Origin of the sequence: Streptomyces sp. APSN-46.1 (assembly GCF_022815725.1) — a bacterium.
In the GTDB taxonomy this organism is placed as follows: domain Bacteria; phylum Actinomycetota; class Actinomycetes; order Streptomycetales; family Streptomycetaceae; genus Streptomyces.
In genome coordinates this window covers 57,672-114,112 of sequence record NZ_JALGRF010000013.1, presented here as the reverse complement: position 1 = coordinate 114,112, position 56,441 = coordinate 57,672, and the positions used below count along the sequence as shown (strand labels likewise).

Below are 56,441 nucleotides of genomic sequence, written 5' to 3'. Positions count from 1 at the left end.
GCCGCCGTCGGGCAGCAACACAGGGTGTCACCCAGGGCCACGACAAACGAGCGAAGTGCGAACCAACCGGACAGTTCGCCGGGTTCGCCTTACTGCGAGTAACAGCGGCCGCGATTGCCAAGTTTTGGCAAAGTGCGGCCGCTGTTTACCTACGTGTCAATAAATCGCCGGTGCTTCACCGGCCACCCGGACCCTTCCGGATCTCGGCGCTGGACCGTCCCGCTGCGGGTCCCCCACTCGGGTCCCCTAGAAGAGGACTCGCGCGAGTGCCGTACGCGCGGCGCTGACCCGCGGATCGTCCGCCCCGATGACCTCGAACAGCTCCAGCAGGCGCATCCGTACGGCGTCCCGCTCCTCGCCCGACGTCACCCGTACGGTGTCCACCAGGCGCCCGAAGGCGTCCTCCACGTGACCGCCGACCAGGTCCAGGTCTGCGGCGGCGATCTGCGCCTGCGGGTCGCTGGGGTTGGCCGCGGCCGCCTCGCGCACCGCCTGCGGGTTCATGTGCTGTACGCGGCCGAGCAGCTCGGCCTGGGCCAGGCCCAGCTTCGCTTCGATGTTCGCCGGGTCGTCCGCCAGTACGTTCTTGTACGCCTGGACCGCGCCGCCGAAGTCGCCGGCGTCCAGCGCGGCGACGGCCGCCTCCAGCAGCGCGTCGTACGGGCCGGCCGGAGCCTCGGTCTCGCCCGCCGGGGCGGCGGGGCCCTCGGCGCCCGGGTCCACCTGGAGGCCGATGAGGCCGAAGCGCTCCTCGCCGACCTGGACCAGCTGGGCGAGGGTCTCGCGGATCTGCTGCTCGGGCACGACGCCCTGGAACAGCGGCAGCACCTGGCCCGCGACCACGGCGAAGACGGCCGGGATGCCCTGGATGCCGAACTGCTGCATCAGCAACTGGTTGGCGTCCACGTCGATCTTCGCCAGGACGACTCGGCCGTTGGCCTCTACGGTCAGCCGCTCCAGGAGCGGGCTGAGCTGCTTGCAGGGCTCGCACCACTCGGCCCAGAAGTCGAGGACGACCGGAACCTCGTTGGAGAGCTGGAGTACGTCGCGTTCAAAACCGGCCTCGTCTACGTCGATGACGAGCGCGGACGGCGGCACGGCGCCGGCGGCCGCGGAACCCGCACCGCCGCCGCCCTGCCGGGCCGACTCGGCCCGCGCCTGCTCGGCCTTCGCCTTGGCTTCGCCGGCCGCCTTCACCGCGGCGAGGTCGACGACGCCGCTCATGGACATGTTTCTGGGCTGCATGCGTACATCCTCCCCCGTTTGCGCGCGCCGACGAAAAGGATCGCGCGAATTGCCGCGGCGATCCGGTCGTACCGGTTGTGTCGTGCTGGTCGTGTCGTGCTGGTCATACTGGTCGTGCCGGTCACGCTGGTCGTGCTGGTGATGCGGTCGGCGCCGGGTCCCCACCTGGCGCCAGTAGCTTCGCGTGGTTGTCGCTCTTACGCTACGAGTCGTAGCGTAACTCCCCGCGCGGCCCGGTGCCCCGTGATCTGAACCACAGCATCAGGGGTCCCGACGGTTGCGCTACCGACGGGTATGGTCACCGCCATGCGCAACCCCAGCCCCGGCACCGCCCCCCCACCCGGCCGCACCGGCCGCCCCCGCAGCGCCGCTGCGGACGCGGCGATCCTCGCCGCCACCCGGGACGCGCTGGTCGAGCTCGGCTGGTCGAAGCTGACGATGGGTGACGTCTCGGCCCGGGCGGGCGTCGCGAAGACCACCCTGTACCGGCGCTGGGCCGGCAAGAACGAACTGGTCGTGGACGCGGTCGCGGAGCTCTTCGACTCCCTCGAACTACCCGACCGGGGCTCCCTCGAAGCCGACATCGAGTACGTGGTGCTGCAGTTCGCGGAGCTGCTCCGGCGCCCGGAGGCCCGTACGGCCCTGATGGCGGTGGTCGCCGAGTCCACCCGGGACGAGGCGCTGCGGGACCGGATCCGGTCGGCGATCGTGGACCGGCAGAAACGTCTCGTCGTACTGGGTCGCGAACGGGCGCAGGCGCGCGGTGAACTCCCCTACGAGGAGGACGAGTCCGTCGCGGGCCACACCACGGACCTGATATTCGACGTGATCGCCGGGACCGTGGTCCACCGGGCGCTGGTGAGCTCCGAGCCGGTGGACGAGCTGTGGGTGGCCACGTTCACCGCGCTCCTGATGCACGGTCTCCGGGGCCCGGCCGCCCAGCCCTGACCGGCGGCGCGCGCCCGGAGGCGCTGCCCTGCGGGGCTGTCCCCTCCCCGCCCTTCCACCGTTCCTTGGGGCTCCGCCCCAAACCCCACGCCTCAATCGCCGGCGGGGCTATAAGCAGCCCAGCCGGCGATTGAGGCGGAAACGCCAGGGACGGGGCTAGAAGCCCGGCGGCTCCGTGTAGGTGCCCCACTCGTCCCGCAGCACGTTGCAGATCTCGCCGAGCGTGGCCTCGGCCCGTACCGCGTCCAGCATGGCCGGGATCATGTTCGACCCGTCCCGCGCGGCGTCCAGCATGGCCTTCAGCGAGGCGGTGACCTTGGCGTCGTCGCGACGGCCCTTGCGCGCGGCCAACTCCCGCACCTGGACGGTCTCCACCTCGTGGCTGACCCGGAGGATCTCCAGGTCCCCGGTGACCGACCCATGGTGGACGTTGACGCCGACGACCCGCTTGTCGCCCTTCTCCAGCGAGCGCTGGTACTGGAAGGCCGACTCGGCGATCTCCCCGGTGAACCAGCCGTCCTCGATGCCGCGCAGGATGCCGGAGGTGATCGGCCCGATCGGGTGCTGCCCGTCCGGGTGGGCGCGCAGCCCGCGCTCCTTGATCTGGTCGAAGATCTTCTCGGCGTCCGCCTCGATGCGGTCGGTGAGCTGCTCGACGTACCAGGCGCCGCCCAGCGGGTCGGCCACGTTGGCCACCCCGGTCTCCTCCATCAGCACCTGCTGGGTGCGCAGGGCGATCTCGGCCGCCTGCTCGCTCGGCAGCGCGAGGGTCTCGTCGAGGGCGTTGGTGTGCAGGGAGTTGGTCCCGCCGAGGACGGCCGCGAGGGCCTCCACGGCGGTGCGGACGACGTTGTTGTACGGCTGCTGCGCGGTCAGCGAGACCCCGGCGGTCTGGGTGTGGAAGCGCAGCCACATCGACTTGTCGCTCTTCGCCCCGTACACCTCCTTCATCCAGCGCGCCCAGATCCGGCGGGCGGCGCGGAACTTGGCGATCTCCTCGAAGAAGTCGAGGTGCGCGTCGAAGAAGAAGGAGAGCCCGGGCGCGAAGACGTCCACGTCCATGCCGCGCGAGAGGCCGAGCTCCACGTAGCCGAAACCGTCCGCCAGCGTGTACGCGAGCTCCTGCGCGGCCGTGGCCCCGGCCTCGCGGATGTGGTAGCCGGAGACCGACAGCGGCTTGTACGCCGGGATGCCGGTGGCGCAGTACTCCATGAGGTCGCCGATGAGGCGCAGGTGCGGCTCGGGTTCGAAGAGCCACTCCTTCTGGGCGATGTACTCCTTGAAGATGTCGGTCTGGAGCGTGCCGTTCAGCACGGCCGGATCCACACCCTGCCGCTCGGCGGCGACCAGGTACATGCAGAAGGCGGGTACGGCGGGCCCCGAGATCGTCATCGAGGTGGTGACGTCGCCGAGCGGGATGTCCTTGAACAGGACCTCCATGTCGGCGGCGGAGTCTATGGCGACCCCGCAGTGCCCGACCTCGCCGAGCGCGCGCGGGTCGTCGGAGTCGCGGCCCATCAGGGTCGGCATGTCGAAGGCGACGGAGAGCCCGCCGCCGCCGGCCGCGAGGATCATCTTGTAGCGCTCGTTGGTCTGCTCGGCGTTCCCGAACCCGGCGAACTGCCGGATGGTCCAGGTGCGCCCCCGGTAGCCGGTGGCGTGCAGGCCGCGGGTGTACGGGTACTCTCCCGGCCACCCGATGCGCTCGAAGCCCTCGTACGAGTCGCCGGGCCGGGGCCCGTAGACCGGATCGACGGCATCGCCGGAGAGAGTGGTGAAATCCGCGTCGCGCTTGCGGGCCTTGTCGTAACGGGCCTGCCAGCGCTGGCGGCCCTCCTCGATCGCGTCAGCATCCATGCTTCAAATTTACTAGGACGTCCTAGTAAATGTCGATGGCAAACCCCCGGGGAGTCACCCCGGGGGCGGTAACAATCAGGCCTTGGCGGTGGCCAGGCCGCCCTCGACCAGCGGCTCGACCTCGGCGCGGATCGTACGCTCGACGAAGAAGGCGGCCAGCGGGATCGTCCCCGACACCAGCACCCACAGGAGCTTGCCGAAGGGCCACTTCGCCTTCGAGCCCAGGTCGAAGGCGAACACCAGGTAGACCATGAACAGCACACCGTGCGCCTGCGAGACCGCGAAGGTCAGGTCGGCGCCGATGTCGAAGCCGTACTTCGCCACCATGCAGGCGCAGAGGATCAGGAGCATGACCGCCGTCACGTAGGCCATGACGCGGTAGCGGGTCAGCACGCTTCGTTTCATGCGGACGAGCCTAGCCGTCCGATGTGCGCGATCTTGACGAGGGGCCGGGGTGACGCCGGCTGCTTCTCCTCGCTGCTTCCCCCCGCTACTTCTCCCCGCTACTTCTCCTCGAAGTCGGCGGCGGCCACCCGCAGGGGCCGCAGGAGGGCGAAGATCTCGGCGCACTCCTCGTCGTCGTACACGCCGAGGCCGAAGTCGATCTCCATCAGGTCCTTGGTGGCCGCCTCGACGACCTCCCGGCCCTTGTCCGTGATGGAGGCCAGGGTGCCGCGCCCGTCGTTGGGGTTGGGCCGCTTGTCGACCAGGCCGGACCTCACCAGCCGGTCCACCGTGTTCGTCACCGAGGTCGGGTGCACCATCAGACGCTCACCGATCTTCGACATCGGCAGCTCACCGGCCTTGGAGAAGGTGAGCAGCACCAGCGCCTCGTACCGCGCGAAGGTCAGTCCGTACGGCTTGACCACCGCGTCGACCTCGGCGAGCAGGATCTGGTGCGCCCGCATGATCGAGGTGATGGCGGCCATCGACGGCACCGGACCCCAGCGCTCCCGCCAGAGTTCGTCGGCGCGGGCGATGGGGTCGAAGGGGAGGCTGAGCGGCTTGGGCACACATCAGACCCTACCGGGCGGTCATTTGGTGGACACCCCTGTCTCACTCCTCGGCCCGCGCGGCCGCGGGGCCGCGCGGTCCGCCAGCCGCAGTTCGGCGAACAGCAGCGCGGTGACCGCCGCGCCGAGCAGCGCGGCCGCCGTGACGACCACGTGGACGGGGACGAACTCGGCGGCGAGGCCCGCCAGGGCCATGCCGACGCCCTGGAAGGTCATCAGACCGGTACTGAGCAGGGTCATCGCCCGGCCGCGCAGCTCCTCGGGGACGGCGTCCACCCACATCTGATCGAGCCCGAGGGTGTACGCGTGGGCCAGCCCCGCCAGCAGCAGCGCGCCGAGGAGGACCGGCACCCCCGGCCGGACGGCGTAGACGAGCAGCGGCAGCGGCCCGGCGACGGCGAGCGGCACCACGACCCGGGAACGCGTTCGGGCGGTGAGTCCCGCGCCCGCCCAGAGTTCCCCCGCGACGGCGCCGACGGGCTGCGCGCATATCAGCAGCCCGAGCGCGGCGGTGCCGGCGCCGATGCCGTCGGCGTACGGGGCGAGCAACGCCTCCGGTACGACGACGAAGCAGGGCGGCAGCCAGAACAGCAGGGTCAGCGCCCGCACCCGGCGGTCCCCGAGCACGGCCCGCAGACCCGCGAGCGCGGACGTACGGGCGGCCGCCGCGCCCGCCCGGGCGGGCCGGGCCCGGGTGCCGAGGCGCAGCAGCAGCGCCGAGCCGAGGAATCCTGCGGCGGTCAGCGCGAGCGCCCCGCGCGGGGCGAGGACGGTGAGCAGCAGCCCGCCGAGCCCGAAGCCGATGAGCTGGGCACTCTGGGCCACCATGCGCAGCAGCGAGCGACCAAGCACGAAGGCGGCGCCGGAGCCGAGGATGTCGGCGAGGGAGGCGCTGCGGGTGCCCTGGAACAGCGGCGCGACGAAGGCCATGGCGCAGCGGAGTACGAGGATCACCGCGACCGGCGTGCCCGGCAGGACCATGGCGGCGGCGCAGGCGGCGCAGAGCAGGTCGCAGGCGACGAGCACCCGCCGGGCGGGGTACCGGTCGGCGACCCCGGCGAGCAGGGTGCCGCCGAGGGCGTACGGGAGGAAGCCGAGGGCGAAGGTGAGCGCGCTCATCAGGGGCGAGCCGGTGAGCCGGTAGACGAGGACGGTGAGGGCGATCTCGGCGATGACGACACCGAGGACGGACATCAGGTGCGCGGCGAAGACGGCCCGGAACTCCCGGACGCGGAAGACGGAGCGGTAGCCTCCGGCGGGTGCGCCGGGCGGGGCCTGGTTGACGGTTGCCATGCGGAACACCCTGGGCGGGCTACGGTGGGCCCGACAGAGATTCGCCTGAGCCCGAATCACGTCCGACACCCATCGGCCCGTGTCCGACACACGTCCGACCCACGGGAAGGCCGACACAGGCAGGGGGGCTGATGGCATTCCACTTCCGCTTCGGGCCGAGTGACCTGCTCCGCTGCCGGTTCTCGATCTCCCCGCGCTGGGAGACCCAGGAGGCGGTGCGGACCCTGCAACGGCCGGACCGGCAGGCGTACCACCTGCCGTGGCTGCGGCGGATCAGGGCGGCCGCCGACGGGCTGGACCTGCGTCCGCTGTGGCTGCTGATGTCCCCCAGCTACCGCCGGGAGGTGCCCCCAGCGCAGCGGCCACAACCCGGACTTCCTGAGCCCGCCGCCGCTCGGCCCCTCCGTCACCTTGGAGGAGGAGCTGACGCGGGTGCGCGACGCCTCCGCCGCCGATCCGAAGGCGGTACGGGAGGACCTCCGCCGCTCCCTCGCCGCCACCCCGGGCGCCCTGGAGAGCGCCATGGGGCGGCGGATGCTCGCGGATCCTGGGCGTGCGGTACGGGAGTTGGCCGATCTGTACGAGCAGGCCTGGGCCGCCCTGATCGCCCCGCACTGGACTCGGCTGCGGGCGCTGCTGGAGGCGGACATCCTGTTCCACTCGCGGCGGCTGGCGGCGGGCGGGCTGGAGGCGCTGTTCGACGGCCTCCACCCGGACCTCCGGTGGTCCGGCGGCACCCTCACCATCCGGCGCCGCAGTCACCACGACCGCGACCTCGACGGGCAGGGCCTGCTGCTGATGCCGAGCGCGTTCGTCTGGCCGGAGGTGGTCGGCGGCTACGACCCGCCCTGGCAGCCGACGCTGGTGTACCCGGCGCGGGGCATCGGCGCGCTGTGGACGGCCTCGGCCGGACCGGCGCCCGACGCGCTGGCCAGGCTGCTCGGCCGGGCCCGCGCCGACGTGCTGTGCGCCCTGACCGAACCCGCCTCCACCACCGCGCTCGCCCACCGCCTGGGCCTGGCCCCGTCCACGGTGTCGGCCCACCTCAAGACCTTGGCCGCGGCGGGCCTGCTCATCTCGGCCCGACACGGCCACCAGATCCACTACGAGCGCACCCCACTGGCCATCGCCCTGACCACGGGCACCACACCCCAGGAGGGTTAGGGGCGTCGCCGCGGGCCGTCGGGCGGGGCGGGCCGGACGCCGGCGCGCGTGACGCGAGGCGCAGGTGGCGAACGGTGCAGGTGACGAGCGGCGAACATGACGGTCCGTCATGGGACGATGGCCCGGCTGCCGCCGCGGTGCTCAGCCGCCGGCGAGGTGCCGCTCGACCGTCTCGATCTTGGAGGTCATGCCGTCCGAGACGCCGGGGCGGATATCGGCCTTGAGGACGAACGAGACCCGCGGCGCGCGCTCCTCCACGGCGGCGACCGCGCGCTTGACCACATCCATCACCTCGTCCCACTCACCCTCGACGGTGGTGAACATGGCGTCGGTGCGGTTCGGGAGGCCGGACTCGCGGACGACGCGGACCGCGTCGGCCACGTACTCGCCGACCTCCTCGCCGACACCCAGCGGGGTCACCGAGAAGGCGACGATCACGCGTCGGCCGCCTCGCGCGCGACGCGGGCCGCGATGACGCTGTCCGCCTCCTCGCGCTTGAGCAGCTTGTCGCCGTAGAGGCCGCCGAAGGGCAGCAGCGCCAGCCCGAAGAACAGGGCGGCCTTCTTCAGCGGCCACTTGGCCTTGTTCCAGACATCCAGCAGGAAGACCGTGTAGATGAGGAACAGGATCCCGTGCAGGGCGCCGAGCGGCATCATCAGGTAGTCGACGTCGGAGATCCGGCTCAGCAGCGAACCGAAGATCAGCAGGGCCGGGAAGGAGAGCGCCTCCGGAACGGAGACGAGGCGCAGCCGGTGCAGGGCGGAGGCGGTCTTGATGTCCACGTGGAACCTTCGGGACGGGGGGCTGGAGGTCCGTTCCAGTGTCTCAGCCGCTTTGCGGGATCTTGACCCGGGTCCCGGTCGCCGCTGCCGCGTCCGCCCGTCCGTGCCCGTTCGTGCCCGTTCGCGCCCGAGTGTGGCGCATATCGGCCACGCTGCTCTGTTCGGGTTCGCCCGCTGCCGATAACGTCATCCCGTGGCTCAGTTCCGACTTAATGGCAGCAAGGTGCTCGCCGTCGACCTGACCGGGGATGCCGTGAAAGCGAAAAACGGCTCCATGGTCGCGTACGACGGTCAGATGGCCTTCAAGAAGATGACCGGCGGTGGCGAAGGCCTCCGCGGCATGGTGACCCGCCGGCTGACCGGCGAACAGATGACCGTGATGGAAGTGCAGGGGCACGGCACCTGCTTCTTCGCCGACCGCGCGAGTGAGATCAATCTGGTCGATCTGCGCGGCGAGAAGCTCTACGTGGAGTCCAGCAACCTGCTGTGCACCGACGCCGGACTGCGCACCGGCACCACCTTCACCGGCCTGCGCGGCGGGGCGACGGGCAACGGCCTGTTCACCACGACCGTCGAGGGCACCGGGCAGGCGGCGATCATGTCCGACGGCCCCGCGGTGGTACTGCGCGTCAGCGCCCAGTACCCGCTCTCCGTCGACCCGGGGGCGTACATCGCGCACACCGGCAACCTCCAGCAGTCCTTCCAGTCGGGCGTGAATTTCCGCACGCTGATCGGCGAGGGTTCCGGCGAGGCGTTCCAGATCCGCTTCGAGGGCGAAGGCCTGGTGTACGTGCAGCCCAGCGAGCGCAACACCATCGGGGGCGACGTCTGATGCCGTTCCGCGAGATCAATTCGAAGATGGTCGAGGCCCAGGTGATTCCGGGGCAGAAGATGTACAGCCAGCGCGGCGCGATGCTCGCGTACCGCGGCGAGGTCTCCTTCACCCCGAGCCTGACAGGCGGTCAGGGCGGGGTGATGAGCATGATCGGGCGCCGGGTGGCGAACGAGCAGGTCCCGCTGATGACGGTCGAGGGCAGCGGCACCGTGATGTTCGGCCACGGCGGCCACCACATCCAGGTCATCAACCTGACCGGGGAGACGCTCTACGTGGAGGCCGACCGGCTGCTGGCCTTCGACGGCACGCTCCAGCAGGGCACGATGTTCATGGGCTCGCAGGGCGGTGTCATGGGCATGGTGCGCGGCCAGGTGACCGGCCAGGGCCTGTTCACCACCACCCTCAAGGGCCACGGCTCGGTCGCCGTGATGGCCCACGGCGGGGTCATCGAACTCCCCATCACCCCCCAGCGCCCGGTCCACGTGGACCCGCAGGCGTACGTCGCCCACCACGGCGAGGTACGCAACAAGCTGTCCGCCGCGCTCGGCTGGCGGGACATGGTGGGACGCGGTTCCGGTGAGGCGTTCCAGCTGGAGCTGTCCGGCCAGGGCGCCGTATACGTGCAGGCCTCGGAGGAAAAGCTGTGAACTTTGGTCCCGTGACGGGCGGACCCGGCGGTCCGACCGTCTTCGACCCGTACTCCCTGCCCTCCGACGACAACGTGAACCCGTACACCTTCTGCGTGGAGCTCAAGGGGAGCCAGTGGTTCCTGCAGAAGGGCAAGATGATCTCGTACTACGGGCGCATCGAGTTCAACGGCATCGGCAACGGCCGCTTCGACCGGCTGCTGCGCACCAGCTTCCACTCGCCGCTGCACGCCAGCGACTGGGTGGTGGCCGAGGGGCAGGGCAAGATGCTGCTCGCCGACCGCGCGTTCGATGTGAACTCGTACGACCTGGACAACGGAAACCTGACGATCCGGTCGGGCAACCTGCTCGCCTACCAGCCCACACTGGCGCTGAAGCAGTCGATCGTCCCGGGCTTCCTGACGCTGATCGGAACCGGGAAGTTCGTGGCGGCGTCCAACGGTCCGGTGGTGTTCATGGAGCCGCCGCTGCGGGTGGACCCGCAGGCGCTGGTGGGCTGGGCCGACTGCCCCTCGCCGTGCCACCACTACGACCACGGCTACATGTCGGGGGTGATGGGCGGCCTGCGCTCGCTGACGGGCATCGGCGGCGCCTCGGGCGAGGAGCACCAGTTCGAGTTCGTGGGAGCGGGCACGGTCCTGCTCCAGTCCTCGGAGACGCTGATGGCGGAGCAGGCGGTCGGCGCCGTCGGCACGGGTGCGGAGCCGGGGGTTCCCGGGCAGGGGCCGCTCGGTCAGCTGGGCGTTCCCCGGATGCCGGGACAGCTGGGTGATCTCCAGCGGCGTTTCGGCCTGTGAGCGCCCATGACTCAGCAGCTCAGTCCGTAGATCCTATTTTGTACGTCATTCAACTTCTTAGGTAGAGTTCATTCATGGAGACCATGGAGACCGAGACGGCCACGCGCTGGCTGACCGACGCGGAACAGTGCGCCTGGCGCACCCACCTGGACGTCAGCAGACTGCTGATGCACCAGCTGGAAAAGGATCTCCAGCCCTTCGGACTCACCAACAACGACTACGAGATCCTCGTGAACCTCTCGGAGTCCGAGGGACTCCGGATGCGGATGAGCGACCTCGCGACGTCGACGCTGCAGTCCAAGAGCCGGCTGTCCCACCAGATCACCCGCATGGAAGCGGCGGGCCTCGTCCGCCGCATGAGCTGCGAGTCCGACCGTCGCGGCCTGTTCGCGGTGCTCACCGACGAGGGCATGGACCTCATGCGGAAGGTCGCCCCGCACCACGTGGCGTCCGTCCGCCGGCACTTCATCGACCTGCTGTCCCCGGAGGCCCTGGCGGCGCTGCGGGAGTCCCTGAGCCCGGTGGCGGACCACCTCCGGGACACCCGCGGCAAGGCCTGACCCGACCCCTGTCGACGCGGAACCCTGACACGGACCATGTGCGGACCCTGATGCGGAGCCTTCGGGGCGACCATAGACTGATCAACGCCCGGAGTGTCCCCATATAAGGGAGTGCGTCATGGCGAAGCGCGGCAACAAGAAGCGAGCCCGCAAGAAGAAGAAGGCGAACCACGGCAAGCGTCCCAACGCCTGACCGGCCCGTAGGGCGGATACGTGAGAGCCGCGCCCCTGTCGCAGGGGCGCGGCTCTCACGTTGCCGGCACTCTCACGTTGTCGGCACGGCCGCCCGCCGGCTCAGGCCTCCGCCACCTCAGTCAGCGTCGCCAGCAGCGCGTCCGCGGCCGCGTACGGGTCCAGCTCGCCCGCCGCGACCCGCGCCGCCAGCGCGTCGAGGTGCGCGTCCCCGTGCAGATCGGCCATCCGGGCACGCAGGGCCGTCACCGCGATGGTCTCCACCTCGTGTGCGGCCCGGGCCGCGCGGCGGTCGGCCAGCACCCCGCGCTCCTCCATCCACGCGCGGTGCTTCTCCAGCGCCTCGACCAGCTCGTCGATGCCCTGTCCGCGCGCCGCGACCGTCTTCACGATCGGCGGCCGCCAGTCGCCGGCGCCCCGGGACTCCCCGAGGCCCAGCATGTGGTTCAGCTCCCGGGCGGTGGCGTCCGCACCGTCCCGGTCGGCCTTGTTCACCACGTACACGTCGCCGATCTCCAGGATGCCCGCCTTCGCGGCCTGGATCCCGTCGCCCATCCCGGGGGCCAGCAGCACCACCGAGGTGTCAGCCTGGGAGGCGATCTCCACCTCCGACTGCCCGACCCCGACCGTCTCGACCAGGATCACCTCGCAGCCGGCCGCGTCCAGCACCCGGATCGCCTGCGGCGCGGCCCACGCGAGGCCGCCCAGGTGGCCCCGGGTGGCCATGGAGCGGATGTAGACCCCCGGGTCGGACGCGTGGTCCGACATCCGCACCCGGTCGCCGAGGAGCGCGCCCCCGCTGAAGGGCGAGGACGGGTCCACGGCGAGCACGCCGACGCGCTTGCCGGCCTTCCGGTACGCCGACACCAGAGCCGAGGTGGACGTGGACTTGCCCACGCCCGGGGAGCCCGTGAGGCCCACCACATACGCCCCGCCGGTCAGCGGGGCCAGGGCGGCCATCACCTCGCGCAGTTGCGGGGACGCCCCCTCGACCAGTGAGATCAGCCGGGCCACGGCCCGCGGCCGGCCTTCTCGGGCCTGCGCCACCAGCGTGGGGACGTCCACCGTCGTCATCCGCGCAGCACCTACGCCTTCGCGCCGTTGCCCGGGACGCGCACGATGAGCGCGTCACCCTGACCGCCGCCGCCGCACAGTGCGGCGGCGCCGACGCCGCCACCGCGGCGCTTCAGCTCCAGCGCCAGGTGCAGCACGACACGGGCGCCGGACATGCCGATCGGGTGCCCCAGGGCAATGGCGCCACCGTTGACGTTCACCTTTTCCGGGGACACGCCGAGGTCCTTGATTGACTGGACGACGACCGCGGCGAAGGCCTCGTTGATCTCGATGAGGTCCAGGTCGGCGACCTCCATGCCCTCCTTCTTCACGGCGTGCAGGATGGCGTTCGTGGGCTGGGGGTGGAGCGAGTTGTCCGGGCCGGCCACATTGCCGTGGGCGCCGATCTCGGCGAGCCACTCCAGGCCCAGCTCCTCGGCCTTCGCCTTGCTCATCACGACCACGGCGGCGGCGCCGTCGCTGATCTGGGAGGACGTACCGGCGGTGATGGTGCCGTCCTTCGTGAACGCCGGGCGCAGCTTGCCGAGGGTCTCGGCGGTGGTCTCCGGGCGGATGCCCTCGTCGTGCGAGAAGACGACCGGGTCGCCCTTGCGCTGCGGGATCTCGACCGGGGTGATCTCGGCGTCGAAGACGCCGTTCTTGGCCGCCGCGGCGGCCTTCTGGTGCGAGAGGGCCGAGAACTCGTCCTGCGGGGCGCGCTCGATGCCGAGGAGGGTGTTGTGGTGCTCGGTGGACAGCCCCATCGGGATGTTCTCGAACGGGTCGGTGAGACCGTCGTACGCCATGGCGTCGAGCATCTCGATGGCGCCGTACTTGTAGCCCTCACGGGACTTCGGGAGCAGGTGAGGCGCGTTGGTCATGGACTCCTGGCCGCCCGCGACCACGATGTCGAACTCGCCGGCGCGGATGAGCTGGTCGGCCAGAGCGATGGCGTCCAGGCCCGAGAGGCACACCTTGTTGACGGTGAGCGCGGGAACGTTCATGGGGATGCCGGCCTTGACGGCGGCCTGGCGCGCGGGAATCTGTCCCGCGCCGGCCTGGAGCACCTGGCCCATGATCACGTACTGGACCTGGTCGCCGGAGATCCCGGCCCGCTCCAGCGCGGACTTGATGGCGAAGCCGCCGAGGTCGGCGCCCGAGAAGGACTTCAGGGATCCGAGCAGCCGCCCCATGGGCGTGCGGGCCCCGGCGACGATCACGGATGTGGTGTTGTTCGTTCCGGACATGAGGCACAGCCCCTTGAGGATGAGGAGTGAACGAGGGTTTACCCGAATGTACTGAGCGGTACCCGTGCCGTCACCGGGCAGTCGGTGTGATCGCTGGCACGTTGCGTGACCACCCTCCTCGGCGGTGCACTGGTCCCATGCTGACAAGAATCGACCACATCGGGATCGCCTGCTTCGACCTGGACAAGACCGTCGAGTTCTACCGTGCCACGTACGGCTTCGAGGTGTTCCACTCAGAGGTCAACGAGGAGCAGGGTGTGCGCGAGGCCATGCTCAAGATCAACGAGACCTCCGACGGCGGGGCCTCGTACCTCCAGCTCCTGGAACCCACCCGCGAGGACTCCGCGGTGGGCAAATGGCTGGCCAAGAACGGCGAGGGGGTCCACCACATCGCCTTCGGCACCGAGGACGTCCAGGGTGACTCGGAGGCCATCCGCGGCAAGGGCGTCCGCGTCCTCTACGACCAGCCCCGCACCGGTTCGATGGGCTCATCCATCACCTTCCTGCACCCCAAGGACTGCCACGGAGTCCTCACCGAACTGGTCACCTCCCGCCCCGACCACTGATGGACCACTGATGGCCCGATTCCCCGGCCGGTAGAGTGGCCGTGGCTCGGCCGGGGTTCGGTGCGGAGACGGGGTCGGGGCCTGTGACCCCTGCCCCGGTATCTGACACCATTCCCCCGGGGGCGTCGTTCAGCGGGCGAGCGATGCTCAATTGGGAGTGAGCTTGCGACCAGGGGACGGATGGGACCGCGCTGTGCGGGGCTACGAAAGCCAGGAGAGCCATCAGGCTGAAGCCGACCATCTCTCGCGCTTCGAAGCCGAGATGGAGCGGCTGAAGAAGGAGCGCGGGAAGGCCGTCCAGCACGCCGAGGACCTGGGGTACCAGGTCGAGGTGCTGCGCGCCAAGCTCCACGAGGTGCGCCGCTCTCTGGCGTCCCGCCCCGCCTACGACGGCGCGGACATGGGCTACCAGGCGGAGCAATTGCTCCGTAATGCCCAGATCCAGGCCGACCAGATGCGCTCCGACGCCGAGCGCGAGCTGCGCGATGCCCGGGCGCAGACCCAGCGGATCCTCCAGGAGCACGCCGAGCACCAGTCGCGCCTCCAGGCCGAACTGCACGCCGAGGCCGTCAACCGCCGCCAGCGGCTGGACCAGGAGCTCAACGAGCGCCGCCAGACCGTCGAGGCGCACGTCAACGAGAACGTGGCGTGGGCCGAGCAGCTGCGCGCCCGTACCGAGTCCCAGGCCCGCCGGCTCATGGAGGAGTCCCGCGCCGAGGCCGAGCAGGCGCTGAACGCCGCCCGCGCCGAGGCCGCCCGGCTCGCCGAGGAGGCCCGCCGCCGGCTCACCTCCGACGCGGAGGCCGCCCGTACCGAGGCCGAGGCGACCCTGCTGCGCGCCCGCAAGGAGGCCGAGCGGCTGCTGACCGCCGCCTCCGCGCAGGCCCAGGAGGCCACCGAGCACGCGGAGCGGCTGCGTACGAGCACCTCCGCCGAGGCCGAGCAGACCCGGCAGCAGACCCTGGACCTCGGCCGGATGGCCGAGGCCCGCGTCCAGGAGGCGGACGGGGCGCTGCGCGCGGCCCGCGCCGAGGCCGAGAAGCTGCTCGCCGAGGCCAAGGAGAGCGCCTCCCGGCAGCTCACCTCGGCGGAGTCCGTCAACGAGCAGCGCACCCGGACCGCCAAGGAGCAGGTCGCCCGGCTGGTCGGCGAGGCCACCAAGGAGGCCGAGGTCCTCAAGGCCGAGGCCGAGCAGGCACTGGCCGACGCCCGCGCCGAGGCCGAGCGGCTGCGCACCGAGGCCGGTGAGCACGCCCGTACGGCCGCGGCCGAGGACATGGCGGCGCAGCTGGCGAAGGCGGCCCGCACCGCCGAGGACGTACTGAACAGGGCCTCGGAGGACGCCCGGGCCACCACCCGGGCCGCGTCCGAGGAGGCCGAGCGGATCCGCCGCGAGGCCGAGTCGGAGGCGGAGCGGCTGCGCGCCCAGGCGGCGGCCACGGCCGATGAGCTCAAGGGCGCCGCGAAGGACGACACCGAGGAGTACCGGGCCCGCACCGTCGAGCTCCAGGAGGAGGCCCGGCGGCTGCGCGGCGAGGCCGAGCAGCTGCGCGCGGAGGCCGTCGCCGAGGGCGAGCGGATCCGGGGCGAGGCCCGCCGCGAGGCGGTCCAGCAGATCGAGGAGGCGGCCAAGACCGCCGAGCAGCTGCTCGGCAAGGCCAAGGCCGACGCGGACGAACTGCGCGCGGGCGCGAGCGCCGAGAGCGAGCGGGTGCGCGCAGAGGCCGTCGAGCGGGCCACCACCCTGCGCCGGCAGGCCGAGGAGACCCTGGAGCGGACCCGCGCCGAGGCCGAGCGGCTGCGCGCCGAGGCCGAGGAGCAGGCCGAGGCCGTACGGGCCGAGGCCGACGCGGCGGCCCGCGAGCGGCGCGAGCAGACCGAGCGGGCGCTGGCCGCCAAGCGGGCGGAGGCCGACGAGGAGCTCGTCCGGCTGCACACGGACGCCGAGGGCCGGCTGACCACGGCCGAGCAGACGCTGCGCGACGCCCGCGCGGCGGCGGAGAACATCCGCCGGGAGACCAGCGAGGAGACCGACCGGCTGCGCGCCGAGTCGGCGGAGCGGATCCGCACCCTCCAGACGCAGTCGGAGGCGGAGGCCGACCAGCTGCGCACGGAGGCGGCGCAGGACGCCGGCCGGGCGCGCGCGGAGGCCGAGCAGGTGGCCGTACGGCTGCGCGGCGAGGCCGAGGCCGAGGCGGAGCGGGTGCGCTCCGAGGCCCAGGAGACCGCGGACCGGCTGCGCGCGGAGGCGAAGGCCGCCGCCGAGCGGGTCGCCGAGGAGGCCGCCGAGGCGCTGAACGCCGCCCAGGAGGAGGCCGCCCGGCGTCGCCGGGAGGCCGAGGAGACCCTGGCGTCGGCGCGGACGGACGCCGGCAACGAGCGGGCCCAGGCCCGCGAGCAGAGCGAGGAACTGCTGGCCGCGGCCCGCAAGCGCTCCGAGGAGGCGCAGGCCGAGGCGGCCCGCCTGACCGAGGAGGCCGAGCGGCGCGCGTCGGAGCTGGTGGCGGCGGCCGAGGCCACCGCCCAGCAGGTACGGGACTCCGTGGCCGGTCTGCACGAGCAGGCCGAGGAGGAGGTCGCCGGACTGCGCAGCGCCGCCGAGCACGCGGCGGAGCGTACGAAGACGGAGGCGGAGGAGGAGGCTTCCCGCGTCCGCTCGGACGCCTACGAGGAGCGCGAGCGCGCCACCGAGGACGCCAACCGGATCCGCAGCGAGGCGCGGGCCGAGACGGACGCGGCGAAGGCGCTGGCCGAGCGCACGGTCGGCGACGCGATCACCGAGGCGGAGCAGCTGCGCGCCGACACCGCCGAGTACGCGCAGCGGGTGCGTACCGAGGCGACGGACGCGCTGGCCTCGTCCGAGCGCGACGCGGCCCGTACCCGGGCGGACGCCCGCGACGACGCGAACCGCATCCGCGGTGAGGCGGCGGAGTCCCTGGAGTCCTCCCGCAGCGAGGGAGCCCGGATCGTCGCCGAGGCGACGGCGGAGGCCGAGCGGCTCACCGAGGAAACCCTGGCGGCCAACGAGGCGTTGGCCGGCGAGGCCACCGCCGAGGCGGAGCGCGTCACCGCCGAGGCCGCCGAGGCGGCGGACGCCACCCGTACCGAGGCGGCGGGCACGCTGGACGAGGCCCGTGCCGAGGCGGGCCGGCTGCGCACCGAGGCGGCCGAGCAGGCGGACCGGCTCGTCACCGAGGCCGTGTCCGAGGCGGAGCGGCTCACGGAGGAGACCCGCGCGGCCAACGAGGCCACGGTCGGCGAGGCGACGGCGAAGGCCGAGCGGCTCACGCGGCAGGCGGCCGACACGATGGCCGCGGCCGAGCGGGACGCGGCGCGCATCCTGGTGGACGCCCGCACCGAGGGCGACCGGCTGGTGGACGAGACCCGCGCGGCCAACGAGGCCACGGTCGGCGAGGCGGCGGCGGAGGCCGAGCGGCTGCGCGTGGAGGCGGCCCGGGTCCTGGACGACGCCCGCGCGGAGGGCGGCCGGATCATCGGCGAGGCCACCGCGGAGGCCGAGCGGGTCACGGTCGCGGCGAACGAGACCCTGGAGAGCGCGGAGCGGGAGTCCGACCGGACGCTGGACGAGGCGCGCGCGGAGGCGGGCCGCCTGCGCGGCGATGCCGCCGAGCAGGCCGACCGGCTCATCACGGAGGCGGCGTCCGAGGCGGACAAGCTCACGGAGCAGACCCGCAAGGACAACGAGCGCACGGTCGGCGAGGCCGCCGCCGAGGCCGAGCGGCTGCGCGCGGAGGCGTCGGAGGCCCTCGCCTCGGCGCAGGAGCACGCGACCCGCACCCGGTCGGAGGCCGAGCGGGTCAAGGCGGAGGCCGCGACCGAGGCGGAGCGCACCCGCACGGAGGCCCGTACCGAGTCCGAGCGGCTCCTGGACGAGGCGCGCGAGGCGGCCAACAAGCGCCGCAGCGAGGCCGCGGAGCAGGTGGACCGGCTGATCACCGAGGCCTCGGCGGAGGCCGAGAAGCTGACCGCCGACGCGCGGCAGCAGGCCCTGGCCGCCACCACGGCGGCCGAGGAGCAGGCGGACGCGATGGTCGACGCGGCCCGCAAGGAGGCCGTGCGGATCGCCTCGGAGGCGACCATCGAGGGCAACTCCCTGGTGGAGAAGGCCCGTACGGACGCGGACGAGCTGCTGGTCGGCGCGCGCACGGACGCGGCGGCCATAAGGGAGCGGGCGGAGGAGCTGCGCGGCCGCGTCGAGAGCGAGGTCGAGGAGCTGCACGAGCGTGCGCGCCGGGAGTCGGCCGAGCAGATGAAGTCGGCCGGCGAGCGCGTGGACAAGCTGGTGCGGGCGGCGACCGAGCAGAGCGTCGAGGCCGAGGCGAAGGCCAAGGCGCTGGTGTCGGACGCGAGCAGCGAGGCGAGCAAGGTGCGCATCGCGGCGGTCCGCAAGGCGGAGGCGCTGCTGAAGGAGGCCGAGCAGAAGAAGGCCGAGCTGGTCCGGGAGGCCGAGGGGGCGCTCGCGGAGGCCAAGGCGGAGGCCGAGCGGCTCGTCGAGGAGGGGCGGCGTGAGCTGGAGGTCCTGGTGCGCAGGCGCGAGGACATTCAGGCGGAGATCTCCCGTGTCCAGGACGTTCTTGAGGCGTTGGAATCATTCGAGGCGCCTTCGGGTGGCGCGAAGCCCACGGTCGGCGGCCAGGGCGCGGGGGGCGTGAAGGCCGGCGCGGCAGCGGGTTCCACTCGTTCGGGTGGTAAGGGCTCAGACGGCTAGTCAAAACCTGTGAGTGTGTGCTCTTGATGAAGGTTCACACGAACGAGTGACAAGCAATCTGGCGTCTTGCCACTCAAAAGGGGTGTCATTGTCCAGATCAAACGCGGATTGACTCGATGACACGCCGTCTGGGCGCCTAGGATTCCCCTAACACCTCACGTAGCACCTCATCGGTCTCATTCGACAGGAACCCCATGAGCGACACTTCCTCCCCCTTCGGCTTCGAGCTCGTGCGGCGTGGTTACGACCGCGGTCAGGTGGACGACCGCATTACCAAGCTGGTCTCCGACCGCGACAGCGCCCTTGGACGTATCAACTCTCTGGAAAAGCGGATCGAGGAACTGCACCTCGAGACGCAGAACGCCCAGGCGCAGGTGAGCGACGCCGAGCCGTCGTACGCCGGTCTCGGCGCCCGGGTCGAGAAGATCCTGCGACTGGCCGAGGAGGAGGCGAAGGACCTGCGCGAGGAGGCCCGTCGCGCGGCCGAGCAGCACCGTGAGCTCGCCGAGTCGGCCGCCCAGCAGGTGCGCAACGACGCCGAGTCGTTCGCCGCCGACCGCAAGTCGAAGGCGGAGGACGAGGGCGTCCGCATTGTCGAGAAGGCCAAGGCGGATTCGGCCACCCTGCGCGCCGAGGCCCAGAAGGACGCGGCCTCCAAGCGCGAGGAGGCCGACGCGCTCTTCGAGGAGACCCGCGCCAAGGCCGCCCAGGCCGCCGCGGACTTCGAGACGAACCTGGCCAAGCGCCGCGAGCAGTCCGAGCGCGACCTGGCCTCCCGTCAGGCCAAGGCCGAGAAGCGCCTCGCGGAGATCGAGCACCGCGCGGAGCAGCTGCGCCTGGAGGCCGAGAAGCTGCGTACGGACGCCGAGCGCCGTGCCCGCCAGACCGTGGAGACCGCGCAGCGCCAGTCCGAGGACATCGTGGCCGACGCCAACGCGAAGGCCGACCGGATCCGCAGCGAGTCCGAGCGCGAGCTGGCGGCGCTCACCAACCGCCGTGACTCCATCAACGCCCAGCTCACCAACGTCCGCGAGATGCTGGCGACGCTGACCGGTGCGGCCGTCGCGGCCGCCGGCTCCCCGATCGACGACGAGCCGGTGACGCGCGGCGTTCCGGCGCAGCAGAGCCGCTGACCGAGCAGCCGTCGGCTACTCGCCGGTAGGCGAACAGCCGCAAAACAGTGCGCCCGAGGGCCCTGTGCCACCCGTACGAGGTGGCGTAGGGCCCTCGGGCGCTCTAGCGTGGCCCAATGATCGAGCTTGAGGGCCTTACCAAACGATTCGGCGACAAGGTCGCCGTGGACCACCTCAGCTTCCAGGTCAGACCGGGAGTGGTGACCGGCTTCCTCGGCCCCAACGGGGCGGGGAAGTCGACGACCATGCGCATGATGCTGGATCTCGACAATCCGACCAGCGGGACGGTCCGGATCGACGGGAAGCACTACCGGGACCTGCCGGAGCCTTTGAAGTACATCGGAGCGCTGCTGGACGCGAAGGCCATGCACGGCGGCCGCAGCGCCTACAACAACCTTCTCTGCCTGGCCCAGTCGAACCGGATCCCGGCGAGCCGGGTGGCCGAAGTGCTGGACCTGGTCGGCCTGACGGCCGTGGCCAAGCAGAAGTCGAAAGGGTTTTCGCTGGGCATGGGGCAGCGGCTGGGAATCGCCTCCGCGCTGCTGGGCGACCCGGAGATCCTCATGTTCGACGAGCCCGTCAATGGTCTGGACCCCGAGGGAATTCTCTGGATCAGGAATCTCATGAAGGGGCTGGCGGCGGAGGGAAGAACGATCTTCGTTTCCTCTCACCTGATGAGTGAAATGGCGCTGACCGCAGACCATTTGGTCGTCATCGGACAGGGAAGGCTGCTCGCCGACTTGTCGATGGCCGATTTCATCCAGCAGAACTCCCGCAGTTACGTGCGGGTTCGCTCCCCGCAGCAGGAGCGGCTGAAAGACGTACTGCACGAGGCCGGAATCGATGCCATCGGCGTCCCGGCCACCGGAACCCTGGAGATCGACGGTGTGGGCGCGGAGCGGCTCGGCGAACTGGCCGCCCAGCACCAGATCGTGCTCCATGAACTCAGCCCTCAACGGGCCTCGCTGGAGGAAGCGTTCATGCGCATGACGGCCGACTCGGTCGAGTACCACGCCCACGCGCCGGGCACCCCGGGTGCCACCGGCGTCCCGGCGCCGTCCCACACTGCGCCGTCCGACGCGGCGCCGTCCGACGCGGCGCCGTCCGACAACCCGGCCCGCCCGGCCGACGTCCCCGCCTGGGGCGCCGGGTTCGAGGCCGCGCGCAAGGGGGGTAAGTGACCATGTCCTCGTTCCCCGCCGTCCTCACCTCCGAGTGGACCAAGATCCGTACGGTCGCCTCCACCACCTGGACCCTGGCCGCCGCCCTCGTGGTCACGGTCGGGATCAGCGCCGCCCTGTGCGCGGCGATCGGTTCGGCCTTCGAGGACATGTCCGCGGAGCAGCAGGCCGTCTTCGACCCCACCGTGCTGAGCTTCTCCGGCATGGTCTTCGGCCAGCTCGCCATGATCGTCTTCGGCGTCCTGGTGGTCGGCACCGAGTACAGCACCGGCATGATCCGGACCTCGCTGGCCGCCGTGCCGAACCGGACGCGGTTCCTGCTCGGCAAGATGGCCGTGGCGACCGCGCTCGCCCTGGTGGTCGGGACGGTCACCAGCTTCCTGTCCTTCTTCCTCGGACAGGCGCTCCTCGGCGACCACGGCACCGGTCTCGGCGCCGAGCACGTGCTGCGCGCGGTGATCGGGGCCGGTGTCTACATGGCCCTGCTCGCGCTGTTCTCCATGGGCATCGCCGCCATGCTGCGCAGCACGGTGCTCTCCCTCGGCATCCTGATCCCGTTCCTGCTCCTGGTCACGAACATCCTGGCCTCGGTGGAGGCGACCCGGAAGGTCGGCCAGTACTTCCCCGACCGAGCCGGCTCCATGATCACGCAGACGGTGCCCAACCCGGCGGAAGAGGTGGCGTACGGCCCGTGGGGCGGCCTCGGGATCATGGCCCTGTGGGTGCTGGCCTCCGTACTCGGGGGCTGTCTGGTCCTCAGGAAGCGGGACGCCTGACGGACAGGCCCTCCGCCAGTCCGGACGGTCCGCCGGTCCGCCGGTCCGGCGGTCCGCCCAGTCCGTCGTACGACGGACGTCTTCCGTACTACGGGTGATCCCCGGGTCGGTCTCAGGGGCAGCTCAGGGATCGGCCCGGCATGGAACCGCCGGGGACTCTATATCCTCTTAACCCTTACGCGGGCGAGAGTCGTCCCGGCCTGGTAAGGGGCAGAACCATGATCGAGGCAGTCGGCCTGACCAAGCGCTTCGGCGCCAAGACCGCCGTCGACCAGCTTTCCTTCCAGGTCAAGCCTGGTCACGTCACCGGATTCCTGGGGCCCAACGGCTCCGGGAAGTCCACCACCATGCGCATGATCGTCGGTCTCGACCGGCCCACCTCCGGGCAGGTCACGATCAACGGCCTGCCGTTCCGTGACCTGCCGAACGCGCAGCGGAGCGTCGGCGCCCTGCTCGACGCCAAGGCCGTGCACGGCGGCCGGCGGGCCCGCGCCCACCTGCTGTCCATCGCCCAGCTCTCCGGGATCCCCGAGAAGCGGGTGGACGAGGTCCTGGGCGTCGTCGGCCTCCAGGACGTCGCCCGGCAGCGTACGAAGGGCTTCTCGCTCGGCATGGGCCAGCGGCTCGGCATCGCCACCGCCCTGCTCGGCGACCCGCAGGTGCTGCTGTTCGACGAGCCGGTCAACGGCCTCGACCCCGAGGGCATCCTCTGGGTGCGGAACCTGATGAAGCAGCTCGCCTCCGAGGGCCGGACCGTCCTCGTCTCCTCACACCTGATGAGTGAGATGGCGCTCACCGCCGACCACCTCATCGTGATCGGCCGCGGCCGGCTGCTGGCCGAGATGGGCACCCAGGAGTTCATCACCCACAATTCGGCCGGATTCGCCCGGGTGCGCACGGCCGGCACCGACCCCGACGGCCGGAGCGCCCTGGGTGCCGCCCTGACCGAGGCGGGCGGCCGGGTGCTCCAGGAGCCCGACGGGGCACTGCGTGTGACCGGGCTCGAACTGCCCGCCATCTCCGACCTCGCGCACGAGGCCGGCGTACGGCTGTGGGAGCTGTCCCCGCACCGGGCCTCGCTGGAGGAGGCGTACATGCGGATGACCCAGTCCTCCGTCGAGTACACCTCCACCGAGGACCCCCGCGCCGAGCTGTGGGAGCCGGAGCCGCTGAGCGTCCCGGAGTGGGACGACGGGCCGGTGGCCCCGGAGGTCCCCCGGACGGGGTTCTACGCACCTCCCCCGCCCGGAGCGGGCGGGCAGCCCTTCCTGATGCCGAGCGATCCCGGCGAGCTCGCCGAAGCCGCCGGGAACGCCCCGCTGAACGCCCCCGTGAACGCCCCTGTGAACGAGCCCGAGGAATCCCGATGACCGGCCGCCCCACGACGACCGCGGACCAGGCCCGGGCGGAGGGCTACAGCTCTCCGCTGCCCGCCCTCCGGCCGCACCTCGGTCACGCGCTGGCCTCGGAGTGGACCAAGATGACCTCGGTGCGCTCCACCGTGTGGACGCTGAGCGTGCTGGTGCTGACCGTCGTCGGCATCGGCCTGGCCTTCGTCACGTGGACCGACAACGATGACTACGCCAGCATGCCGTTCACCAGTCCGGCGATCTTCGGCCTGCTCATCGGGCAGCTCTCGGTGATGGTGCTGGGCGTGCTGACCATGACCTCGGAGCACGGCACCGGGCTGATCCGCACCACCTTCACCGCCGCGCCCGAGCGGCACCGGGTGCTCACCGCGAAGTACATCGTCTTCTTCCTCACCGCCTTCCTCGCCACCACGGCTTCCGTGTTCGTGGTGACGCTGGCGGCCGCCATCGTGCACAAGGGGCCCGGTGCGGGGTCGCACAGCGGCTCCGAGTGGACGGGGGCGCTGCTCGGCAGTCTGTACGTCACCCTGCTCGGGGTGCTCGCGCTCGCCCTCGGGGCGCTGCTGCGGCATTCGGCCGGGGCGATCGCGGTCATGATCGGCTTCGTCACGCTGCCGCCGGTGATAGGGGGGGTGCTCAGCGCCTGGGAGGCCGGCCGGACCGTCGGGACGGCCCTGCTCCAGTACAACGCCCCGGCGGCGCTGCTTCAGCTGTTCGGCATGGGGTCGAACGAGGGCGAGGGCGGGCCGGGCGCGGTGCCGGGCGACTGGGCGCAGATGACGCTGGTCGTGCTCGTGACGGGCGCGGCGGTCGCGGGCTCGTACGTGGTGGTCGGCCGCCGGGACGTGTGAGACCGCTTAATACTTCGGCTTAGTACTTCGGCGCGTTCCTGGACCGCTGCACCCGCGAGGTGCGGCGGTCCTTCGCGTTCCAGCACGCCTTGTGCCAGTGCCGCCGGTCGTCCACGCCGCCGTACTCCGGCCAGGCCACCAGGTGCGGGGTGCCGGAGGGGATCTCCTGGTCGCAGCCGGGGCAGCGGTAGCGCTTGCCGACCGCGCTGGCGCCCGCGACGTGCCGCACCTTCCAGTCCTCGCCCTGGTACTCCTCGGTCCGCTCCAACCCGTACCGGTCGCCCAGTCCCCCGGGGCCGGAACCCGAACCCTGGTCGGGACGTTCGGCCGGATTCCCGCCGCCCCTGGGGCGGTTGTGGCGCGGTGACACGTATACCTCACGTATAGGCAGACGGAAGTGACTTTCCCCCAGACTACGCGCAGCGAGCCCCGGTACCCGCAGGGTGTTCTGGCAGAGGCCGGGGCGTCCGCCGCACTGAAGAACGGACTGGCCCGACAATCTCAATAACTTTCCTGTCAGGCCGTGCCTTTGGCACGTGTCAGACGTTGTTGCCACTGAGGCGTTGTGTGAGAAGCCGGTCCACCTGGGGGAGGCCGCGTCAGCCGCGAGGAGGCTAAGGGCGATGCGCGTAGGAGCGTTTGTACTGGCGGCCCAGTTCCCGGGACAGGGACAAGGGGAGCCGCTGCACCGGGCGGTGCGGACCGCCGAGGTGGCCGAGGAGGCCGGGCTGGACTCGGTCTGGCTGGCCGAGCACCACTTCGTCCCTTACGGGGTGTGCCCCTCGGCGGTGACGCTGGCGGCGCTGCTGCTCGGCCGGACGCGACGGCTGCGGGTGGGCACGGCGGTGAGCGTACTGCCGAACACCCATCCGGTGGCCCTCGGCGAGCAGGCGGCACTGCTGCACCTGACGTCCGGAGGCCGCTTCAGCCTCGGTGTCGGCCGCGGCGGGCCGTGGGTCGATCTGGAGGTGTTCGGGGGCGGCCTCGACGCGTACGAGAACGGCTTCCCGGACGATCTGGACCTGCTGCGGCGCTGGCTGGCCGAGCCCCGCGTGGCCGCCGCCGGCGAGCGGCGCGGGTTCCGCGAGGTGGCCGTCGTACCGCGACCGGCGGAGGCGCTGGACGGTGACGGGACTGGGCCGGAAGTGATCGTCGCGTGTACCTCCCCGGCGTCGGTGCGGATGGCCGCGGAGCGCGGGCTGCCGATGCTGCTGGGCATGCACTGCGGGGACGAGGACAAGGCCGGCATGGTCGCGCTGTGGCGGCGGACCGCCCTCGCGGCGGGCCACCCGCGGGACCTGGTCCGTGCCGCGGGGCACGTGTCGGCGGGCGTCTGCCAGCTGGCGGACCGGTCGGCGGACGCGCGGGAGACGCTGCTGAAGGCCATGCCGGGCTGGTTCAAGCTGGGGCTGGACGCGCACGTGACGGTGGACGGCCGGGAACGCGCGATGCGCGACCCGGCCGCGTACACGGAGCTGCTGTGCCGGCTGCACCCGGTCGGCACGCCCCGGCTCGCGGCGGACCGGCTGGCGGCCACGTCCGAACGGACGGGTATCACCAGGTTCGCCCTGCTCACGGAGGGTTCCGGCGATCTCGCCGCGACGGAGGAGAACGTACGACGCCTCGGCGCCGAGGTCCTCCCCCGCCTCGGCTGAGGCACTGAGAGCCGGATCTGGAGCTGGGCTGCCTGCCGCCCCGGTATCGGACACGCACCTCCCGCGATACGGAGCGGAGCGGCAGCGAGGTACCGGCCGGGGCCGAGCTAGCAGTCCCGCAGTTCGGGCGACTGGTTGAGCAGCTGGCCGCGCATCGAAGTGAACTTGGCCAGCCGGTCGTCAACCGAGGAGTCCAGCGGGAAGACCGCTACACGGTGACAGTTCTGGAAGGCAAGGCGCACTCCGAAGTGCCGCTGCAGCGCACCACGTATCGCGTCACTCGCGAGGGCGCGCAGCAGCTGCCCGCGCGCCTGCTCGTCGGGCGGCGGCGTCTGGTTGTCGGCGAACTGTCCGCCGTCCACCTTCAGCTGGGCCACCAGTGAGCTGATCATCTCCCATGCGTAAGGCAGGGAGGTCCGGACGCAGTCGACGAAGGCGGCTTCGTCGACCTCGCCTCGCTCGGCCTGTTCGAGTAGGGCCGGTGAGACGTCGAGCGACATGGGTTCTCCTCTCGTGACCCCGGCGGTTTTGGGTTACCGGAGTCTTACGGGCAGGGAAGGAGGCCGCGACGCAGAGTGCACGCTCGACAACCTCCCGCTCACCACGGTAGGCGCCCCGGGGGTACCGCACCAGGAGAATGCGCATACAACGCGCCATCGGCGAAGGGGGCTTTCAGGGGCGAATCGCGCGGAGGCCGGTCGGTCGAGTAGCGTTGCCGACCATGCGTCTCGTCATTGCCCGCTGCTCCGTCGATTACGCGGGCCGGCTCACCGCCCATCTGCCCTCGGCACCCCGTCTGATCCTCGTGAAGGCCGACGGCAGTGTCTCGATCCACGCGGACGACCGGGCGTACAAACCGCTCAACTGGATGTCGCCGCCGTGCACCCTCAAGGAGGGGAGCGGTGACGAGGAAGGCGTCTGGACGGTCGTCAACAAGGCGGGCGAGAAGCTCATCATCACCATGGAGGAAGTCCTCCACGACTCCTCCCACGAGCTGGGCATCGACCCGGGCCTGATCAAGGACGGCGTCGAGGCGCACCTCCAGGAGCTGCTGGCCGACCGGATCGACACGCTGGGCGACGGCTACACGCTGATCCGGCGCGAGTACATGACGGCGATCGGCCCTGTGGACATCCTGTGCCGGGACGCCGGCGGCGCGACGGTGGCGGTGGAGATCAAGCGGCGCGGCGAGATCGACGGCGTCGAGCAGCTGACCCGGTACCTGGAACTCCTGAACCGGGACCCGCACCTGGCCCCGGTCCGGGGCGTGTTCGCGGCCCAGGAGATCAAGCCCCAGGCCCGCGTCCTCGCGACGGACCGCGGCATGGACTGCGTGGTCCTGGACTACAACGCCCTCCGCGGCATCGAGGACGACAAGCTCCGCCTGTTCTGACCGTTCCTAGTCAGTGAGCAGGAGTGAGTCTTGGACCCACTGCCCGGCACTGCGCGCATCCCGAACGGTTTTGGATGCACTGGTCGCCCGCGTTCTCTGAGTTGTCCCCGTTCGGGCACGTGCATCGTGTGCACGTTCCGTGACGGGGCGGCGGGTTCCCTCACGCCCTCGGGTACCCGGTCCGGCCTGGAAGGTCCGATGCCCACGACGATCACTCTGGTCGTCGTGGGGCGGTGCCGTCCGTCGCCGGATCGGGTGCCCGAGGGCGCGTCTGCCGATCGCGACCGAGGCCGCGTCATGGCGAGTCATCTTGCGAGTCTTGGTGGTGAGGGGCTTGCGCCAGTGCTCGTCGCCCCACATCGACGTGTATGCCGGGTCCACGGCGACAATGCTCAGGCCGGTCGCGGCGGCCATGGAGACGAGTCGGGCCTTGAGCTTGCCGGTGGGGATGCCGGAGATGATCTGCCGGAACCGCTTCTTGCGGCCGTGCTTCTCGCGGGTCTTCTCGGCGGTGAAGTCGAGGTCCTCAATCGCGATCGCGGCGACGCCGACCCGCTGGCCCAGTGCAGTACCTGAGTGATGGCGTGCCGGATCTGCGCGTCGCGGTGGTCAGCGGTACCGGACAGGTCGTAGAGGAAACGTTGGGGTTCGCCCATCGGGTTGCCGTGGGCATCGAGCCGGTAGGCGGCGAAGTGGTCGGCGTTCGTATCGACACCGATCACGCCCTTGGCCCGTGCCGTCTCCAGCGGGATCGTCTGGACCACGGGACGCTGCCAGGATGCGGTCAGATACCAGCGTCCGCGTGCCACGTCGAGGTGGATGCGGTAGGCGACGGCCCGGTTGCCGTCGGTACGGTCGCGCCATTCCTGGCCCCGGTGCTGGAATCGCACCTTGGATGCGAGGCGGTACCGGCCGTGCCCGCTGTTGGCCAGGTGCGCCAGTGGCGCGGGTAGCTTGATGGAGACTTCCCCGTCCGGGGTGACGCGGATCGTCTCGTTCCCGTACCGCTTCCCCGACTCGCCGTCGGCGGCAAGAAACCAGCGCTCCGCCTCCCAGCGCTGTCGCCACTCGTGCTCGGTGAGCTGCGCCTCTTCGAGGTTGTGCCGGGTGCCCAGTAACCGCCGGCCGCCGCGCACCACGTGCACGACGCCGTTCTCCCGGTCGGCCCGGGCGACGTCGAGACGGTGCTCCAGGATGTGCAGGCGTCGGGTTTTCTGGAACCACTCGCCCTTGGACCGGTATCCGCCCGGAGCCCGCTTGCTGCCCTTCTCCCCGATCGGCCGAGACAGCCGCTGCTTCAGCGTGCGGACACCGGCCTCAAGGTTTTGGATGTACGCGAGCTGACAGCGCCGGGAGAGCGCCCACTGATCGTGTGTGGCCTTCGTGATCGAACCCGCCCAGCGCGACGACGATGCGGCGGTCAGGCCCTGCTTACGCGCGGCCCACCTTTGGGCATCGTGGTCGTTGCCATCCGCGCAGCGGGCCGCGAGGTCGAGGGACGCCAGGTGTCCCAGGTGCTCACCCACAAGCCGCAACACCTTCTCGTCCTGAGGCGTGAGGTGCCCCAGGCGGTCGCGTATCGCCACCCCGGATGGGCCGAGGGCCACGAACGGCGCGTCGATGGTGCGGAGCTCCTTCTTCTTCGGCTGCTCAGTCATCGGCAGCTTCCAGAGCCTTCCTCGCCTGTGCCCGGCTGCCGTTCATGACCAGGATCGTGCGCGGCCTCACTCGTTCCGCGGGTACCGGCAACGCACCCTCACGGAACCAGCGATACGCGCTCTGCGGATGCACACCCTGCGCCTTCGCCCACTCCTTGAGGTTCATGCACCCGACCGTAACGACACTCACACAAATGCACTATCACTCACACGAGCGAACCAAAGGACCAATAGCACCCAACCCCTACCCCCACGCTCCGCTGGTCCCTCCCGGGACCCCTGCGGGCGAGCCGCGGCGCGGGCGCTCCCCGCCCGGGGCAAGGGTGACAGGGCCCCGACGGCTCCACCGCGCCGACCGACCGGCTCCGCCGACACCCCGTACTGCCGGTGTTCGGGGCTCGGGGCTGGGCGCTGATTGGCCCGCCGCGCCGGCCGGGCCCGGGCGAAGGGCAGGGGTTACGGGCCGGTCGGTGCGGCCGGGGGCGAGGTGGACGCCGTCGGGGTTGGGGTGGAGGGGAGCTCGCTCGGCGACGGGCTCGTCTCCGGGGACTTCGACGTCGCCGGGGGCGTGGACACCGGCGGCGTCCGGGGCGGTGTCGAGGGCGGCTTCCGCGACGGCGTACCGCCGCCGGACGGCTTCGCGCCCGGGCTCGGGCTGACGCCCGGTGCGGGGGCGGCAGGTCCCTGCGGCGGAGCCGACGTACCCGGCCCGGCAGCCCCCGGTTCGGCGGCCGTGCCCGTATCGGTGCCCGTACCGGTACCGGGATCCGTGCCCGGCTCCGCAGAATCGTTCCCTCCGGTCCCCTGCGCACCCGGCGCGTCCGGCATCGTCGTCGATGACGCCGGCCCCGGCCCCGAAGACGGCTCCGCCTCCCCCGAGCCCATCGCCAGGGCCACCACCGTGCCCAGCGCGACCACGGTCAGCGCCCCGGCGGCCGCCAGCAGCATCGTCCGCTTCCGGGATCCCGAGTCCGGCTCCGCGACGGGCGGTGCCAGGAGGGGAGCCGGGGACGGCTTCGGCGTCAGCGGGAACGCGTCCTCGAACATCTCCGACAGGGTCGCGGGCACCGGCGGGGCATCCGGGCGCTTGATCACCGGAACCACCGCCGTCACGGCCTCCGAAGGCTTCCGAGCAGCCGGAGCGGCCGGAGCCACCGGAGCAACCGGAGCAACACCCCGCGCGGCGACACCCGCGGCACCCGGCGCGGCAGCGGGCGACGCAACCGGCCCGGCCACCGCCCCAGCAGCCCGCGGAGCAACCGGCGGAGCCACCGGCGGCGCGAGCTTCAGCGGCGGCGACACCGCCACCTCCGCCGCCTCCCGGTCCGTGACCAGCGCGAGCGCCCGCCGCCCCGCCACGGTCCCCCGCTTGTCCGCGAGAGCGCCCCGCAGGCCGATCGAGGCCTCCAGCTCCGCCCGCGCCCGGTCCAGCCGCCCCTCGCACAGCGCCAGCACACCCAGCTCGTGGTGGAAGTACGCCTGCTCCGCGACCTCCCCCGCCTTCCGCGCGGCCTCCGCCCCGGACCGCAGCACCCGCTCCCACGCCTCCCAGTGCAGCGAGGCCGCGAACGCCGGGGCCGCCGTCCGCGCCAGCAGCACCGCCGCGACCACGTCCGCGCCCGCCAGCGCCGCCAGCACCGCGTCCGCCTCCGCCGCGACCCGCTCCGGCGTCACCGACGCGTGCCCGGTCCACCAGGCGTAGTGCCGGGCGGCCGTACGGGCCTCCTCGGCCGCCGGGCCCCCGTAACCGACCTCCTCCAGCTGCCGCGCGACCCCCGCGGCCAGCCGGTACCGCGCGCCGACCGGCGACAGCAGCCCGCAGCCCAGCAGCTCCGCCACCGCCACGTCGGCGTGTGTGTCGCCGACCAGGGCCGGCAGATGCGTGTGGTGCGGCAGCTCCCCGCCCAGCGCGCACGCGATCCGCAGGACCGCCCGCGCCGACTCGCTCACCCGCGAGGCCAGCAGCTCCGCCGGGGCCGCGCCCTCGGCCAGCGTCGGCAGCGCCACGTTCGCGTCGTCGCGCGGCCGCTCCTCGAAGACGCCGGGCTCCTCGTCGTCATCGTCGGCCGAGGACCGGTTGAGCTCGTCCCGCTGCCTCAGCAGCGCGGCCGCCTGTACGAAGCGCAGCGCCAGCCCCTCCGAGGCGAAGCGCAGGTCCCCCGCCCAGGCGGTCTCCTCCTCCGTCAGGGCCCGCCCGACGCCCGCCTCCAGGAACTCGACGGCTTCGGTCCGTCCGAGGCCCCCGAGGAAGACCTCCTCCAGGTGCGAGTCGTCGGAGGGCGCCTTGGTGTCCGGGGTGGCGGCCAGCAGATAGGCGCATTCGGGGGTGGCGCGCAGCAGTTCGTCGAGGGCGCTGCCGCCCATCTCCAGGTCGTCCAGGAGTACGACGGCGCCGATCTCCCGTACCCGTGCGAGCAGTTCCTCGCGGTCGGGGCGCACGGGCCGCTCGTCCGGGGCCTCGTACATGGCGGCGTACAGCGCCTGGAGCAGCTCGGCCGGCTGCTGCTGCCCGTAGCCGGAGAGCCGTACGACCCCGTCCGGCGCGATGCCGGCGCAGTCGGCGGCGACCGCGTCGAGCAGTACGGAACGCCCGGATCCGGCGGGCCCGGTGAGCCGTACGGAGCGCCCGTGCGAGAGCAGTCGTACGAGGCGCTCCCGCTGTTCCTCACGCGCCGGCAGCAGCCGGGCCGGGGCGCCGGATCCGGGGAGTACGGGCGGCCGTGCGGCGGCGTCGCGCGCGGCGCGGGCGGCCGGACCGCGCTTGGCGGGGCGGCCCGGTTCGGTGCCGGGCCGAAGCGGCTCGATCTCGCTGCCGTCGACCGGGTTCACGGTGAGGGCGAAGTCCCCGGCGGTCAGCGTGACAACCCGCGCGGGCCCCGAAGAGCGCTCCGCCGCTTCGGCCTGCCCCTGTGTACGGTCCATGACCCAGTCTCCCGATCGCGCCGATCGCGTCGCCGCCGTCGTCTCGCCCGGCCTTCGCACGCCCACGCCGCAGTCGCTCCTGGTCCGGTTTTCCGCCCGACCCTAGACGGTGGCCGGTCGCGCCGGAACCGCCGGGGGGCCTTCACCACCGTTCCGTTACGTTTCCGCGGGAAAGACCACACCAGGTGATCACACCCGCGGGAGGGACTCCGCTTCCAGGCCGCCCTCGATGGAGAGGATCCGGTGGAGCCGGGTGGCGACGAGGAGCCGCTGCATCTGCGGCGGCACTCCGCGCAGGACGAGGCGCCGTCCGGTCCGGCCGGCCCTCCGGTGCGCGCCCATGATCACGCCGAGGCCGGTCGCGTCCCAGGAGTCGAGCCCGGTCAGGTCCAGCACGAGGTCGCCGCGGCCGTCGTCGAGGGCGGCGTGCAGGGCCGTACGGGCGTCCGCCGCGCTGCGCACGTCGAGGCGGCCCCCGACTGCGAGTTCGGCGTGGTCGCCCCTGATGTGCATGTGTACTCCCGGCAGTCCCGCGTACGTATGGTCCGATTGATCCGTGGTCGGCAACTCTCACTGCAACTGACTGCCTCCGGGGCGGTGAAGTTGCCGACCGTGAGCGAACCGATACCTAATTCACCCGAAGGGGTGCGGGTATTCGAACTGGTGCTCAGTGCTTGTAGAAGCCCTGGCCGCTCTTGCGGCCGATGTCGCCCGCGTCGACCATGCGGCGCATGAGCTCCGGCGGCGCGAACTTCTCGTCCTGCGATTCGGTGTAGATGTTGCTGGTGGCGTGCAGCAGGATGTCCACGCCGGTGAGGTCCGCGGTGGCCAGCGGGCCCATCGCGTGGCCGAAGCCCAGCTTGCAGGCGATGTCGATGTCCTCGGCGGAGGCCACGCCCGATTCGTACAGCTTCGCGGCCTCGACGACCAGCGCGGAGATCAGACGGGTCGTCACGAAGCCGGCGACGTCGCGGTTGACGACGATGCAGGTCTTGCCGACGGACTCGGCGAACGCGCGGGTGGCGGCGAGGGTTTCGTCGCTCGTCTTGTAGCCGCGCACCAGCTCGCACAGCTGCATCATCGGGACGGGCGAGAAGAAGTGCGCGCCGACGACCCGGTCCGGACGCTCCGTCACGGCCGCGATCTTGGTGATCGGGATGGCGGAGGTGTTGGACGCCAGGATGGCGTCGTCACGGACGAGCTTGTCGAGCGCGCGGAAGATCTCGTGCTTGACCTCCAGCTTCTCGAAGACGGCCTCGACGACGATGTCCACGTCGGCGACCGCGTCGAGGTCGGTGGTCGTGACGATGCGCGCGAGCGCCGCCTCCGCGTCCTCCGCCGTCATCTTGCCCTTGGAGACGAACTTGTCGTACGAGGCCTTGATCCCGTCGGTGCCCCGGATCAGCGCGGCGTCGGTGACATCGCGCAGTACGACGTCCCAACCCGCCTGAGCGGAGACCTGCGCGATCCCGGAACCCATCAGTCCGGCACCAATGACGGCGAGCTTCCCAGCCACTGCACACCCCTCGTTCAATACGGCCCAGTCTCGTGGCCTCTCGGCCGGAGACTAGCGCCCGAGGACGGCGGTGTGACCCTGAAGTAACACGCGTCACGTCTCAGATGACGGACATCACACTGATACGGCCCAGCGACCCACCGACCGCAGGCAGTTCACTCGGCGGCGGCCGACCGGTACCGCTCCTCGACGGCCTTCAGCCGGCCCGCGACGACCTGGAAGGTGAGGGCTCTCCCGCTTCCGGACCCGGGCGGGCCCCCGGCCGTGGACGGCAGCCCGGGAGAAGGGGGCACCGCGTGCCATTTCCGCGGGCGGCTCACTACGCTGGCCGCATGGTGAACCTCACGCGCATCTACACCCGCACCGGCGACAAGGGCACGACCGCGCTCGGCGACATGAGCCGTACGGCCAAGACCGACCTGCGGATCTCCGCCTACGCCGACGCCAACGAGGCCAACGCGGCCATCGGGACGGCGATCGCGCTCGGCGCCCTGCCGACGGACGTGGTCAAGGTCCTGGTCCGGGTACAGAACGACCTGTTCGACGTCGGCGCGGACCTGTGCACCCCGGTGGTCGAGAAGCCCGCATACCCGCCGCTGCGCGTCGAGCAGTTCTACGTGGACAGGCTGGAGGCGGACTGCGACCGCTTCAACGAGGAGCTGGAGAAGCTGCGCAGCTTCATCCTGCCCGGCGGAACGCCGGGCGCCGCCCTGCTGCACCAGGCCTGCACCGTGGTCCGGCGCGCGGAGCGCTCGACGTGGGCGGCGCTGGAGGTGCACGGCGCGGTGATGAACCCGCTGACCGCCACCTACCTGAACCGGCTGTCCGACCTCCTGTTCATCCTCGCCCGCACGGCCAACAAGGAGCTCGGGGACGTCCTGTGGGTGCCGGGCGGCGAGCGCTAGCGCCCCGCCGGCACGCCGGCCCGCCGGCCCGCCGGAGACGGCCCGGCTCGCCCTCGCTTACGACATAAGGTCTGGACCTCTTGACGGTTGGTCCAGACCTTTCTACGCTCGCCGCAATACTGTGGTGAGCGTGCCATGACAAACATGCTCACGGGCGGCGCAGGTCCCACCCCCATGTCGCCGCCGTCCCCACGACGGCGACGGACCTACGGAGGAACAGGCCTTGAGCACAGCACCCCCGCAACGCGTCCGACTGTTCAGAAGGGTGGCCGCGACCCTGGCCGCCTTCGCCCTGCCGATCGCCGGGCTGGTGGCCCTCGCCGGCCCCGCCGAGGCCGCCGCCTCGGCCACGGCGACGTACACGAAGGTCTCCGACTGGGGCACCGGCTTCGAGGGCAAGTGGACGGTGAAGAACACCGGCACCACCACCATCAGCAGCTGGACCGTCGAGTGGGACTACCCGGCCGACACCCGGGTCACCTCGGCCTGGGACGCCACCGTCACCAACTCCGGCACCCACTGGACCGGCAAGAACGTCGGCTGGAACGGCACCCTGTCCCCCGGTGCCACCATCAGCTTCGGCTTCAACGGCGCCGGCCCCGGCGCCCCCAGCTTCTGCAAGATCAACGGCGCCTCCTGCGACGGCGGCACCCAGCCCGGCGACACCCCGCCCTCCGCTCCCGGCACCCCCACCGCGAGCAACGTCACCGAGACCTCGCTGACCCTGAACTGGTCCGCGGCCACCGACGACAAGGGCGTCAAGAACTACGACGTCTACCGCGGCGGCAGCAAGATCGCGACCGTCACCGGAACCAGCTACACCAACACCGGCCTGACCAAGGGCACGACGTACGGCTACACCGTCACCGCCCGCGACACGATCGACCAGACCGGCCCGTCCTCCGGCGCCCTGTCGGTGACCACCCCGGGCGGCACCACCCAGCCCCCGGACCCGGGCGGCAAGGTCAAGCTCGGCTACTTCACGGAGTGGGGCGTCTACGGCCGCAACTACCACGTGAAGAACCTGGTCACCTCCGGCTCCGCCGCGAAGATCACCCACATCAACTACGCCTTCGGCAACGTCCAGAACGGCAAGTGCACCATCGGTGACTCCTACGCCGACTACGACAAGGCCTACACCGCCGACCAGAGCGTCGACGGCGTCGCCGACACCTGGGACCAGCCGCTGCGCGGCAACTTCAACCAGCTGCGCAAGCTGAAGAAGCAGTACCCGAACATCAAGGTCCTGTGGTCCTTCGGCGGCTGGACCTGGTCCGGCGGCTTCGGCCAGGCCGCGCAGAACCCCACCGCCTTCGCCCAGTCCTGCTACGACCTGGTCGAGGACCCGCGCTGGGCCGACGTATTCGACGGGATCGACCTGGACTGGGAGTACCCGAACGCCTGCGGCCTGTCCTGCGACACCAGCGGCGCCGCCTCCCTCAAGAACATGATGCAAGCCATGCGCGCCAAGTTCGGCGCGAACAACCTGGTCACCGCCGCCATCTCCGCCGACGGCTCCAACGGCGGCAAGCTCGACGCGGCCGACTACGCCGGCGCGAGCCAGTACGTCGACTTCTACAACGTCATGACGTACGACTTCTTCGGCGCCTGGGCGGCGCAGGGCCCCACCGCCCCGCACTCCCCACTCACCTCCTACGCCGGCATCCCGCAGGACGGCTTCAACTCCGAGGCCGCCATCACCAAGCTCAAGGGCAAGGGCATCGCCGGCTCGAAGCTCAACCTCGGCATCGGCTTCTACGGCCGCGGCTGGACGGGCGTCACCCAGGCGACCCCCGGCGGCACGGCCACCGGGCCCGCCCCGGGCACGTACGAGCAGGGCATCGAGGACTACAAGGTGCTCAAGAGCAGCTGCCCGAGCACCGGCACCATCGCTGGCACGGCCTACGCCAAGTGCGGCAGCAACTGGTGGAGCTACGACACCCCCGCCACGGTCGCGGGGAAGATGGCCTGGACGAAGCAGCAGGGGCTGAGGGGCGCCTTCTTCTGGGAGTTCAGCGGAGACACCAGCAACGGCGAACTGGCCAACGCGATCCACACCGGCCTCCAGTAACCCCCACGCGCTGGGACCGGTGAACGACGAAGCCGGGGAGACGGGTCCGCCCCCCGTCTCCCCGGCTTCTTCACGTCCTGAACGCGTTGCGCGACCATCAGGCCGCGACATTCAGAAGCTCATGCGACGTTCACCCTCTGCCCGGGAGGCGCCGCCTCCAGCCAGGCGAGGAATCCGGTCAGCGCGTCCTCGCCCATCGCCAGCTCCAGGCGGGTCCCCCGGTGGAGACAGCCGAGCACGACGGCGTCGGACAGCAACGCCAGCTCCTCCTCGCCCTCGGGCGCGCGGCGGGAGACCACCTCGATGGAGGAACGCTCCAGCAGGCGGCGCGGCCGCGGCGAGTAGCTGAAGACCCGGAACCACTCGATCCGGTCACCGCTGTAGCGGGCGACCCCGTACACCCAGCCCTTGCCGGAGACGTCGGGTTTCTCGGACACACCCCAGCGCAGGCTGCAGTCGAAGGTTCCGCCGGACCGCTGGATGAGCCTGCGGCGCAGACCGAACACAAAGAGCCCGATCACCACCAGGGCTACGACCAGGCCGCTCACAAGCAGAGCGAGGAGCATCTTCACCGACCTCCTCGCTCATCGACATGACGCACAAACGAAAAAAAGACCTGCATCGCCTCAGCCGCGACCCGGTCTGGAAAATTCCAGAACCGGACCGCGGCTGAGGTTCGAACTTGTTCAGTACGGGGCTCAGTGCCCCGCGACGGCGCGCAGCCGGACTTCGGCGCGCCGCTCGGATGCCGCATCGGCGTCCGACTTCGCGCGCTCCAGTGCCCGCTCCGCACGCTGGACATCAATCTCGTCCGCGAGCTCGGCGATCTCGGCCAGCAGGGACAGCTTGTTGTCCGCGAACGAGATGAAACCGCCGTGCACCGCGGCGACGACAGTGTTGCCCTCGCTGGTGCGGATGGTCACAGGGCCCGATTCCAGCACACCGAGAAGCGGCTGGTGACCGGGCATGACGCCGATGTCGCCGGACGTGGTGCGGGCGACAACAAGGGTGGCCTCGCCGGACCAGACATTGCGGTCCGCCGCGACCAGCTCGACGTGCAGCTCAGCAGCCAAGGTGGCTCCTCGGGTCACCACCCGGCGGGTCGGCCGGGTGTTGGGTCAAATTCTAATGGGCGTGGGGAGAGGGACGGGACACACCCGCCCCTCTCCGTACAACGTTCGAGCCGGATGCGCTCCTCGCGGAGCGCGCCGGATCAGGAGACGCCCAGCTCCTTGGCGTTGGCCTTCAGGTCCTCGATGCCACCGCACAGGAAGAACGCCTGCTCGGGGAAGTGGTCGTAGTCACCGTCGCAGATCGCGTTGAACGCGGTGATCGACTCCTCCAGCGGAACGTCCGAACCGTCCACACCGGTGAACTGCTTCGCCACGTGGGTGTTCTGCGACAGGAAGCGCTCGACGCGACGGGCACGGTGGACAACGAGCTTGTCCTCCTCGCCCAGCTCGTCGATACCGAGGATCGCGATGATGTCCTGGAGGTCCTTGTACTTCTGGAGGATCCCCTTGACGCGCATCGCCGTGGCGTAGTGGTCCGCCGCGATGTACCGCGGGTCGAGGATGCGGGACGTCGAGTCCAGCGGGTCCACGGCCGGGTAGATGCCCTTCTCGGAGATCGGACGGGAGAGAACCGTCGTCGCGTCGAGGTGGGCGAAGGTGGTCGCCGGCGCCGGGTCGGTCAGGTCGTCCGCGGGGACGTAGATCGCCTGCATCGAGGTGATCGAGTGACCACGGGTCGAGGTGATGCGCTCCTGGAGGAGACCCATCTCGTCGGCCAGGTTCGGCTGGTAACCCACCGCGGAGGGCATACGGCCGAGCAGAGTCGACACCTCGGAACCCGCCTGGGTGTACCGGAAGATGTTGTCGATGAAGAACAGCACGTCCTGCTTCTGCACATCGCGGAAGTACTCCGCCATGGTCAGACCGGCGAGCGCGACGCGCAGACGGGTGCCCGGGGGCTCGTCCATCTGGCCGAAGACGAGGGCCGTCTTGTCGATGACGCCCGAGTCGGCCATTTCCTCGATGAGGTCGTTGCCCTCACGGGTACGCTCACCGACGCCCGCGAAGACCGACACACCGTCGTGGTTGTTGGCGACGCGGTAGATCATTTCCTGGATCAGAACGGTCTTGCCGACACCGGCACCACCGAACAGACCGATCTTTCCACCCTTGACGTACGGGGTGAGAAGGTCGATGACCTTGACGCCGGTCTCGAACATCTCGGTCTTCGACTCGAGCTCGTCGAAGCGAGGCGCCTTGCGGTGGATCGGCCAGCGCTCGGTGACCTCGGCGTTCGCCTCGGGGTAGTTCAACACCTCACCCAGCGTGTTGAACACCTTGCCCTTGGTGAAGTCACCGACGGGGACGGTGATGCCCTCGCCCGTGTCGGTCACCGCGGCCTGGCGGACCAGGCCGTCGGTCGGCTGCATCGAGATGGTACGGACGATGCCGTCACCCAGGTGCTGCGCGACCTCGAGGGTCAGGGTCTTGAGCTTGCCGTCCTCGGCCGGGTCTGCGACCTGGACCTTGAGGGCGTTGTAGATCTCGGGCATGGCGTCGACGGGGAACTCCACGTCGACGACCGGGCCGATGACCCGGGCGACGCGGCCCGTGGCGGCGGCCGTCTCAACAGTGGTCGTCATTACTTGTCACTCCCCGCGGTCGCGTCAGCCATGGCGCTCGCGCCACCGACGATCTCGCTGATTTCCTGGGTGATTTCGGCCTGGCGGGCCGCGTTGGCAAGCCGGGAGAGGCTCTTGATGAGATCCCCGGCGTTGTCGGTCGCCGACTTCATCGCGCGGCGGCGGGCGGCGTGCTCGGAAGCGGCCGACTGCAGCAGTGCGTTGTAGATACGGCTCTCGACGTAGCGCGGCAGCAGGGCGTCGAGGACGTCCTCCGCCGACGGCTCGAAGTCGAACAGCGGAAGGATCTCGCCCTTCGCGCCGGTCTCCTCCTCTGCCTTCTCAAGGCTGAGCGGCAGCATCCGGCCGTCCACCGCGTTCTGCGTCATCATCGACACGAATTCCGTGTAGACGATGTGCAGCTCGTCCACGCCGCCCTCGGCCGTTTCCATCTGGATGGCCTCGATCAGCGGCGCGGCGACGCGCTTGGCGTCGGCGTAGGCCGGGCTGTCGGTGAAGCCCGTCCACGAATCCGCGACCTTGCGCTCGCGGAAGCCGTAGTAGGCCAGACCCTTGCGGCCGACGATGTACGTGTCGACCTCCTTGCCCTCGCCGCGCAGCCGCTCAGCGAGCCGCTCCGCCTGCTTGATGGCGTTCGAGGAGTAGCCGCCGGCCAGACCGCGGTCGCTCGTGATGAGCAGGACCGCGGCGCGGGTCGGCGCCTCGACCTCGGTGGTCAGGGCGTGCTTGGTGTTCGAGCCGGTCGCCACCGCGGTCACCGCACGGGTGAGCTCGGTCGCGTACGGCATCGATGCCGCCACCCTGCGCTGCGCCTTGACGATGCGCGAGGCGGCGATCATCTCCATCGCCTTGGTGATCTTCTTGGTCGCCGTGACGGCACGGATGCGACGCTTGTAGACCCGGAGCTGCGCTCCCATGAGTCAGGTCCCTTCCGTCGTCACTTGGAGACGTTGACGGCCGGCGCGTCCTCGCCCAGGAGCTTGCCGTCCGAGGTCTCGAACTGCTGCTTGAAGCCGGCGATGGCGTCCGCGATCGACGTCAGGGTGTCGTCCGACATCTTGCCGCCGTCGGCGATGGAGGTGAGGAGGTCCTTGCGCTCGCGGCGCAGGTGCTCCATCAGCTCCGACTCGAAGCGACGGATGTCGCCCACCGGTACGTCGTCCATCTTGCCGGTGGTGCCGGCCCAGACGGAGACGACCTGCTCCTCGACGGGCATCGGCTGGTACTGGCCCTGCTTCAGCAGCTCGACCAGACGCTTGCCGCGCTCCAGGGAGGACTTCGACGCGGCGTCCAGGTCGGAACCGAAGGCGGCGAACGCCTCCAGCTCGCGGTACTGGGCCAGGTCCAGGCGCAGACGGCCGGAAACCTGCTTCATGGCCTTGTGCTGGGCGGAGCCACCGACGCGGGAGACCGAGATACCGACGTTCAGCGCCGGGCGCTGGCCCGCGTTGAACAGGTCGGACTCCAGGAAGCACTGGCCGTCGGTGATGGAGATGACGTTGGTCGGGATGAACGCCGACACGTCGTTCGCCTTGGTCTCGACGATCGGCAGACCGGTCATCGAACCGGCACCCATGTCGTCGGACAGCTTCGCGCAGCGCTCCAGCAGACGGGAGTGCAGGTAGAAGACGTCACCCGGGTAGGCCTCACGGCCCGGCGGGCGGCGCAGCAGCAGCGACACGGCGCGGTAGGCGTCGGCCTGCTTCGACAGGTCGTCGAAGATGATCAGGACGTGCTTGCCGGCGTACATCCAGTGCTGGCCGATGGCGGAACCGGTGTACGGCGCCAGGTACTTGAAGCCGGCCGGGTCGGACGCCGGGGCGGCGACGATCGTCGTGTACTCGAGCGCGCCGGCGTCTTCCAGGGCGCCGCGAACGGACGCGATGGTCGAGCCCTTCTGGCCGATGGCGACGTAGATGCAGCGGACCTGCTTGTTCACGTCACCGGAGCGCCAGTTGTCGCGCTGGTTGATGATCGTGTCGACGGCCAGGGCGGTCTTACCCGTCTGACGGTCGCCGATGATCAGCTGACGCTGGCCGCGGCCGACGGGCACCATCGCGTCGATGGCCTTGTAGCCGGTCTGCATGGGCTCGTGGACCGACTTGCGGACCATGACGCCGGGGGCCTGCAGCTCGAGGGCACGGCGGCCCTCGGTCGCGATCTCGCCGAGACCGTCGATCGGGTTGCCGAGCGGGTCGACAACGCGACCGAGGTATCCCTCGCCGACGCCGACGGAGAGCACCTCACCGGTGCGCTGCACCGGCTGGCCCTCCTCGATACCGCTGAACTCGCCGAGGACGACCGCACCGATCTCGCGCTCCTCGAGGTTGAGGGCGAGACCGAGGGTGCCGTCCTCGAACTTCAGCAGCTCGTTCGCCATGGCGGAGGGCAGGCCCTCCACCTTCGCGATGCCGTCGCCGGCAACGCTGACCGTTCCGACCTCCTCGCGCGAGGCCGCGTCCGGCTGGTACGACTGGACAAAGTTCTCCAGTGCGTCCCGGATCTCCTCCGGCCGGATCGTGAGCTCCGCCATCTGGGTTCCCTGCTCTCCTTGTTGGGCCTGAAGCTTCTTAGGGGTCTGGGGGCGACCCCCAGGAATCTTCTGCAAGTTCTGCACGGCCCAACCGGGCCGCTAGGAATGCTTTGTTCTATTTGCTGGCTGGTCAGCCGGCCATGCGGCGGGACGCCTCGGCGAGGCGGTCCGCGATGGTGCCGTCGATGACCTCGCCACCGACCCGCACCGAGATCCCGCCGAGGACCGCGGGGTCCACATCGAGGTTCAGGTGCATCTGGCGCCCGTACAGCTTGGCCAGCACCGCGCCGAGACGCTGCTTCTGCACGTCACTCAGCGGAACCGCGCTGGTCACAGTGGCGACCATGCGGTTGCGGCGCTCGGCGGCGAGCACGGAAAGGGAGTCGAGTCCCGCTTCCAGGCTACGTCCACGCGGGTGGGTGACGAGACGCGTGACCAGACGCTCGGTGACGGCGCTCGCCTTGCCGCCGAGCAGGCCGCGCAGCAGCTCGCTCTTGGCGGAGGCGGAGGCCGCCCGCTCGGTCAGCGCGGCGCGCAGCTCGGTGCTCGAGGCGACGATCCGGCCGAACCGGAACAGCTCGTCCTCGACGTCGTCGAGCGCGCCCGCCTGCTGGGCCGCCGTGAGGTCGGCGGTGGCCGCCAGCTCCTCCAGCGAGTCCACCAGGTCACGGGACTGCGACCAGCGGGACCGGGCCATGCCGGACACCAGGTCGAGGGTTTCCCCGCCGACCTGACCCGCCAGGAGCCGGCCGACCAGCTCGGCCTTGGCCTCGCCGGCCTGCGCCGGGTCCGTGATGACCCGACGCAGCGAGACCTCACGGTCGAGCAGCGCGGTGACGGCTGCCAGCTCACCGGCGAGCTTCGCCGCGTCGACGGACGTGTTGTCCGTCAGCGCGTCGAGACGCTCACGCGCGGAGGCCAGCGCCTCGCGGCTCGCTCCGTTCATCGGGCCGCCTCGGCCTTCTCCTCAAGCTCGCTGAGGAAACGGTCGATGGTGCGGCTCTGACGGGCGGCGTCCTCAAGGGACTCCCCGACGAGCTTGCCGGCCAGGTCGGTGGCGAGCTTGCCCACGTCCTGACGCAGCGCCTGAGAGGCGGCCTTGCGGTCAGCCTCGATCTGGGTGTGGCCGGCAGCGATGATCTCCTCACGCTGCCGCTGGCCCTCTGCGCGCAGTTCTTCCTTGAGCGCAGTGCCCTGCTCCAGCGCTTCCTGGCGCAGGCGCGCGGCCTCGTGCCGGGCTTCGGCGAGCTGGGCCTTGTACTGCTCCAGAACGCTCTGGGCCTCGGTCTGAGCGGCCTCAGCCTTCTCGATACCGCCCTCGATCGCCGCGTGACGCTCGTCCAGAACCTTGTTGATGTTCGGGAGGAGCTTCTTCGCGAGGAAACCGAAGACGATGACGAAGGCGATCAGACCGATGACGAGCTCGGGGATCGGCGGGATGAGGGGGCTTTCAGCTTCCTCAGCCGCGAGAACCAGGAGGTTCACTTCAGTGCCTTTCGTCTAGTGGCTGGTCGTGAATCCGAAGATCACTTGCCGTAGACAAACGGCATGACCAGGCCGATCAGCGCCAGGGCCTCACAGAAGGCGAAACCGAGGATCTGGTTGGCGCGGATCAGGCCGGCAGCCTCGGGCTGACGGGCAAGAGCCTGGGTGCCGTTACCGAAGATGATGCCGACGCCGACGCCGGGGCCGATGGCCGCGAGGCCGTAGCCGATGGAGCCGAGGGAGCCGGTGACGGCGGCAAGGGTCTGAGACATGCCGGGTTCTTCCTTCTCTTTCACGGACCGGTGGGGGTTGGCCACCGGACGACTTGGGGTGTTGCGGGGGGGGAGGCTCAGTGGTGCTCGGCGAGCGCGCCCTGAATGAAGCTGCAGGCCAGGAGGACGAAGACGTACGCCTGGACAGCCTGGATGAAGAGCTCGAAGGCGGTCATCACCAGGACCATGACGAACGAGACGCCGGCGTAGGCGATCCCGAGGCCGTTCAGCAGGTACCAGCTGGCGATCGTGAAGAGCAGCAGCAGGGTGTGACCGGCGAACATGTTCGCGAACAGTCGGACCGCGTGGGTGAACGGGCGGACCAGGACGTTCGAGAAGAACTCGATGACCATGACCATCGGCAGAACCGGGCCAAGCGACTTGTCGTAGCCGGTCAGGTTCTTCAAGCCGCCGACGAAGCCGTGACGCTTGAACGTCACGCTCATCCAGACCACGTACACGATCGCGGCGAGGGCGGCGGGGTACGCGATGATCGCCGTCACCGGGAACTGGGCCACCGGAATAATGGACCAGAGGTTCATCATCCAGACGAAGAAGAACAGCGAGACCATCAGGGGGACGTACTTCTCGCCCTCCTTCTTGCCCAGCGTCTCGTACACGATGCCGCGGCGTACGAAGTCGTAGCCGGCCTCGGCGACCATCTGGAGCTTGCCCGGGACGACCTTCGGCTTGCGGAAGGCCAGCCAGAAGAAGCCGACGATGATGACCGTGCCGAGCAGGGCCAGCAGCATCGTCTTGTTGAAGTAGGTGTTGCTGTCCGCGTTGCCGAAGATCGGCTCGAACAGGAACGAGTGCAGACCGGGAGCCGGGAAGCCACAACCGTCGAAGATGTGGCAATCGGTCTCGAAGGCGAGCACCGTCGTCGGGTCAGCACTCACCGCGGGCTCCTTCAGCGTGGCGCATAGGTACGGCAACCTCGTTGTGTCGGCGCGGCGTATGGCCGCAGTTCGGCACTGGACTGGTGTTACGGATGGTGGGGCGGCAGTCAGGCATCGAGCCTCGCGATGGAACAGGCGTCAGCTCAGATGCCCGCGCCCGCAGTGCCGCAGTTGGCACCGGACGATAGCAGGATCTCGAACGCCCACTTATCCCGGCCCTACCCTTCACGACTTCGGCCCCGAATTTCCGGGCTTGTCGCCCTTCGTCGAGTCCGGTTCGACGTAAAGGATCTTTGCCTTCATGTGAGCACGCGTCTGTGCGCCGATCCACACGAGGGTGGTGGCGACGAGCGTGATCGCGAATGCCTTGGGGTGGAACAGCGTCGTGTTCTTGAACGCGGCGAGAAAGACGAAGAGCAGCAGAATCTGGGCCGCGTAGAGCATGAGCCCCATGGCCTGGAAGAGATGCGGCAGTGATTTCGCCGTGCGCTGTAGAACGATGAATCCGAGGCCCATGAACAGGATCACCAGCAGCGTCGCGACGATGGCACCGACCGCTCCCTTGCCCCCGACGACCAGCGCGCTGATCACGGCGGCGATAGCGCCGGCGATAGCGGTGGGTACGGCGGCTTGCAGGAGGAGTCGGACGTCATCTGACCGCATGGCGGGGTAGCTCCGCGTGGTGGTGGGGGCACGGACTCGTACGGACTCGTACGGGACGAGCGTAAGCCCGGTCCGAGGGCGCGCCTCGGGCCAAGGGACCGTCGCACTACGGTCCTTCGGCTCTGTCGCCGGGTTTAGTGAACGGTATCACAAACTATTTGATGAGAGCTTTACCTGGTGGGTGTGCCCACTGTCACACATGAGAGTTAACCCGCCCGTGTGTGCACGATGAAGAGGCGGCTTGTGTGCTAAAGGCGCCCCATATCCGACATGCTCCTGCGGCGTCAGCGGGTCGATTCGGCCTTACGTCGCTCGGGGAAGCGCGAACGGGGGCCTACCGCGGTCGCTCCGTTGACGCCGGACACTCCCGCCGCGACGGGGCGGGCAGGGGTCGGCTCGGTGGCCGTCGCCTCGCGTGCGGCCGCTTCCGCGGCCGCCTCGGCACGCCGCGTCGCGTGCCGGTAGCGCGGCGGGACGAGGGCCTCGGCCCAGCGCGGGGCGCGCGGGGTGAAGCGCGGCAGGAGCAGCAGGATCAGGCCCACGGCGCTCAGGGCGGCGATGGCGAGCACGATCCACATCGAGGTGGAGTGCACGGAGTAGGCCACCGCGCCGAAGGCGATGAGCCCCGTCCAGAAGTACATGATCAGCACCGCGCGGCTGTGGGAATGCCCGAGCTCCAGCAGCCGGTGGTGCAGGTGACCGCGGTCGGCCGCGAACGGGGACTGGCCCTTCCAGGTGCGCCGCACGATGGCCAGGACCAGGTCCGCCATCGGGATGGCGATGATCGTCAGCGGCAGGATCAGCGGGATGAAGACCGGCAGCATCGCGTGCGTCGCGTTGCGCTCACCGCCCGCGAAGAGCCCGAGCGCGTCCGGGTCCACCTGCCCGGTGATGGAGATGGCGCCGGCGGCCAGCACCAGGCCGATCAGCATCGAGCCGGAGTCGCCCATGAAGATCCGGGCGGGGTGCATGTTGTGCGGGAGGAAGCCCAGGCACATGCCCATCAGGATCGCGGCGAAGAGGGTCGCGGGCGCGGCGGCCTCGATGCCGTAGCCGAACCAGATCCGATAGCCGTAGAGGAAGAACGCGCAGGCGGCGATGCAGACCATGCCGGCCGCCAGGCCGTCGAGACCGTCCACGAAGTTCACGGCGTTGATCGTGATCACGACGAGGGCCACGGTGAGCAGGTTGCCCTGCCACTGGGTGAGCGAGACCGTGCCGATGAAGGGGACCGGGATGAACAGGATCGTCAGACCCTGCATCACCATCACGCCCGCGGAGATCATCTGGGCGCCGAGCTTGATCAGGGCGTCGATCTCGAATTTGTCGTCGAGAACGCCGACCAGCCAGATCAGCGCCGCCCCGGAGAGCAGCGCGCGCGGTTCGTTCGACAGCTCGAAGACGCTGTTGAGGTTCTGCAGGTGGTCCGCGACCAGCAGGCCCGCGCACAGGCCGCCGAACATGGCGATGCCGCCGAGCCGCGGTGTCGGCTCGCGGTGCACGTCGCGGGCCCGGATCGCGGGCATCGCGCCGACCGCGATCGCGAACTTCCGCACGGGCCCCGTGAGCAGATAGGTCACCGCGACCGTGACGCAAAGCGTCAGCAGATATTCACGCACGGGCTGCCCCAGATGTATCGCCGGCCATCTCAGCCCCACACATTAGCCGCGATGTCCCCCGCTTCGAGGACGCGAGGTGCCGGTATCACGGTTGCACTACGTTCTTCTTGACCCGTTAAACCCCGTACGGGGGAAATCCGAGCGCCAGCGCGGTCACGTCCGAGCGGGTTCTCGTCGTTTTCGTCGCGTCGGCCACCTCGCCGCTCAGGGCGGCGGCGAACAGGTCGGCGATCCTGCGCATCTCCGGCTCCCCCATCCCCTGCGTGGTCACCGCCGCCGTACCGAGCCGGATGCCCCGCTGGTCCCCGTAGGGGAGGGCGCAGGTTTCGAGGACGATCCCGGCGGCGGCCAGCCGGCCGCGCGCGGTCGGCCCGTCCAGCCCGAGGGGCGCGGGGTCGGCGCTGATCAGATGCGTGTCGGTGCCCCCGGTCGTCAGCAGGAAACCGCGGGCCTCCAGTTCCTCGGCCAGGACCCGCGCATTGGCGACGACGCGGTGCGCGTACGTGGTGAACGCCGGACTGGCGGCCTCGCCGAAGGCCACGGCCTTGGCGGCGATGGTGTGCATCTGGGCGCCGCCCTGGGTGAAGGGGAACACCGCCCGGTCGATGCGCTCGGCGAACTCGGCGCCGCACAGGATCATTCCGCCGCGGGGGCCGCGCAGCACCTTGTGGGTCGTCGCGCAGACGATGTCGGCGTACGGGACGGGGCTGGGGGCCGCGCCGCCGGCGACGAGCCCGATCGGGTGCGCGGCGTCGGCGATCAGATACGCGCCGACCTCGTCGGCGATCTCCCGGAACACGGAGTACTCGGGGTGGCGCGGGTAGCAGATCGAGCCGCACACGATCGCCTTGGGCCGGTGCGTACGGGCGAGCTCCTGCACCTGCCGGTAGTCGATCAGGCCCGTCTCGGCGTCGACGCCGTACCCGACGAAGTCGAACCAGCGCCCGGAGAAGTTGGCGGGAGAGCCGTGGGTGAGGTGCCCGCCGTACGGGAGGCCCATCGCCAGCACGGTGTCCCCGGGGCGCAGCAGCGCGGCGTACGCGGCCAGCACGGCGGAGGATCCGGAGTGCGGCTGCACATTGGCGTGCTCGACCCCGAACAGGGCCATGGCGCGCTCGATGGCGATCCGTTCGGCCAGGTCGGCGTACTCGCAGCCGCCGTGGTGGCGGGCGCCGGGGTATCCCTCGGCGTACTTGTTGGCGAGGGCCGAGCCGAGCGCCGCGAGCACGGCGGGCGAGGTGAAGTTCTCGGCGGCGCTGAGCTGGAGCGTGTCCGCCTGCCGGCGTGCCTCCCCCGCGAGCACGTCGGCCATCTGCGGATCCTGCTGCCGCAGCAGGCCCGTCGGCTGGGTGATGACGCTCATGGCGCGACTCCATGGGTACCGGGTACAGCCACTCTAGGCCCGGCACCCCGTCCACACATTTCCAGCCGCGCCGTCATTCCAGCCTCGCCGGCGTTTGAGGCGCGGGGTCTGGGGCGGAGCCCCAGGAGACGGAGAAAGGGCGGGGCGGGGAGAAAGGCCCCGCGCAGCGGCGCGTGCCACCCGGCAGGGTCAGCGTGACGCGGTGACGCCCGTCAGGGCCGTGACCACGGGGTCCAGCGCCTGGTTGATCTCGTCGCCGATCGATCGGAAGAACGTGATCGGCGCCCCGTACGGGTCGTACACCTCGTCCGCGTCGGGCGACGGCGCCAACAGCCACCCGCGCAACGCCGCGGCGGCCCGCACCAGCGCCCGCGCCCGCTCCGCCATCCCGTCGTCCAGCGGCGGCAGCGTGGCCGGATCTATCGCCCGCACCAGCCGCGTGAACTCCTTCAGCGTGAAGGTGCGCAGGCCCGCCGAATGTCCCATCGAGATGACCTGCGCCCGGTGGTCACGGGTCGCCGTGAGGACCAGGTCCGCGCGTATGACGTGCTCGTCCAGCAGCTCACGCCCGGTGAACCCCGACGCGTCCGCGCCGAAGTCCGCCAGGACGGCCGCCGCGTTCGCCTCCATGGGGGCACCCTCGTGGCCCCAGGTACCGGCGCTCTCGACGATGAGGTCCCCGGTCACGAGACCGCCCAGCCGGTGCGACAGCGCATGCCGCGTCAGCCGCTCGGTGATGGGCGAGCGGCACACGTTGCCGGTGCTGACGTGGAGGATGCGGAAGGTGCTCTCCCCGGCTATGCCACGCCCCTCAGGGCTCACGGGGCCACCTCGAGGTCGGGTACGACCTCCCGCAGCTGCTCTGCGGTCAGCGCCCCCTCGCGCAGCAGGACGGGAACCTTCCCGGTGACATCGACGATCGACGACGGCTGGATCCCCGGAGTCGGCCCGCCGTCCAGGTACACGGACACCGAGTCGCCCAGCATCGCGCGCGCCGCGTCGCAGTCCTCCGGCGCCGGGTGCCCGGACAGGTTCGCGGAGGACACGGCCATCGGCCCGACCTCGGTCAGCAGCTCGATCGCGACGGGGTGCAGGGGCATACGTACCGCCACGGTCCCCCGGGTCTCCCCCAGGTCCCACGCCAGCGACGGCTGGTGCTTGGCGACGAGCGTCAGCGCGCCCGGCCAGAAGGCGTCGACCAGCTCCCACGCCTGCTCGGAGAAGTCCGTGACGAGGCCGTGCAGGGTGTTCGGAGAGCCGATGAGGACAGGGGTGGGCATGCCGCGGCCCCGCCCCTTGGCGGCGAGCAGGTCGTGGACGGCCTCCGCGCTGAAGGCGTCCGCGCCGATCCCGTAGAGGGTGTCGGTGGGCAGCACGACGAGCTCGCCGCGGCGCACGGCGGACGCCGCTTCGCGCAGACCCGTCTTACGGTCCGTCGCGTCGTTGCAGTCGTATCGCCGGGCCATCAGCGGGCCTCCTCGTGCAGCAGGGGGGTGGCGGGAAAGGTCGCGCCCGTCACGGCAGGGCCTTGCGGGCGGTGGCGAAGCGCGGGCGGTTGTTGAGGTCCGGGTGGTCGGCCGCGTCGGCCCAGCCCCGCTCCTCGGCGAAGATCCACGGGACCTGGCCACCCTGGGTGTCGGCGTGCTCGATGACGACGATGCCGCCGGGCCGCAGCAGCCGGTGCGCGGTGCGCTCGATGCCGCGGATGGTGTCGAGTCCGTCCTCGCCGGAGAAGAGCGCCATCTCCGGATCGTGGTCGCGCGCCTCAGGGGCGACGTACTCCCACTCGGTGAGCGGGATGTACGGCGGGTTCGAGATCACCAGATCGACCTGGCCGTCCAGCTCGGGCAGCGCGCTGAGCGCGTCGCCCTGGTGGACGGTGACCCGGGAGCCCTCGGCGTTCTTGCGGGTCCAGCGCAGCGCGTCCTCGGACAGCTCGACGGCGTGCACGCGCGAGCGCGGCACCTCCTGTGCCATGGCCAGCGCGATGGCGCCGGACCCGCTGCACAGGTCGACGATCAGCGGCTCGACGACGTCCATCGCCCGGACGGCGTGTATGGCCCAGTCCACGACCGATTCGGTCTCGGGCCGGGGCACGAAGACCCCGGGCCCGACCTGGAGCTCCAGGTACCGGAAGAACGCGCGGCCGGTGATGTGCTGGAGCGGCTCGCGCGCCTCCCGGCGGGCGACGGCCTCCCAGTAGCGGGCGTCGAAGTCCGCGTCCTTGACGTGGTGCAGTTCCCCCCGTTTGACGCCGTGCACGAAGGCCGCGAGCTCCTCCGCGTCGAAGCGCGGTGAGGGCACGCCGGCGGCGGCCAGCCGCTGGGTGGCCTGGGCCACCTCGGCAAGCAGCAAGTTCACGCTGGTCCTCCGGGCTGCTGTCGTACGGGGTGAAGCGGGGGTCGAGCGGGGGCGAGCTGGGTCAGGCAGGGGTCGAGCAGGGATCAGTGCGCGGCCGCGAGCTTCGCGGCGGAGTCCGTGTCGACACAGGCCTGGATGACCGCGTCGAGGTCTCCGTCGAGCACCTGGTCCAAGTTGTACGCCTTGAAGCCGGTCCGGTGGTCCGAGATCCGGTTTTCCGGGTAGTTGTACGTCCGGATCTTCTCGGACCGGTCCACGCTGCGCACCTGGCTGCGGCGCACGTCGGAGGCCTCCTGCTCGGCGGCTTCCTGGGCGGCGGCCAGCAGGCGCGAGCGCAGGATGCGCATGGCCTGCTCCTTGTTCTGGAGCTGGCTCTTCTCGTTCTGGCAGGAGGCGACCACACCGGTCGGCAGGTGCGTGATGCGCACGGCCGAGTCGGTGGTGTTGACGGACTGGCCGCCGGGGCCGGAGGAGCGGTACACGTCGATGCGGAGGTCGTTCATGTTGATCTCGACCTCGACCTCCTCGGCCTCCGGGGTGACGAGCACGCCGGCGGCGGAGGTGTGGATGCGGCCCTGGGACTCGGTGGCCGGAACGCGCTGGACGCGGTGCACGCCGCCCTCGTACTTCAGGCGGGCCCACACGCCCTGGCCGGGCTCGGTCGCGCCGTTACCGCCCTTGGTGCGGACGGAGACCTGGACGTCCTTGTAGCCGCCGAGCTCGGACTCGGTGGCGTCGATGATCTCGGTCTTCCAGCCCACGCGCTCGGCGTAGCGCAGGTACATGCGCAGCAGGTCGCCCGCGAACAGGGCGGACTCGTCGCCGCCCGCGCCGGCCTTGACCTCAAGGAGCACGTCCTTGTCGTCGCTGGGGTCGCGCGGGACGAGCAGCAGGCGGAGCTTCTCGGTGAGCTCCTCGCGCTGCGCGGTCAGTTCCTTGACCTCGGCGAAGAAATCGGGGTCGTCCGCCGCGAACTCCTTGGCCGTCTCGATGTCCTCCGCCGACTGCTTCCAGGCTCGGAAGGTCGCGACGATCGGGGTCAGCTCCGCGTAGCGCTTGTTGAGCTTGCGCGCGTTGGCCTGATCCGAGTGGACCGAAGGGTCGGCGAGCCTCTTCTCAAGGTCGGCGTGCTCGCCGACCAGTTCCTCGACCGCCTCGAACATCGGGGGCTCCTGTGGTGAAAGTACGAAAAAGGGCTGCGGGACGACAAAGGCGCCGGTCCGGCTGCCCCCGTTATGGACAGGGCACAGCCGGAATCCGGCGCCGGAAGCGCGCTACTTCTGCGCAGCCTTGCCGAAGCGGGCCTCGAAGCGGGCGACACGGCCACCGGTGTCGAGGATCTTCTGCTTGCCCGTGTAGAACGGGTGGCATTCGGAGCAGACCTCGGCACGGATGGTGCCCTCGGTCAGGGTGCTACGAGTGGTGAACGACGCGCCGCAGGTGCAGCTGACCTGGGTCTCGACGTACTCGGGGTGAACATCGCGCTTCAAGGTGTCTCCTAGATTCGGGAGGGCGCCGGGTCGCAGGAGCCGAATTGCGCACTGCGTGAACCGGGGCCGACAGACCAGTCTGCCAGGACCGGGCCGCCTGTCAAAATTCTGAGGACGCTCCCCTCAACGGGAAGCACCGGCCATCTATTCCAGATCCCCCCGGAACGCCGCTGAGCTGGGGTTCTACTGGAAGATCCCGGCTCGCGCCGCGGGTGCGGCCCGGCCGCCGGGGAACGCGGGACCGCCCCCGCCGCGGCTGCGGTGGGGGCGGTCCCGGTGGTGCGGTGCCGGCGACGCGGCGACGGGTCAGTCGTCGTTCTTGCCCGCCGGGGTCGTCTTGGCGATCTGCATCAGGAACTCGGCGTTCGACTTCGTCTGCTTCATCTTGTCGAGCAGCAGCTCGATCGCCTGCTGCGAGTCGAGCGCGTGCAGCACTCGGCGCAGCTTCCAGGTGATGGAGAGCTCGTCGCTGTTGAGCAGGATCTCCTCCTTGCGGGTGCCGGACGCGTCGACGTCCACCGCCGGGAAGATGCGCTTGTCGGCGAGCTTCCGGTCGAGCTTGAGCTCCATATTGCCGGTGCCCTTGAACTCCTCGAAGATCACCTCGTCCATGCGCGAGCCGGTGTCGACCAGCGCGGTGGCCAGGATGGTCAGCGAGCCGCCGTCCTCGATGTTGCGCGCGGCACCGAAGAAGCGCTTCGGCGGGTACAGCGCGGTCGAGTCGACACCACCGGACAGGATGCGGCCGGAGGCGGGCGCCGCGAGGTTGTACGCGCGGCCCAGACGGGTGATGGAGTCCAGCAGGACGACCACGTCGTGACCCAGCTCGACGAGACGCTTGGCGCGCTCGATGGCCAGCTCGGCGACGGTGGTGTGGTCCTCGGCCGGGCGGTCGAAGGTCGAGGAGATGACCTCGCCCTTGACCGACCGCTGCATGTCGGTGACCTCTTCCGGACGCTCGTCGACCAGGACGACCATCAGGTGGCACTCGGGATTGTTGACGGTGATCGCGTTGGCGATCGACTGCATGATCATCGTCTTGCCGGCCTTCGGCGGCGAGACGATCAGACCACGCTGACCCTTTCCGATCGGTGCGACCAGGTCGATGATCCGGCCGGTCAGCACGCCCGGGTCGGTCTCCAGGCGGAGCCGGTCCTGCGGGTAGAGCGGGGTCAGCTTCTGGAACTCCGGCCGTCCGCGCCCGGATTCGGGCGCCATGCCGTTCACCGAGTCCAGTCGCACAAGGGCGTTGAACTTCTCGCGGCGCTCGCCGTCCTTGGGCTGGCGCACGGCACCGGTGGTGTGGTCACCCTTGCGCAGACCCGCCTTGCGGACCTGGGCGAGGGAGACGTACACGTCGTTGGGGCCGGGCAGGTAGCCCGAGGTCCGGATGAACGCGTAGTTGTCGAGGATGTCGAGGATGCCCGCGACGGGGATCAGCACATCGTCGTCGGCGACCTGCGGCTCGCTCGGGGCGAACTCGTCGCGCCCGCGACGGCCGCGGCGGTCGCGGTAGCGGCCACGACGGCCGCGACGGCCCTCTTCACCGTCGAAGTCGTCCTGCGGGCCGTGGTCCTGGGGGCCCTGGCGGTCCGGACGGCCCTGCTGAGCCTGACGGCCGCCCTGCTGCTGGCGGTCGGCGCGGTCCTGGCGGTCGGCCCGGTCCTGGCGTCCGCCGGCCTGGACCTGGCCGGTCTGGGCCTGACCCTGACCGCCCTGACCCTGACCGCCCTGACCCTGGCCGCCCTGGCCCTGCTCGTCGGCCTTGGCGCCGCGCTCGCGGCGGCCCTGGCGGTCGCCGCGCTCGGCACGGTCACCGCGGTCGCGGCGGTCCCGGCGGCCGCGGCCCTCGCCGGCCTCCTGGCCCTGCGGGGCGGAGACGGCGGTGGCGGCCTCGGCCTTGGTCTCGACCGGCGCGGCCGCGGCCGGCACGGTCTCGGTCTTCTGCTCGACCTGCACGGCGACGGGCGCCGAGGACTCCGGGCTGCCGGAGGGGGCAGTGGCCCGACGACGGCGGCGTTCGCCGACCGGGACGTCCTCTCCCCCACGCTCGGCTTCGCTCGCGCGGGAGGGGCCCCCAGCCGGCTGGCCGGGGATCTCGATCTGCGCCTGCGCGGCAGGCTTCTCGGCGGGCGCCTCGGCAGCGGCCTCAGCCGTGCGGGCCTTGCTGGTGGCGCGGCGCTTCGGCTTGGCCTCGGCGGTGTCCGCGGCGGAGGCCGCGGCCTTGGGGGCACTGCCTCCCGCCTGCGCCTCCTTGATGACCTCGATCAGCTGGCTCTTGCGCATCCGCGCGGTGCCCCTGATACCGAGGCCCGACGCGACCTGCTGCAGCTCGGCCAGGACCATGCCGTCAAGGCCGGTGCCGGAGCGGCGGCGCTTGGGGGCGGCGCCCACGGCGGGGGCGCTGGTGGTGTCGACGTTGGTGTCGGCAGCGCCCATCAGATCGGTGGTGTCGCTCACGAAGGGTCCTTCCCTGGAGCGGACGTCGGCCTGTCTGGCTCGGCGACCGGTTGTGCTGTCCGACAACAGTCCATTACCTGATGGGGCATGGACCGCGGCCGGGGCGGTGGTCCGCCGATAGAGATACGGCGGAGAGAAACGTGCGTGGGTGGTTCCGGCGAGAAGCCCCCGAGCTGAAAGCGTGGGAATGTCACGCCGATTCCGGAGCGTGCTCGAAACTGCTGGAAGCGATCAAAGCAGTCGGGGAGGCTCCCGGAAGAAAGGTGGTCCCGGATGGGGACACTGAGCACCGAGCCATGGCGGCTTCCGATGCTCACTTGAGATTAACACTACCGGATCCAAAAGATATTCCCCCTCTCCATCACCGGCAATCGCGCGTTCCGCGCGGGCGGCCTGCCCTGGCCGCCCGCCCCTGGCCGGCTGTGTCCCTTTTCGGACAGTCTTTTCAGACGACGCCTTTCACAGCACGCCCTAGCCGCCCTGGGTACCCAGCGGAAGCACACTCGCGCCCGCGGCGTCGAGAGCCAGCCGGTTGGCCGCCCATCCCTCGCCGGCGAGCTGCGCGACCTTGTCGGCCGCACCGTTGTCGGCCAGCGCGAGGACCGTGGGGCCCGCGCCGGAGATGACCGCGGGGATGCCGTCCGCCCGCAGCCGGTTGACGAGTGCCACGCTCTCGGGCATCGCCGGGGACCGGTACTCCTGGTGGAGCCGGTCTTCGGTCGCGGGGAGCAGCAGCTCGGGGCGCCTGGTCAGGGCTTCGACGAGCAGGGCCGCGCGACCCGCGTTGACGGCCGCGTCCACGTGCGGGACGGTACGCGGCAGCAGGCCGCGCGCGGTCTCGGTGAGGACCGGCTTGGAGGGCACGAAGACCACCGGAACGATGGAATCCGAGGGCTCCATTCTGATGGCCTTGGCGCTGCCCCCGTCCATCCACGCCAGGGTGAAGCCGCCGAGCAGACAGGCGGCGACGTTGTCGGGGTGGCCCTCGATCTCGGTCGCGAGCTCCAGCAGCGCCGCGTCGTCGAGCTTGGCCTCGCCACCTATGGTCACGGCGCGGGCGGCGACGATGCCGGCGCAGATCGCGGCGGAGGAGGAGCCGAGACCGCGGCCGTGCGGGATGCGGTTGGCGCAGACGACCTCCAGGCCGCGCGGCTGCCCGCCCAGCAGGTCGAAGGCAGTGCGCATGGAGCGTACGAGGAGGTGGCTCTCGTCCCGCGGCAGGGTGTCGGCGCCCTCGCCCGCGATGTCGATGTTCAGGCCGGAGTCGGCCACCCGGACGACCACGTCGTCGTAGAGCCCCAGAGCCAGGCCGAAGGCATCGAAGCCGGGACCGAGGTTGGCACTGCTGGCGGGGACGCGCACCCGTACGGCGGCGGCGCGGAACGCTGGACCTGCCATCGGTTGATGACACTCCTTGTGACTGTGCGAGATCGGGTGGCTGGGCGGGATCTTCGCTGCGAATGTACTGGAGAACGTACGACACCCGAAGGCCCTCGGGGCAGCACCACGGTCATATGCGCGGTGGCGGATGTAAGTACAGCCTATCGAAGGAAGGTTCTCTCGCGACATAGGGCGCACAGGAGGCGCACGATGCGTGTCGCGGTCTTCCGCCGCACGGCGTTGACTTTTGGTGCCGTACGGGGCGAGTTGCCGGATTCCAGAGGCTTGCGGAAGCTTACGGAAGCTTGTCCGGGGCTCCGGAATCCGGCAACAAGGGACCTGCGTCAGACCAGACCGAGGCGGATGGCGGCGGCCTCGGCGTCAACCGGAACGGTGACCGGCTGCGGGGCGCCGGCGACGGCCCAGTCCGGGTCCTTCAGGCCGTTGCCCGTGACGGTGCACACGATCTTCTGGCCGGGGTCGACCAGGCCGAGCTCGGCGGCCTTGAGCAGGCCGGCGACGGAAGCGGCCGAGGCGGGCTCGACGAAGACGCCCTCCTGAGCGGCCAACATCCGGTAGGCGGCCAGGATCTGGCGGTCCGTCACCTCGTCGATGAAGCCGCCCGACTCGTCGCGCGCGGCGAGCGCGTAGTCCCACGAGGCCGGGTTGCCGATGCGGATAGCGGTGGCGATGGTGTGCGGCTCCTTGACGACCTCGCCGCGCACGATGGGCGCGGAACCGGAAGCCTGGAAGCCCCACACGCGGGGCGTACGGGAGGCCAGGCCATCGGCCTTGTACTCCTTGAACCCCTTCCAGTACGCGGTGATGTTGCCCGCGTTGCCGACGGGCAGCACGTGGATGTCGGGCGCGTCACCGAGCGCGTCGACGATCTCGAACGCGG

53 protein-coding genes and 2 pseudogenes (1 of these 55 only partly in view) are annotated in these 56,441 nt (G+C 70.7%); 18 read left to right on the top strand and 37 right to left on the bottom strand.

The window, feature by feature from the left end; translation table 11 throughout:
* Positions 1 to 246: 246 nt before the first annotated feature.
* Positions 247 to 1,245 (bottom strand): tetratricopeptide repeat protein, encoded by a 999-nt coding sequence (locus tag MTF65_RS26515; protein WP_243631478.1) that lies wholly within the window; start codon positions 1,243 to 1,245, stop codon positions 247 to 249.
* 306 nt (positions 1,246 to 1,551) lie between these two features.
* Here MTF65_RS26515 and MTF65_RS26510 point away from each other — a divergent pair, with 306 nt between their 5' ends.
* The gene (locus MTF65_RS26510; RefSeq protein ID WP_243631477.1) at positions 1,552 to 2,193 is read left to right on the top strand and encodes a TetR/AcrR family transcriptional regulator; all 642 of its coding nucleotides are present in this window, start codon (positions 1,552 to 1,554) and stop codon (positions 2,191 to 2,193) included.
* 156 nt (positions 2,194 to 2,349) lie between these two features.
* On the opposite strand, the gene MTF65_RS26505 is transcribed toward MTF65_RS26510, so the two are convergent.
* The 4 genes from MTF65_RS26505 to MTF65_RS26490 form a co-directional block, all read right to left on the bottom strand.
* Positions 2,350 to 4,050 carry a methylmalonyl-CoA mutase gene (locus MTF65_RS26505; RefSeq protein ID WP_243631476.1) on the bottom strand — a complete coding sequence of 567 codons (1,701 nt, stop codon included), beginning with the start codon at positions 4,048 to 4,050 and terminating at the stop codon, positions 2,350 to 2,352.
* A gap of 75 nt (positions 4,051 to 4,125) precedes the next feature.
* The gene (locus tag MTF65_RS26500) at positions 4,126 to 4,455 is read right to left on the bottom strand and encodes a DUF3817 domain-containing protein (protein WP_243631475.1); all 330 of its coding nucleotides are present in this window, start codon (positions 4,453 to 4,455) and stop codon (positions 4,126 to 4,128) included.
* Between the two features lie 98 nt (positions 4,456 to 4,553).
* The gene (locus MTF65_RS26495) at positions 4,554 to 5,063 is read right to left on the bottom strand and encodes a MarR family winged helix-turn-helix transcriptional regulator (RefSeq protein WP_243631474.1); all 510 of its coding nucleotides are present in this window, start codon (positions 5,061 to 5,063) and stop codon (positions 4,554 to 4,556) included.
* Positions 5,064 to 5,084: 21 nt separating this feature from the next.
* Complete coding sequence (locus MTF65_RS26490) at positions 5,085 to 6,356, bottom strand: MFS transporter (protein ID WP_243631473.1); 1,272 nt, start codon at positions 6,354 to 6,356, stop codon at positions 5,085 to 5,087.
* A gap of 131 nt (positions 6,357 to 6,487) precedes the next feature.
* On the opposite strand from MTF65_RS26490, the pseudogene MTF65_RS26485 reads away from it, so the two are divergent.
* Positions 6,488 to 7,520: pseudogene (locus MTF65_RS26485) on the top strand (DUF5937 family protein).
* A gap of 141 nt (positions 7,521 to 7,661) precedes the next feature.
* Here MTF65_RS26485 and MTF65_RS26480 read toward each other — a convergent pair.
* Both MTF65_RS26480 and MTF65_RS26475 read right to left on the bottom strand, forming a co-directional pair.
* On the bottom strand, positions 7,662 to 7,958 hold the full coding sequence (locus MTF65_RS26480) for an MTH1187 family thiamine-binding protein (protein ID WP_243631472.1): 297 nt from the start codon (positions 7,956 to 7,958) through the stop codon (positions 7,662 to 7,664).
* On the bottom strand, positions 7,955 to 8,302 hold the full coding sequence (locus MTF65_RS26475; RefSeq protein WP_243631471.1) for a DUF3817 domain-containing protein: 348 nt from the start codon (positions 8,300 to 8,302) through the stop codon (positions 7,955 to 7,957). The genes MTF65_RS26480 and MTF65_RS26475 overlap by 4 nt, the downstream gene beginning before the upstream one ends.
* 193 nt (positions 8,303 to 8,495) lie before the next feature.
* Between MTF65_RS26475 and MTF65_RS26470 the strand changes: the two genes are divergently transcribed.
* From MTF65_RS26470 to MTF65_RS30760, 5 genes are all read left to right on the top strand, one after another.
* Positions 8,496 to 9,134, top strand: coding sequence for an AIM24 family protein (locus tag MTF65_RS26470; protein WP_243631470.1), 639 nt, complete (start codon positions 8,496 to 8,498; stop codon positions 9,132 to 9,134).
* A complete protein-coding gene (locus MTF65_RS26465) occupies positions 9,134 to 9,784 on the top strand; it encodes an AIM24 family protein (RefSeq protein ID WP_243631469.1) in 651 nt (216 codons plus the stop codon). The genes MTF65_RS26470 and MTF65_RS26465 overlap by 1 nt, the downstream gene beginning before the upstream one ends.
* 11 nt (positions 9,785 to 9,795) lie before the next feature.
* Positions 9,796 to 10,581 carry an AIM24 family protein gene (locus MTF65_RS26460; protein ID WP_243631539.1) on the top strand — a complete coding sequence of 262 codons (786 nt, stop codon included), beginning with the start codon at positions 9,796 to 9,798 and terminating at the stop codon, positions 10,579 to 10,581.
* An 83-nt stretch (positions 10,582 to 10,664) separates the two neighbouring features.
* Entirely contained in the window at positions 10,665 to 11,141 is a 477-nt protein-coding gene (locus MTF65_RS26455; protein ID WP_243631538.1) for a MarR family winged helix-turn-helix transcriptional regulator, read from the top strand.
* 118 nt (positions 11,142 to 11,259) lie between these two features.
* Positions 11,260 to 11,334: a 50S ribosomal protein bL37 gene (locus tag MTF65_RS30760; RefSeq protein WP_099895366.1), complete on the top strand. Its 75-nt coding sequence runs from the start codon at positions 11,260 to 11,262 to the stop codon at positions 11,332 to 11,334.
* A gap of 101 nt (positions 11,335 to 11,435) precedes the next feature.
* Here MTF65_RS30760 and meaB read toward each other — a convergent pair whose 3' ends face one another.
* Entirely contained in the window at positions 11,436 to 12,407 is a 972-nt protein-coding gene (gene meaB / locus MTF65_RS26450; protein ID WP_243631468.1) for a methylmalonyl Co-A mutase-associated GTPase MeaB, read from the bottom strand.
* 11 nt (positions 12,408 to 12,418) lie between these two features.
* On the bottom strand, positions 12,419 to 13,633 hold the full coding sequence (locus tag MTF65_RS26445) for an acetyl-CoA C-acetyltransferase (protein ID WP_243631467.1): 1,215 nt from the start codon (positions 13,631 to 13,633) through the stop codon (positions 12,419 to 12,421).
* Positions 13,634 to 13,770: 137 nt separating this feature from the next.
* On the opposite strand from MTF65_RS26445, the gene mce reads away from it, so the two are divergent.
* The 7 genes from mce (at position 13,771) to MTF65_RS26410 (ending at position 24,239) form a co-directional block, all read left to right on the top strand.
* Complete coding sequence (gene mce, locus MTF65_RS26440; RefSeq protein ID WP_243631466.1) at positions 13,771 to 14,199, top strand: methylmalonyl-CoA epimerase; 429 nt, start codon at positions 13,771 to 13,773, stop codon at positions 14,197 to 14,199.
* 193 nt (positions 14,200 to 14,392) lie between these two features.
* Entirely contained in the window at positions 14,393 to 18,928 is a 4,536-nt protein-coding gene (gene scy, locus MTF65_RS26435) for a polarized growth protein Scy (RefSeq protein ID WP_243631465.1), read from the top strand.
* A 194-nt stretch (positions 18,929 to 19,122) separates the two neighbouring features.
* Entirely contained in the window at positions 19,123 to 20,061 is a 939-nt protein-coding gene (locus MTF65_RS26430; RefSeq protein ID WP_243631464.1) for a cellulose-binding protein, read from the top strand.
* A 116-nt stretch (positions 20,062 to 20,177) separates the two neighbouring features.
* A complete protein-coding gene (locus MTF65_RS26425; protein ID WP_243631463.1) occupies positions 20,178 to 21,242 on the top strand; it encodes an ABC transporter ATP-binding protein in 1,065 nt (354 codons plus the stop codon).
* Between the two features lie 2 nt (positions 21,243 to 21,244).
* Positions 21,245 to 22,018, top strand: coding sequence for an ABC transporter permease (locus MTF65_RS26420; RefSeq protein WP_243631537.1), 774 nt, complete (start codon positions 21,245 to 21,247; stop codon positions 22,016 to 22,018).
* Positions 22,019 to 22,236: 218 nt separating this feature from the next.
* Positions 22,237 to 23,388 carry an ABC transporter ATP-binding protein gene (locus tag MTF65_RS26415; RefSeq protein WP_243631462.1) on the top strand — a complete coding sequence of 384 codons (1,152 nt, stop codon included), beginning with the start codon at positions 22,237 to 22,239 and terminating at the stop codon, positions 23,386 to 23,388.
* Positions 23,385 to 24,239 carry an ABC transporter permease gene (locus MTF65_RS26410; protein ID WP_243631461.1) on the top strand — a complete coding sequence of 285 codons (855 nt, stop codon included), beginning with the start codon at positions 23,385 to 23,387 and terminating at the stop codon, positions 24,237 to 24,239. The genes MTF65_RS26415 and MTF65_RS26410 overlap by 4 nt, the downstream gene beginning before the upstream one ends.
* A 19-nt stretch (positions 24,240 to 24,258) precedes the next feature.
* Here MTF65_RS26410 and MTF65_RS26405 read toward each other — a convergent pair whose 3' ends face one another.
* Complete coding sequence (locus MTF65_RS26405; RefSeq protein ID WP_243631460.1) at positions 24,259 to 24,609, bottom strand: ATP/GTP-binding protein; 351 nt, start codon at positions 24,607 to 24,609, stop codon at positions 24,259 to 24,261.
* A gap of 253 nt (positions 24,610 to 24,862) precedes the next feature.
* On the opposite strand from MTF65_RS26405, the gene MTF65_RS26400 reads away from it, so the two are divergent.
* Positions 24,863 to 25,894: an LLM class flavin-dependent oxidoreductase gene (locus tag MTF65_RS26400; RefSeq protein ID WP_243631459.1), complete on the top strand. Its 1,032-nt coding sequence runs from the start codon at positions 24,863 to 24,865 to the stop codon at positions 25,892 to 25,894.
* Between the two features lie 107 nt (positions 25,895 to 26,001).
* Here the strand turns inward: MTF65_RS26400 and MTF65_RS26395 are convergent, their stop codons facing one another.
* Complete coding sequence (locus MTF65_RS26395; RefSeq protein WP_243631458.1) at positions 26,002 to 26,394, bottom strand: SCO5389 family protein; 393 nt, start codon at positions 26,392 to 26,394, stop codon at positions 26,002 to 26,004.
* Positions 26,395 to 26,615: 221 nt separating this feature from the next.
* Here MTF65_RS26395 and nucS point away from each other — a divergent pair, with 221 nt between their 5' ends.
* Positions 26,616 to 27,287, top strand: coding sequence for an endonuclease NucS (gene nucS, locus MTF65_RS26390; protein ID WP_243631457.1), 672 nt, complete (start codon positions 26,616 to 26,618; stop codon positions 27,285 to 27,287).
* Between the two features lie 6 nt (positions 27,288 to 27,293).
* Here nucS and MTF65_RS26385 read toward each other — a convergent pair.
* The 6 genes and pseudogenes from MTF65_RS26385 to MTF65_RS26360 form a co-directional block, all read right to left on the bottom strand.
* Positions 27,294 to 28,945 (bottom strand): annotated as a pseudogene (locus tag MTF65_RS26385) (IS200/IS605 family accessory protein TnpB-related protein).
* On the bottom strand, positions 28,938 to 29,111 hold the full coding sequence (locus MTF65_RS26380; RefSeq protein ID WP_374207301.1) for a hypothetical protein: 174 nt from the start codon (positions 29,109 to 29,111) through the stop codon (positions 28,938 to 28,940). The pseudogene MTF65_RS26385 and the gene MTF65_RS26380 overlap by 8 nt, the downstream one beginning before the upstream one ends.
* Before the next feature lie 290 nt (positions 29,112 to 29,401).
* Positions 29,402 to 31,867 carry an ATP-binding protein gene (locus tag MTF65_RS26375; RefSeq protein WP_243631456.1) on the bottom strand — a complete coding sequence of 822 codons (2,466 nt, stop codon included), beginning with the start codon at positions 31,865 to 31,867 and terminating at the stop codon, positions 29,402 to 29,404.
* A gap of 189 nt (positions 31,868 to 32,056) precedes the next feature.
* Positions 32,057 to 32,380: an STAS domain-containing protein gene (locus tag MTF65_RS26370; RefSeq protein ID WP_243631455.1), complete on the bottom strand. Its 324-nt coding sequence runs from the start codon at positions 32,378 to 32,380 to the stop codon at positions 32,057 to 32,059.
* A 154-nt stretch (positions 32,381 to 32,534) separates the two neighbouring features.
* A complete protein-coding gene (locus tag MTF65_RS26365; RefSeq protein ID WP_243631454.1) occupies positions 32,535 to 33,383 on the bottom strand; it encodes a 3-hydroxyacyl-CoA dehydrogenase family protein in 849 nt (282 codons plus the stop codon).
* A gap of 155 nt (positions 33,384 to 33,538) precedes the next feature.
* Positions 33,539 to 33,676: a hypothetical protein gene (locus MTF65_RS26360; protein ID WP_243631453.1), complete on the bottom strand. Its 138-nt coding sequence runs from the start codon at positions 33,674 to 33,676 to the stop codon at positions 33,539 to 33,541.
* A gap of 39 nt (positions 33,677 to 33,715) precedes the next feature.
* Between MTF65_RS26360 and MTF65_RS26355 the strand changes: the two genes are divergently transcribed.
* Together MTF65_RS26355 and MTF65_RS26350 are read left to right on the top strand one after the other, a co-directional pair.
* Positions 33,716 to 34,288, top strand: a complete 573-nt coding sequence (locus MTF65_RS26355) for a cob(I)yrinic acid a,c-diamide adenosyltransferase (protein ID WP_243631452.1) — start codon at positions 33,716 to 33,718, stop codon at positions 34,286 to 34,288.
* A 223-nt stretch (positions 34,289 to 34,511) separates the two neighbouring features.
* Positions 34,512 to 36,359 (top strand): glycoside hydrolase family 18 chitinase, encoded by a 1,848-nt coding sequence (locus MTF65_RS26350; RefSeq protein WP_243631451.1) that lies wholly within the window; start codon positions 34,512 to 34,514, stop codon positions 36,357 to 36,359.
* A gap of 119 nt (positions 36,360 to 36,478) precedes the next feature.
* On the opposite strand, the gene MTF65_RS26345 is transcribed toward MTF65_RS26350, so the two are convergent.
* The 20 genes from MTF65_RS26345 to thrC form a co-directional block, all read right to left on the bottom strand.
* Positions 36,479 to 36,925 carry a DUF2550 domain-containing protein gene (locus tag MTF65_RS26345; RefSeq protein ID WP_243631450.1) on the bottom strand — a complete coding sequence of 149 codons (447 nt, stop codon included), beginning with the start codon at positions 36,923 to 36,925 and terminating at the stop codon, positions 36,479 to 36,481.
* 132 nt (positions 36,926 to 37,057) lie between these two features.
* The gene (locus MTF65_RS26340) at positions 37,058 to 37,432 is read right to left on the bottom strand and encodes a F0F1 ATP synthase subunit epsilon (RefSeq protein ID WP_243631449.1); all 375 of its coding nucleotides are present in this window, start codon (positions 37,430 to 37,432) and stop codon (positions 37,058 to 37,060) included.
* Positions 37,433 to 37,572: 140 nt separating this feature from the next.
* Positions 37,573 to 39,015: a F0F1 ATP synthase subunit beta gene (gene atpD, locus MTF65_RS26335; protein WP_243631448.1), complete on the bottom strand. Its 1,443-nt coding sequence runs from the start codon at positions 39,013 to 39,015 to the stop codon at positions 37,573 to 37,575.
* Positions 39,015 to 39,932, bottom strand: coding sequence for a F0F1 ATP synthase subunit gamma (locus tag MTF65_RS26330; protein WP_243631447.1), 918 nt, complete (start codon positions 39,930 to 39,932; stop codon positions 39,015 to 39,017). Before MTF65_RS26330 ends, atpD begins: the two co-directional genes overlap by 1 nt.
* Positions 39,933 to 39,952: 20 nt before the next feature.
* Positions 39,953 to 41,548, bottom strand: coding sequence for a F0F1 ATP synthase subunit alpha (gene atpA, locus MTF65_RS26325; protein WP_243631446.1), 1,596 nt, complete (start codon positions 41,546 to 41,548; stop codon positions 39,953 to 39,955).
* Between the two features lie 130 nt (positions 41,549 to 41,678).
* Entirely contained in the window at positions 41,679 to 42,494 is an 816-nt protein-coding gene (locus MTF65_RS26320; RefSeq protein WP_243631445.1) for a F0F1 ATP synthase subunit delta, read from the bottom strand.
* Entirely contained in the window at positions 42,491 to 43,033 is a 543-nt protein-coding gene (locus MTF65_RS26315; RefSeq protein WP_243631444.1) for a F0F1 ATP synthase subunit B, read from the bottom strand. Before MTF65_RS26315 ends, MTF65_RS26320 begins: the two co-directional genes overlap by 4 nt.
* 41 nt (positions 43,034 to 43,074) lie before the next feature.
* Positions 43,075 to 43,305, bottom strand: coding sequence for an ATP synthase F0 subunit C (atpE, locus tag MTF65_RS26310; RefSeq protein WP_030784624.1), 231 nt, complete (start codon positions 43,303 to 43,305; stop codon positions 43,075 to 43,077).
* A 77-nt stretch (positions 43,306 to 43,382) separates the two neighbouring features.
* Positions 43,383 to 44,219, bottom strand: coding sequence for a F0F1 ATP synthase subunit A (atpB, locus tag MTF65_RS26305; RefSeq protein ID WP_243631536.1), 837 nt, complete (start codon positions 44,217 to 44,219; stop codon positions 43,383 to 43,385).
* Between the two features lie 210 nt (positions 44,220 to 44,429).
* Positions 44,430 to 44,867 carry a hypothetical protein gene (locus tag MTF65_RS26300; protein ID WP_243631443.1) on the bottom strand — a complete coding sequence of 146 codons (438 nt, stop codon included), beginning with the start codon at positions 44,865 to 44,867 and terminating at the stop codon, positions 44,430 to 44,432.
* 284 nt (positions 44,868 to 45,151) lie between these two features.
* A complete protein-coding gene (locus tag MTF65_RS26295; protein WP_243631442.1) occupies positions 45,152 to 46,486 on the bottom strand; it encodes an MraY family glycosyltransferase in 1,335 nt (444 codons plus the stop codon).
* 115 nt (positions 46,487 to 46,601) lie between these two features.
* A complete protein-coding gene (glyA, locus tag MTF65_RS26290; RefSeq protein WP_243631441.1) occupies positions 46,602 to 47,849 on the bottom strand; it encodes a serine hydroxymethyltransferase in 1,248 nt (415 codons plus the stop codon).
* A gap of 189 nt (positions 47,850 to 48,038) precedes the next feature.
* The gene (locus tag MTF65_RS26285) at positions 48,039 to 48,671 is read right to left on the bottom strand and encodes a protein-tyrosine-phosphatase (protein ID WP_243631440.1); all 633 of its coding nucleotides are present in this window, start codon (positions 48,669 to 48,671) and stop codon (positions 48,039 to 48,041) included.
* Positions 48,668 to 49,315 carry an L-threonylcarbamoyladenylate synthase gene (locus tag MTF65_RS26280; RefSeq protein ID WP_243631439.1) on the bottom strand — a complete coding sequence of 216 codons (648 nt, stop codon included), beginning with the start codon at positions 49,313 to 49,315 and terminating at the stop codon, positions 48,668 to 48,670. Before MTF65_RS26280 ends, MTF65_RS26285 begins: the two co-directional genes overlap by 4 nt.
* A gap of 49 nt (positions 49,316 to 49,364) precedes the next feature.
* Positions 49,365 to 50,210, bottom strand: a complete 846-nt coding sequence (gene prmC, locus MTF65_RS26275; RefSeq protein ID WP_243631438.1) for a peptide chain release factor N(5)-glutamine methyltransferase — start codon at positions 50,208 to 50,210, stop codon at positions 49,365 to 49,367.
* A gap of 83 nt (positions 50,211 to 50,293) precedes the next feature.
* Entirely contained in the window at positions 50,294 to 51,373 is a 1,080-nt protein-coding gene (prfA, locus tag MTF65_RS26270; protein WP_243631437.1) for a peptide chain release factor 1, read from the bottom strand.
* Positions 51,374 to 51,484: 111 nt separating this feature from the next.
* Positions 51,485 to 51,700, bottom strand: coding sequence for a 50S ribosomal protein L31 (gene rpmE / locus MTF65_RS26265; RefSeq protein ID WP_214954960.1), 216 nt, complete (start codon positions 51,698 to 51,700; stop codon positions 51,485 to 51,487).
* Positions 51,701 to 52,006: 306 nt separating this feature from the next.
* Positions 52,007 to 54,160: a transcription termination factor Rho gene (rho, locus tag MTF65_RS26260; RefSeq protein ID WP_374207300.1), complete on the bottom strand. Its 2,154-nt coding sequence runs from the start codon at positions 54,158 to 54,160 to the stop codon at positions 52,007 to 52,009.
* Between the two features lie 471 nt (positions 54,161 to 54,631).
* On the bottom strand, positions 54,632 to 55,558 hold the full coding sequence (gene thrB, locus MTF65_RS26255; RefSeq protein WP_243631436.1) for a homoserine kinase: 927 nt from the start codon (positions 55,556 to 55,558) through the stop codon (positions 54,632 to 54,634).
* 326 nt (positions 55,559 to 55,884) lie between these two features.
* Positions 55,885 to 56,441, bottom strand: the 3' portion of a protein-coding gene (thrC, locus tag MTF65_RS26250) for a threonine synthase (RefSeq protein ID WP_243631435.1). Its footprint extends 514 nt past the window's final position; only the last 557 of its 1,071 coding nucleotides appear in the window; its start codon lies off the right edge, out of view — the gene reads right to left on this strand; it ends in the stop codon at positions 55,885 to 55,887.

What these genes read in the sequence shown, in the direction of transcription:
- MTF65_RS26515 (WP_243631478.1), bottom strand. Translation starts at nt 1,245, where the DNA reads ATGCAGCCCAGAAACATGTCCATGAGCGGCGTCGTCGACCTCGCCGCG.
- MTF65_RS26510 (WP_243631477.1), top strand. Translation starts at nt 1,552, where the DNA reads ATGCGCAACCCCAGCCCCGGCACCGCCCCCCCACCCGGCCGCACCGGC.
- MTF65_RS26505 (WP_243631476.1), bottom strand. Translation starts at nt 4,050, where the DNA reads ATGGATGCTGACGCGATCGAGGAGGGCCGCCAGCGCTGGCAGGCCCGT.
- MTF65_RS26500 (WP_243631475.1), bottom strand. Translation starts at nt 4,455, where the DNA reads ATGAAACGAAGCGTGCTGACCCGCTACCGCGTCATGGCCTACGTGACG.
- MTF65_RS26490 (WP_243631473.1), bottom strand. Translation starts at nt 6,356, where the DNA reads ATGGCAACCGTCAACCAGGCCCCGCCCGGCGCACCCGCCGGAGGCTAC.
- MTF65_RS26465 (WP_243631469.1), top strand. Translation starts at nt 9,134, where the DNA reads ATGCCGTTCCGCGAGATCAATTCGAAGATGGTCGAGGCCCAGGTGATT.
- MTF65_RS26455 (WP_243631538.1), top strand. Translation starts at nt 10,665, where the DNA reads ATGGAGACCGAGACGGCCACGCGCTGGCTGACCGACGCGGAACAGTGC.
- meaB (WP_243631468.1), bottom strand. Translation starts at nt 12,407, where the DNA reads ATGACGACGGTGGACGTCCCCACGCTGGTGGCGCAGGCCCGAGAAGGC.
- MTF65_RS26445 (WP_243631467.1), bottom strand. Translation starts at nt 13,633, where the DNA reads ATGTCCGGAACGAACAACACCACATCCGTGATCGTCGCCGGGGCCCGC.
- mce (WP_243631466.1), top strand. Translation starts at nt 13,771, where the DNA reads ATGCTGACAAGAATCGACCACATCGGGATCGCCTGCTTCGACCTGGAC.
- MTF65_RS26430 (WP_243631464.1), top strand. Translation starts at nt 19,123, where the DNA reads ATGAGCGACACTTCCTCCCCCTTCGGCTTCGAGCTCGTGCGGCGTGGT.
- MTF65_RS26425 (WP_243631463.1), top strand. Translation starts at nt 20,178, where the DNA reads ATGATCGAGCTTGAGGGCCTTACCAAACGATTCGGCGACAAGGTCGCC.
- MTF65_RS26420 (WP_243631537.1), top strand. Translation starts at nt 21,245, where the DNA reads ATGTCCTCGTTCCCCGCCGTCCTCACCTCCGAGTGGACCAAGATCCGT.
- MTF65_RS26415 (WP_243631462.1), top strand. Translation starts at nt 22,237, where the DNA reads ATGATCGAGGCAGTCGGCCTGACCAAGCGCTTCGGCGCCAAGACCGCC.
- MTF65_RS26410 (WP_243631461.1), top strand. Translation starts at nt 23,385, where the DNA reads ATGACCGGCCGCCCCACGACGACCGCGGACCAGGCCCGGGCGGAGGGC.
- MTF65_RS26400 (WP_243631459.1), top strand. Translation starts at nt 24,863, where the DNA reads ATGCGCGTAGGAGCGTTTGTACTGGCGGCCCAGTTCCCGGGACAGGGA.
- MTF65_RS26395 (WP_243631458.1), bottom strand. Translation starts at nt 26,394, where the DNA reads ATGTCGCTCGACGTCTCACCGGCCCTACTCGAACAGGCCGAGCGAGGC.
- nucS (WP_243631457.1), top strand. Translation starts at nt 26,616, where the DNA reads ATGCGTCTCGTCATTGCCCGCTGCTCCGTCGATTACGCGGGCCGGCTC.
- MTF65_RS26380 (WP_374207301.1), bottom strand. Translation starts at nt 29,111, where the DNA reads ATGAACCTCAAGGAGTGGGCGAAGGCGCAGGGTGTGCATCCGCAGAGC.
- MTF65_RS26375 (WP_243631456.1), bottom strand. Translation starts at nt 31,867, where the DNA reads ATGGACCGTACACAGGGGCAGGCCGAAGCGGCGGAGCGCTCTTCGGGG.
- MTF65_RS26370 (WP_243631455.1), bottom strand. Translation starts at nt 32,380, where the DNA reads ATGCACATCAGGGGCGACCACGCCGAACTCGCAGTCGGGGGCCGCCTC.
- MTF65_RS26355 (WP_243631452.1), top strand. Translation starts at nt 33,716, where the DNA reads ATGGTGAACCTCACGCGCATCTACACCCGCACCGGCGACAAGGGCACG.
- MTF65_RS26345 (WP_243631450.1), bottom strand. Translation starts at nt 36,925, where the DNA reads ATGCTCCTCGCTCTGCTTGTGAGCGGCCTGGTCGTAGCCCTGGTGGTG.
- atpD (WP_243631448.1), bottom strand. Translation starts at nt 39,015, where the DNA reads ATGACGACCACTGTTGAGACGGCCGCCGCCACGGGCCGCGTCGCCCGG.
- MTF65_RS26330 (WP_243631447.1), bottom strand. Translation starts at nt 39,932, where the DNA reads ATGGGAGCGCAGCTCCGGGTCTACAAGCGTCGCATCCGTGCCGTCACG.
- atpA (WP_243631446.1), bottom strand. Translation starts at nt 41,548, where the DNA reads ATGGCGGAGCTCACGATCCGGCCGGAGGAGATCCGGGACGCACTGGAG.
- MTF65_RS26320 (WP_243631445.1), bottom strand. Translation starts at nt 42,494, where the DNA reads ATGAACGGAGCGAGCCGCGAGGCGCTGGCCTCCGCGCGTGAGCGTCTC.
- atpE (WP_030784624.1), bottom strand. Translation starts at nt 43,305, where the DNA reads ATGTCTCAGACCCTTGCCGCCGTCACCGGCTCCCTCGGCTCCATCGGC.
- MTF65_RS26300 (WP_243631443.1), bottom strand. Translation starts at nt 44,867, where the DNA reads ATGCGGTCAGATGACGTCCGACTCCTCCTGCAAGCCGCCGTACCCACC.
- glyA (WP_243631441.1), bottom strand. Translation starts at nt 47,849, where the DNA reads ATGAGCGTCATCACCCAGCCGACGGGCCTGCTGCGGCAGCAGGATCCG.
- MTF65_RS26280 (WP_243631439.1), bottom strand. Translation starts at nt 49,315, where the DNA reads ATGGCCCGGCGATACGACTGCAACGACGCGACGGACCGTAAGACGGGT.
- prfA (WP_243631437.1), bottom strand. Translation starts at nt 51,373, where the DNA reads ATGTTCGAGGCGGTCGAGGAACTGGTCGGCGAGCACGCCGACCTTGAG.
- thrB (WP_243631436.1), bottom strand. Translation starts at nt 55,558, where the DNA reads ATGGCAGGTCCAGCGTTCCGCGCCGCCGCCGTACGGGTGCGCGTCCCC.